The 56,299-nt window shown below is 71.1% G+C and carries 55 protein-coding genes (2 of these 55 only partly in view); 24 read left to right on the top strand and 31 right to left on the bottom strand.

Features of this window, described 5'->3' with window-relative positions:
• Positions 1-111 carry the 3' portion of a hypothetical protein gene (locus ABD785_RS09075; RefSeq protein ID WP_344824624.1) on the top strand. It extends 552 nt beyond the left edge of the window, so the window shows 111 of its 663 coding nt (coding positions 553-663); the start codon falls outside the window, past its left edge; its stop codon occupies positions 109-111.
• A 63-nt stretch (positions 112-174) separates the two neighbouring features.
• On the opposite strand, the gene fabI is transcribed toward ABD785_RS09075, so the two are convergent.
• The gene (gene fabI, locus ABD785_RS09070; RefSeq protein ID WP_344824621.1) at positions 175-966 is read right to left on the bottom strand and encodes an enoyl-ACP reductase FabI; all 792 of its coding nucleotides are present in this window, start codon (positions 964-966) and stop codon (positions 175-177) included.
• Positions 966-1,670 (bottom strand): beta-ketoacyl-ACP reductase, encoded by a 705-nt coding sequence (locus ABD785_RS09065; RefSeq protein WP_344824617.1) that lies wholly within the window; start codon positions 1,668-1,670, stop codon positions 966-968. The genes fabI and ABD785_RS09065 overlap by 1 nt, the downstream gene beginning before the upstream one ends.
• A 196-nt stretch (positions 1,671-1,866) precedes the next feature.
• Here ABD785_RS09065 and ABD785_RS09060 point away from each other — a divergent pair, with 196 nt between their 5' ends.
• The 3 genes from ABD785_RS09060 to ABD785_RS09050 are packed head-to-tail and all read left to right on the top strand — an operon-like array spanning position 1,867 to position 5,002.
• Positions 1,867-3,513: a SpoIIE family protein phosphatase gene (locus ABD785_RS09060; RefSeq protein ID WP_344824614.1), complete on the top strand. Its 1,647-nt coding sequence runs from the start codon at positions 1,867-1,869 to the stop codon at positions 3,511-3,513.
• Positions 3,510-4,616, top strand: coding sequence for a cobalamin B12-binding domain-containing protein (locus tag ABD785_RS09055; RefSeq protein WP_344824610.1), 1,107 nt, complete (start codon positions 3,510-3,512; stop codon positions 4,614-4,616). Before ABD785_RS09060 ends, ABD785_RS09055 begins: the two co-directional genes overlap by 4 nt.
• Complete coding sequence (locus tag ABD785_RS09050; RefSeq protein WP_344824607.1) at positions 4,613-5,002, top strand: STAS domain-containing protein; 390 nt, start codon at positions 4,613-4,615, stop codon at positions 5,000-5,002. Before ABD785_RS09055 ends, ABD785_RS09050 begins: the two co-directional genes overlap by 4 nt.
• A 27-nt stretch (positions 5,003-5,029) precedes the next feature.
• Here the strand turns inward: ABD785_RS09050 and ABD785_RS09045 are convergent, their stop codons facing one another.
• Positions 5,030-5,440 (bottom strand): STAS domain-containing protein, encoded by a 411-nt coding sequence (locus ABD785_RS09045; RefSeq protein WP_344824603.1) that lies wholly within the window; start codon positions 5,438-5,440, stop codon positions 5,030-5,032.
• A 111-nt stretch (positions 5,441-5,551) separates the two neighbouring features.
• On the opposite strand from ABD785_RS09045, the gene ABD785_RS09040 reads away from it, so the two are divergent.
• Together ABD785_RS09040 and ABD785_RS09035 are read left to right on the top strand one after the other, a co-directional pair.
• A complete protein-coding gene (locus tag ABD785_RS09040) occupies positions 5,552-7,045 on the top strand; it encodes a TldD/PmbA family protein (RefSeq protein ID WP_344824600.1) in 1,494 nt (497 codons plus the stop codon).
• Complete coding sequence (locus ABD785_RS09035) at positions 7,042-8,394, top strand: metallopeptidase TldD-related protein (protein WP_344824597.1); 1,353 nt, start codon at positions 7,042-7,044, stop codon at positions 8,392-8,394. Before ABD785_RS09040 ends, ABD785_RS09035 begins: the two co-directional genes overlap by 4 nt.
• On the opposite strand, the gene ABD785_RS09030 is transcribed toward ABD785_RS09035, so the two are convergent.
• On the bottom strand, positions 8,391-8,612 hold the full coding sequence (locus tag ABD785_RS09030) for a dodecin (protein WP_344824595.1): 222 nt from the start codon (positions 8,610-8,612) through the stop codon (positions 8,391-8,393). The two genes, ABD785_RS09035 and ABD785_RS09030, sit on opposite strands and share 4 nt — an antisense overlap.
• A gap of 126 nt (positions 8,613-8,738) precedes the next feature.
• Between ABD785_RS09030 and ABD785_RS09025 the strand changes: the two genes are divergently transcribed.
• Together ABD785_RS09025 and ABD785_RS09020 are read left to right on the top strand one after the other, a co-directional pair.
• Positions 8,739-9,101 carry a DUF3099 domain-containing protein gene (locus ABD785_RS09025; protein WP_344824592.1) on the top strand — a complete coding sequence of 121 codons (363 nt, stop codon included), beginning with the start codon at positions 8,739-8,741 and terminating at the stop codon, positions 9,099-9,101.
• A 405-nt stretch (positions 9,102-9,506) separates the two neighbouring features.
• On the top strand, positions 9,507-14,966 hold the full coding sequence (locus tag ABD785_RS09020) for an ATP-binding protein (RefSeq protein ID WP_344824590.1): 5,460 nt from the start codon (positions 9,507-9,509) through the stop codon (positions 14,964-14,966).
• A 24-nt stretch (positions 14,967-14,990) separates the two neighbouring features.
• Here the strand turns inward: ABD785_RS09020 and ABD785_RS09015 are convergent, their stop codons facing one another.
• Entirely contained in the window at positions 14,991-15,386 is a 396-nt protein-coding gene (locus ABD785_RS09015) for an NUDIX hydrolase (RefSeq protein ID WP_344824587.1), read from the bottom strand.
• 167 nt (positions 15,387-15,553) lie between these two features.
• On the opposite strand from ABD785_RS09015, the gene ABD785_RS09010 reads away from it, so the two are divergent.
• On the top strand, positions 15,554-15,886 hold the full coding sequence (locus tag ABD785_RS09010) for a CBU_0592 family membrane protein (protein WP_344824584.1): 333 nt from the start codon (positions 15,554-15,556) through the stop codon (positions 15,884-15,886).
• A gap of 27 nt (positions 15,887-15,913) precedes the next feature.
• Here ABD785_RS09010 and ABD785_RS09005 read toward each other — a convergent pair whose 3' ends face one another.
• Complete coding sequence (locus tag ABD785_RS09005) at positions 15,914-16,243, bottom strand: ATP-binding protein (RefSeq protein WP_486303544.1); 330 nt, start codon at positions 16,241-16,243, stop codon at positions 15,914-15,916.
• Between the two features lie 482 nt (positions 16,244-16,725).
• On the opposite strand from ABD785_RS09005, the gene ABD785_RS09000 reads away from it, so the two are divergent.
• On the top strand, positions 16,726-17,670 hold the full coding sequence (locus ABD785_RS09000) for a helix-turn-helix domain-containing protein (RefSeq protein WP_344824581.1): 945 nt from the start codon (positions 16,726-16,728) through the stop codon (positions 17,668-17,670).
• 40 nt (positions 17,671-17,710) lie between these two features.
• Complete coding sequence (locus tag ABD785_RS08995; RefSeq protein ID WP_344824578.1) at positions 17,711-18,730, top strand: 2-oxoglutarate and iron-dependent oxygenase domain-containing protein; 1,020 nt, start codon at positions 17,711-17,713, stop codon at positions 18,728-18,730.
• Positions 18,731-18,786: 56 nt separating this feature from the next.
• On the opposite strand, the gene ABD785_RS08990 is transcribed toward ABD785_RS08995, so the two are convergent.
• Positions 18,787-19,071 carry a CBU_0592 family membrane protein gene (locus ABD785_RS08990; protein ID WP_486303543.1) on the bottom strand — a complete coding sequence of 95 codons (285 nt, stop codon included), beginning with the start codon at positions 19,069-19,071 and terminating at the stop codon, positions 18,787-18,789.
• A 280-nt stretch (positions 19,072-19,351) separates the two neighbouring features.
• Here ABD785_RS08990 and ABD785_RS08985 point away from each other — a divergent pair, with 280 nt between their 5' ends.
• From ABD785_RS08985 to ABD785_RS08970, 4 genes are all read left to right on the top strand, one after another.
• Positions 19,352-19,567: a hypothetical protein gene (locus ABD785_RS08985; protein WP_344824573.1), complete on the top strand. Its 216-nt coding sequence runs from the start codon at positions 19,352-19,354 to the stop codon at positions 19,565-19,567.
• A 1-nt stretch (position 19,568) separates the two neighbouring features.
• Positions 19,569-22,184: a histidine kinase gene (locus ABD785_RS08980; RefSeq protein ID WP_344824571.1), complete on the top strand. Its 2,616-nt coding sequence runs from the start codon at positions 19,569-19,571 to the stop codon at positions 22,182-22,184.
• A gap of 4 nt (positions 22,185-22,188) precedes the next feature.
• Positions 22,189-22,881 carry a response regulator gene (locus ABD785_RS08975; RefSeq protein WP_344824569.1) on the top strand — a complete coding sequence of 231 codons (693 nt, stop codon included), beginning with the start codon at positions 22,189-22,191 and terminating at the stop codon, positions 22,879-22,881.
• Between the two features lie 170 nt (positions 22,882-23,051).
• A complete protein-coding gene (locus ABD785_RS08970) occupies positions 23,052-23,435 on the top strand; it encodes a response regulator (protein ID WP_344824567.1) in 384 nt (127 codons plus the stop codon).
• A gap of 12 nt (positions 23,436-23,447) precedes the next feature.
• On the opposite strand, the gene ABD785_RS08965 is transcribed toward ABD785_RS08970, so the two are convergent.
• From ABD785_RS08965 to ABD785_RS08940, 6 genes are all read right to left on the bottom strand, one after another.
• Entirely contained in the window at positions 23,448-25,022 is a 1,575-nt protein-coding gene (locus ABD785_RS08965; protein ID WP_344824565.1) for an AMP-binding protein, read from the bottom strand.
• Entirely contained in the window at positions 25,019-26,179 is a 1,161-nt protein-coding gene (locus tag ABD785_RS08960) for an SDR family oxidoreductase (protein WP_344824563.1), read from the bottom strand. The genes ABD785_RS08965 and ABD785_RS08960 overlap by 4 nt, the downstream gene beginning before the upstream one ends.
• Positions 26,176-27,318, bottom strand: a complete 1,143-nt coding sequence (locus tag ABD785_RS08955; protein ID WP_344824561.1) for an alpha/beta fold hydrolase — start codon at positions 27,316-27,318, stop codon at positions 26,176-26,178. Before ABD785_RS08955 ends, ABD785_RS08960 begins: the two co-directional genes overlap by 4 nt.
• A gap of 27 nt (positions 27,319-27,345) precedes the next feature.
• Entirely contained in the window at positions 27,346-28,368 is a 1,023-nt protein-coding gene (locus tag ABD785_RS08950; RefSeq protein WP_344824558.1) for a transglutaminase domain-containing protein, read from the bottom strand.
• Entirely contained in the window at positions 28,365-30,530 is a 2,166-nt protein-coding gene (locus ABD785_RS08945; protein ID WP_344824556.1) for an MMPL family transporter, read from the bottom strand. Before ABD785_RS08945 ends, ABD785_RS08950 begins: the two co-directional genes overlap by 4 nt.
• Before the next feature lie 61 nt (positions 30,531-30,591).
• Complete coding sequence (locus tag ABD785_RS08940) at positions 30,592-31,047, bottom strand: RNA polymerase sigma factor (protein WP_344824553.1); 456 nt, start codon at positions 31,045-31,047, stop codon at positions 30,592-30,594.
• Between the two features lie 361 nt (positions 31,048-31,408).
• Here ABD785_RS08940 and ABD785_RS08935 point away from each other — a divergent pair, with 361 nt between their 5' ends.
• From ABD785_RS08935 to ABD785_RS08900, 8 genes are all read left to right on the top strand, one after another.
• Positions 31,409-31,648, top strand: coding sequence for a phosphopantetheine-binding protein (locus ABD785_RS08935; protein WP_344824550.1), 240 nt, complete (start codon positions 31,409-31,411; stop codon positions 31,646-31,648).
• A gap of 1 nt (position 31,649) precedes the next feature.
• The gene (locus ABD785_RS08930; RefSeq protein WP_344824547.1) at positions 31,650-33,134 is read left to right on the top strand and encodes a class I adenylate-forming enzyme family protein; all 1,485 of its coding nucleotides are present in this window, start codon (positions 31,650-31,652) and stop codon (positions 33,132-33,134) included.
• A 1-nt stretch (position 33,135) separates the two neighbouring features.
• Complete coding sequence (locus tag ABD785_RS08925; RefSeq protein ID WP_344824544.1) at positions 33,136-33,927, top strand: DUF3050 domain-containing protein; 792 nt, start codon at positions 33,136-33,138, stop codon at positions 33,925-33,927.
• 413 nt (positions 33,928-34,340) lie between these two features.
• Positions 34,341-36,560: a sensor histidine kinase gene (locus ABD785_RS08920; protein WP_344824541.1), complete on the top strand. Its 2,220-nt coding sequence runs from the start codon at positions 34,341-34,343 to the stop codon at positions 36,558-36,560.
• A gap of 15 nt (positions 36,561-36,575) precedes the next feature.
• Complete coding sequence (locus ABD785_RS08915; protein WP_344824536.1) at positions 36,576-36,998, top strand: roadblock/LC7 domain-containing protein; 423 nt, start codon at positions 36,576-36,578, stop codon at positions 36,996-36,998.
• Positions 36,995-37,450, top strand: a complete 456-nt coding sequence (locus ABD785_RS08910; RefSeq protein ID WP_344824534.1) for a DUF742 domain-containing protein — start codon at positions 36,995-36,997, stop codon at positions 37,448-37,450. The genes ABD785_RS08915 and ABD785_RS08910 overlap by 4 nt, the downstream gene beginning before the upstream one ends.
• Positions 37,428-38,003: a GTP-binding protein gene (locus ABD785_RS08905; protein WP_425547750.1), complete on the top strand. Its 576-nt coding sequence runs from the start codon at positions 37,428-37,430 to the stop codon at positions 38,001-38,003. Before ABD785_RS08910 ends, ABD785_RS08905 begins: the two co-directional genes overlap by 23 nt.
• A gap of 29 nt (positions 38,004-38,032) precedes the next feature.
• The gene (locus ABD785_RS08900; protein WP_344824527.1) at positions 38,033-39,034 is read left to right on the top strand and encodes an ABC transporter substrate-binding protein; all 1,002 of its coding nucleotides are present in this window, start codon (positions 38,033-38,035) and stop codon (positions 39,032-39,034) included.
• A gap of 4 nt (positions 39,035-39,038) precedes the next feature.
• On the opposite strand, the gene ABD785_RS08895 is transcribed toward ABD785_RS08900, so the two are convergent.
• From ABD785_RS08895 to ABD785_RS08815, 17 genes are all read right to left on the bottom strand, one after another.
• Positions 39,039-39,776: an ABC transporter ATP-binding protein gene (locus ABD785_RS08895; RefSeq protein ID WP_344824524.1), complete on the bottom strand. Its 738-nt coding sequence runs from the start codon at positions 39,774-39,776 to the stop codon at positions 39,039-39,041.
• On the bottom strand, positions 39,773-40,615 hold the full coding sequence (locus ABD785_RS08890) for an ABC transporter permease (RefSeq protein ID WP_344824521.1): 843 nt from the start codon (positions 40,613-40,615) through the stop codon (positions 39,773-39,775). Before ABD785_RS08890 ends, ABD785_RS08895 begins: the two co-directional genes overlap by 4 nt.
• Positions 40,612-41,625 carry an ABC transporter substrate-binding protein gene (locus tag ABD785_RS08885; RefSeq protein WP_344824518.1) on the bottom strand — a complete coding sequence of 338 codons (1,014 nt, stop codon included), beginning with the start codon at positions 41,623-41,625 and terminating at the stop codon, positions 40,612-40,614. Before ABD785_RS08885 ends, ABD785_RS08890 begins: the two co-directional genes overlap by 4 nt.
• 876 nt (positions 41,626-42,501) lie before the next feature.
• A complete protein-coding gene (locus tag ABD785_RS08880) occupies positions 42,502-42,912 on the bottom strand; it encodes an ATP-binding protein (RefSeq protein ID WP_344824515.1) in 411 nt (136 codons plus the stop codon).
• Between the two features lie 95 nt (positions 42,913-43,007).
• Positions 43,008-44,201 carry a phospholipase D-like domain-containing protein gene (locus ABD785_RS08875; RefSeq protein WP_344824511.1) on the bottom strand — a complete coding sequence of 398 codons (1,194 nt, stop codon included), beginning with the start codon at positions 44,199-44,201 and terminating at the stop codon, positions 43,008-43,010.
• Positions 44,202-44,248: 47 nt separating this feature from the next.
• Positions 44,249-45,112, bottom strand: coding sequence for an NAD(+)/NADH kinase (locus ABD785_RS08870; RefSeq protein ID WP_344824508.1), 864 nt, complete (start codon positions 45,110-45,112; stop codon positions 44,249-44,251).
• 61 nt (positions 45,113-45,173) lie between these two features.
• Positions 45,174-46,367: a CaiB/BaiF CoA transferase family protein gene (locus tag ABD785_RS08865; protein ID WP_344824505.1), complete on the bottom strand. Its 1,194-nt coding sequence runs from the start codon at positions 46,365-46,367 to the stop codon at positions 45,174-45,176.
• Positions 46,364-47,263 carry a hydroxymethylglutaryl-CoA lyase gene (locus ABD785_RS08860; RefSeq protein ID WP_344824502.1) on the bottom strand — a complete coding sequence of 300 codons (900 nt, stop codon included), beginning with the start codon at positions 47,261-47,263 and terminating at the stop codon, positions 46,364-46,366. The genes ABD785_RS08865 and ABD785_RS08860 overlap by 4 nt, the downstream gene beginning before the upstream one ends.
• Positions 47,253-47,996 carry a maleate cis-trans isomerase family protein gene (locus ABD785_RS08855; RefSeq protein ID WP_344824499.1) on the bottom strand — a complete coding sequence of 248 codons (744 nt, stop codon included), beginning with the start codon at positions 47,994-47,996 and terminating at the stop codon, positions 47,253-47,255. Before ABD785_RS08855 ends, ABD785_RS08860 begins: the two co-directional genes overlap by 11 nt.
• Positions 47,993-48,586: a hypothetical protein gene (locus ABD785_RS08850; protein WP_344824496.1), complete on the bottom strand. Its 594-nt coding sequence runs from the start codon at positions 48,584-48,586 to the stop codon at positions 47,993-47,995. Before ABD785_RS08850 ends, ABD785_RS08855 begins: the two co-directional genes overlap by 4 nt.
• Positions 48,583-49,350, bottom strand: a complete 768-nt coding sequence (locus ABD785_RS08845; protein ID WP_344824493.1) for an SDR family oxidoreductase — start codon at positions 49,348-49,350, stop codon at positions 48,583-48,585. The genes ABD785_RS08850 and ABD785_RS08845 overlap by 4 nt, the downstream gene beginning before the upstream one ends.
• Entirely contained in the window at positions 49,341-50,276 is a 936-nt protein-coding gene (locus tag ABD785_RS08840) for a hypothetical protein (protein ID WP_344824490.1), read from the bottom strand. The genes ABD785_RS08845 and ABD785_RS08840 overlap by 10 nt, the downstream gene beginning before the upstream one ends.
• Positions 50,273-50,998, bottom strand: a complete 726-nt coding sequence (locus ABD785_RS08835; RefSeq protein ID WP_344824487.1) for a hypothetical protein — start codon at positions 50,996-50,998, stop codon at positions 50,273-50,275. Before ABD785_RS08835 ends, ABD785_RS08840 begins: the two co-directional genes overlap by 4 nt.
• 2 nt (positions 50,999-51,000) lie before the next feature.
• Positions 51,001-52,176 (bottom strand): aromatic ring-hydroxylating dioxygenase subunit alpha, encoded by a 1,176-nt coding sequence (locus ABD785_RS08830; RefSeq protein WP_344824485.1) that lies wholly within the window; start codon positions 52,174-52,176, stop codon positions 51,001-51,003.
• The gene (locus tag ABD785_RS08825) at positions 52,170-53,114 is read right to left on the bottom strand and encodes an alpha/beta hydrolase family protein (protein WP_344824482.1); all 945 of its coding nucleotides are present in this window, start codon (positions 53,112-53,114) and stop codon (positions 52,170-52,172) included. The genes ABD785_RS08830 and ABD785_RS08825 overlap by 7 nt, the downstream gene beginning before the upstream one ends.
• Positions 53,111-53,914 (bottom strand): oxidoreductase, encoded by an 804-nt coding sequence (locus ABD785_RS08820; RefSeq protein ID WP_344824479.1) that lies wholly within the window; start codon positions 53,912-53,914, stop codon positions 53,111-53,113. The genes ABD785_RS08825 and ABD785_RS08820 overlap by 4 nt, the downstream gene beginning before the upstream one ends.
• Positions 53,911-55,500, bottom strand: coding sequence for a nitrilase-related carbon-nitrogen hydrolase (locus tag ABD785_RS08815; protein WP_344824471.1), 1,590 nt, complete (start codon positions 55,498-55,500; stop codon positions 53,911-53,913). Before ABD785_RS08815 ends, ABD785_RS08820 begins: the two co-directional genes overlap by 4 nt.
• A 91-nt stretch (positions 55,501-55,591) precedes the next feature.
• Here ABD785_RS08815 and ABD785_RS08810 point away from each other — a divergent pair, with 91 nt between their 5' ends.
• Positions 55,592-55,867, top strand: coding sequence for a Dabb family protein (locus ABD785_RS08810; protein WP_344824468.1), 276 nt, complete (start codon positions 55,592-55,594; stop codon positions 55,865-55,867).
• 23 nt (positions 55,868-55,890) lie between these two features.
• Here ABD785_RS08810 and ABD785_RS08805 read toward each other — a convergent pair whose 3' ends face one another.
• Positions 55,891-56,299: the final stretch of an MFS transporter gene (locus tag ABD785_RS08805; protein WP_344824465.1), read on the bottom strand. 935 nt of this gene lie beyond the right edge of the window; 409 of the gene's 1,344 nt are visible here — the last part of the coding sequence; its start codon lies off the right edge, out of view; its stop codon occupies positions 55,891-55,893.

Genomic DNA, 56,299 nt, shown 5'->3' with positions numbered 1-56,299 from the left:
GCCCTGTGGGCGTCCGTGGGGGCCGGAACCGCCGCGGGCGTCGTGATGCTCCAGTTCAGCGTGATCGGCGCCAGGCTGCGCCGCAAGGCCGCGCTGGACGCCCTCACCTGAGATCCGCACGGAACGCGGAAGGGGCCCGGGAGATCTCTCCCGGGCCCCTTCCCGTGCCTGGTGCTACTGGTCGAACTGGCCGCCCATCGCGTGGACGCCGCCGTCGACATGGATGATCTCCGCGGTGGTCGCCGGGAACCAGTCCGACAGCAGGGCGACGGTCGCCTTCGCGGTCGGGACCACGTCGGTGATGTCCCAGCCGAGCGGGGCCGACTTCGACCAGCCGTCGGTGATGCCCTCGAAGCCCGGGATGGACTTGGCGGCCATCGTGCGGATCGGGCCCGCGGCGACGAGGTTGAACCGGATGCCCTGGGTGCCGAGGTAACGCGCCAGGTAGCGGTTGCAGGACTCGAGGCCGGCCTTCGCGACGCCCATCCAGTCATAGACCGGCCAGGCCGCGCGCGCGTCGAAGGTGAGACCGACGACCGAGCCGCCGTCCTTCATCATCGGCAGGCAGGCCATCGTCAGGGACTTCAGCGAGAACGCCGAGATCTCGACGGCCGTCGCGACGTCCTCCCACTTGGTGCTGAGGAAGTTGCCGCCGAGGGCCTCCTGCGGCGCGAAGCCGATGGAGTGCACGACACCGTCGATCCGGTCCCAGCCGTGGTCGCGCAGCTGCGCCTCGAGTCCGCCGAGGTGCTCCTCGTTGGTCACGTCGAGCTCGACGACCAGCGGGACGTTGTCGGGACCCGACGGCAGCTTCTTGGCGATCCGCTGCGTGAGGGTCGGCCGGGGGAACGCCGTCAGCACGACGTTCGCCCCCTCCTCCTGCGCGATCTTCGCGATCTGGAAGGCGATCGAGGCGTCGGTGAGGACGCCCGTCACCAGGATGTTCTTACCTTCGAGAATGCCCATTAGTGTCCCATTCCAAGTCCACCGTCGACGGGGATGACCGCCCCGGTGATGTACGCCGCGTCGTCACTGGCCAGGAACCGGACCGCCTTGGCGATCTCCTCCGGCTCGGCCTGCCGCTTCAGCGGGATGTTCTGCTTGATCGTCTCCTGGAGCTTCTCGTCGAGCACCGCGGTCATGTCGGTGTTCACGAAGCCCGGGGCCACGACGTTCGCCGTGATGTTGCGGGAGCCCAGCTCGCGGGCGAGGGAGCGGGCCAGGCCCACCATGCCCGACTTGGACGCCGCGTAGTTCGCCTGGCCGCCCGAACCCGACAGGCCGACGACCGAGGAGATCAGGATGATGCGGCCCTTGCGGAGCTTCATCATCCCCTTCACCGCCCGCTTGGCGACCCGGAAGGCGCCGGTGAGGTTGGTGTCGATCACCGAGGTGAAGGTCTCCTCGCTCATCAGCGCCAGGAGGGTGTCCTTGGTGACGCCCGCGTTGGCGACGACGATCTGGACCGGCCCCTGCTCGGCCTCGATCTTCGCGAAGGCCGCGTCGACCTCGGCCATGCTGGTGACGTCGCACTGGACGGCGAAGAAGCCCTCCGGAGGCTCACCCGACCGGTAGGTGATCGCAACGGCGTCGCCCGCCGCCTGCAACTCCCTGGCGATCGCGAGACCGATGCCGCGGTTACCGCCGGTGACCAGGACCGAGCGCGTCATGCGCCTAACCTCCGTGGGACGAGTAAGGAAGGGGAACGAGGAAGCGAGTAGTTCACATCACATCGCGGCACGAGGCTATCGGTCGCCGGCAGGCCCGCAAGATGCCGGGAACGACAAGATCCGGGCCCGAAGTTTGTGCCCGGTGAGTCCTTCGGCCGCGGCGCCCGGTCGCGGCGGTTGTAGAGTGAATTGAGAGATGAGGAGTTCCCCCGAGCGCCACGATCACCAGGGCACCGCGACCACCGCCGCGTCCATGATCGACGCTGCCCCTTATCCGGTGCTCCTCGTGGGCGCCGACGGCACGGTGGGACGGGTGAACCCCGCCGCACGGCTTCTCCTGCGATCCGCAGAACCCGGCATGCCCCTCGCCGACGCGGCACCCGGCTGGCTGGTCGAGGCGCACCTGGGCTACGGCGACGGTTCCCCGCCGGCCCGCGGCCCCATCGGCGCCCGCACCTTCGAGGCCCACGCCAGCCGCGGCGACGACGGCTCCGAGGTCGTGTGGTGGCTGGTCGACGACACCGACCGGCGGCTCGCCGTCGACGCCCTGCGCGTCCAGCAGGAGCGCACCGACTTCCTGGCCGAGGCCTCCAGCCGGCTGCTGTCCTCCCTCAACCTCGACCGCTGCATGCGGGTGACGGCCCGGCTGGCCGCCCAGAACCTCGCCGAGGCCGCCCTGGTCATCGCCCCCTCCACCGGCCGCAAGCACCCCATCGCCTACTGCGGGCCCGACGGCGTCGTGGTCCGCGACGAGCTCGTGATCGACCCCGCCGAGCTCCCCGGTCTCGCCGAGGCGCTCCAGGGGTTCCCGCCCGTGCCGTCGCGGTGGATCGACCCGGCCACCGCGCCCGCCTGGCTTCCGTCCGCCGGTCTCGGCCAGATCGGCGCGATGGTCGTGACCGCACTGCCGGGCCACGGCATCCCCGCGGGCGCGCTGGTGCTGCTCGGCGGCTCCGCCCGCTCCTCCTTCAGCGAGGGCGAGGAGGTCTTCGCCCGGCTGTTCGCCGCCCGCGCGGGCGCCGCGATGTCGGCGGCGCGCCTGTACGCCGAGCAGGCCTCCATCACCCAGACCCTCATGCGCGAGCTGCTGCCGCCGCGCGTGAGCCGCCTCGAGGGCGCCGAGCTCGCCGCCGGATACCGGCCGGGCGGGCCCGCCGAGCGGATCGGCGGCGACTTCTACGACCTGCACCCCGCGGCCGACGCGGCCGGAGAGTCACTCATCGTCCTCGGCGACGTCTGTGGCAAGGGCCTCGAAGCCGCTGTGCTCACCGGCAAGATCCGCAACACGCTGCGGGCCCTCCTGCCACTGGCCGACGATCATCACCTGGTGCTGAACCTCCTCAACGGGGTACTGCTGAACGATGATGCCCACGCCCGTTTCGTCACCCTGGTCCTGGCCTCGCTGCGCCGCGTCGGCGGCAGCCTGGAGCTGCGCATGACCAACGCCGGACACCCCTCTCCGCTGATCGTCAGGGCCGACGGCCGGGTCGAGACCGTCGAGAGCAAGGGCACCCTCATCGGCGTCCTCGACCAGATCAAGTCGCAGACCGTCACGGTCGTCCTGGCGCCCGGTGAGTCCTGCCTGCTCTACACCGACGGCGTCACCGAGGCCAAGGGCGGCCCGCTCGGCGACGAGCTGTACGGCGAGGAGCGGCTGTGCGCCGCCCTGGAACAGTGCGCCGGGATGCCGGGCCAGGCCATGGTCGAGCACGTGCAGATGCTGGCGTCCCAGTGGACCGGCCACGTGCACCAGGACGACATGGCCCTCGTCGTCGTCACCGCTCCGCGGGGAGCCCACCTGTCCGCCGTCGGGGGGCACGGCCCCGGCAGGTTCACGGCATGAGCGCTCCCTCCCCGGGCCTGAAGGGCCTCGCCGATCCCTGGGCCGACGCGCTGTGGCGGGTGGTGCGCGAGGGGTCGGAGTTCGACGCCGTCGACATGGCCCTGTCCGCCCTCGAGTCCGGCCTCGACGCCGAGGACCTGATCCTCGACGTCATCGGCGCCGTCCAGGCGCGCGTCGGCGCCGAATGGGCGGCCAACCGCCTCACCGTCGCCCAGGAGCACACGGCCACCGCCATCAACGACCGGGTCATCGGCGCGCTCGCCCACCACCCCGGGCTGCGCTCGCGTTCCACCGGTCATCTCGGCCGGGTGGCCGTCGCCTGCGTCGACGGGGAGTGGCACGCGCTGCCCGCGCGGCTGCTCACCGAGGTCCTGCGCCTGCGCGGGTGGCAGGTCGACTACCTCGGCGCCCAGGTGCCGGGGCCGCATCTGATCTCTCATCTGCACCGGACGGGACCCGACGTCGTCGCCGTCTCCGCCTCGCTGCCCACCCGGCTGCCGACCGCGCACGCCACGATCTCCGCCTGCCAGGCGACCGGCACCCCCGTGCTCGTCGGCGGGGCCGCGTTCGGCGCCGACGGGCGCTTCGCGCGGCTGCTGCGCGCCGACGGCTGGGCGCGTGACGCCCGCGACGCCGCCGCCCTGCTCGCGGCCGGGCTGCCCGGGCCGTCCCTCGACCACCAGATCGCCGACGACCTGCCGCATCTCGCCGACCAGGAGTACACGATGGTCGCCCGGTCGGCGCCGCGGCTCGTCAGGGAGACCGTGGCGGGGCTCATCGAGCGTTTCCCCGGACAGCCGAGCTTCGCCTCGCCGCACACCGCCGAGGACGTCGCCCACATCGTGGAGTACCTCGCGACCGCGCTCTACGTCGACGACACCCCGTTGTTCCGCGACTTCATCGCCTGGACCGCGGGGATCCTCGAGGTCCGCGGGGTGCCCGCGCGGGTGCTGCTGCCCGCCCTCGAACTGCTGGGGGAGCGGCTCGCCGACTTCCCCCGCGCCTGCGGCCTGCTGTCCGCCGCCCGCGACGGGATCCTCACCGGGATCCGCGGCGGAGACCCGGCCGGCCTCCGTGTTTCCGGCCTGGAGGAGCCCGCATGACGTCCTTCACCCCGAGCCCGCTCCTGCTCACCTGGCGGTCCCGCGATCCCGGGACCCTGACCGCCGAGCTGGAGGGCGACCTCGACTACGCCACGGCGGGCGAGCTCCTGGAAGCCGCCACCGAGCGCCTCGCCGCGCGTCCGGACCTGGTGGAGCTGCGGCTCGACTGCTCCCGGCTCGGTGTCTGCGACTCGATGGGGCTCTCGGTCCTGCTGCTGATCCGCCGCAGGACCGCGCTGGCCGGTACGGCGCTGCGGCTCGACCACCGTCCTGCGGCGCTCGACCGGATGCTGGACATGACCGGAGTCCTGGAGCACCTCACCGGCGACCCGGCCACCGCGGACGGCGCGGACGGCGCGGTCCGCGAGGACGAGCACTCGCCCTGACCGGGCCGGCGGGCCGTCCGGCCGCGCTCAGCCCGCGGCCGCGCGGATCTCGGGCCTGACGCCCTCGGCGAGGAGCCTGCGCGCCGCGTCCATCGAGATCCCGACCGGGATGTAGCGGTCGAGTCCCGTACGGCGCAGCATGATCTCCGCCAACCGCGGCGGCCTGGCCACGACCAGATGGCCGCCGCCCCGCACCACCCGCTTCCAGAGCCCCGCGATGGCGCCGAGCCCCGAGGAGTCCAGGAACTCGACCCGGCCGAGATCGAGGACCACCCGCCAGGGGCCCTGCCCGTGCCGTTCCAGTTCGGACAGCGACCGCTCGGCCAGCGCCGCCGAGCCGACATGGTCCATGTCGCCCGTCACCCCGAGCACCAGGAACCCTCCCGACGGGTCGGTCTCGAGCCGGAGCGCCTCCGTGCGCCTCACCCTGGAATTCATGCCCCCACCTCCCGCGCGTTTCCTACCCGGCTCATCGCCGTCGTACCACCTCGGCGCGCGATGCGGCCTGTCCCTTGCTGCGTCCCAGGTGGATGAGGCAGGCTCGACCGAGTGACAATCGATCCCTCATTCAACGCACTCCCGCTGCGCGCGCTCGCAGACGCCGCGCTGACCAGAGCTCAGGAGCTGGGGGTCGAGCACGTCGACTTCCGGCTCGAACGCATCAGGAGCCAGACCCTGCGCCTGAAGGACGGCGCACCCGAGACGGCCCTGGACGCCGACGACATCGGGCTGGCCGTACGGGTCGTGAAGGACGGGACCTGGGGGTTCGCCTCGGGCATCGACCTGACCACCGACGCGGCCGCCGCGGTCGCCGAGCAGGCCGTCGCGGTCGCCAAGGTCGCCAAGGCGATCAACCGGGAGGCCATCGAGCTGGCCCCCGAGCCGTCCTACGGCGAGCGGACCTGGATCTCCGCCTACGAGATCGACCCGTTCACGATCCCGACCTCGGTCAAGATCGACCTGCTGGCGGACTGGTCGAAGCGGCTGCTGGCGGCCGGCGTCGACCACGTGGACGCCTCCCTGCTCCAGGTGAAGGAGAACAAGTACTTCGCCTCGGCGAACGGCACGATCACCAACCAGCAGCGGGTGCGGATCCACCCGCAGCTCACCGCCGTCCGCATCAAGGACGGGGCGTTCGACACCATGCGGACCATCGCCCCGCCGGCCGGACGCGGCTGGGAGTACGTCACCGGGACGGGCTGGGACTTCGACGCCGAGATCGAGCGGATCCCGGGGCTGCTGGAGGAGAAGCTGGCGGCCCCCTCGGTCGAGGCGGGCGTCTACGACGTGGTCGTCGACCCGTCGAACCTGTGGCTGACCATCCACGAGTCGATCGGCCACGCCACCGAGCTGGACCGGGCCCTGGGCTACGAGGCCGCCTACGCGGGCACCTCCTTCGCCACCCCCGACAAGCTCGGCACCATGCAGTACGGCTCCAAGGTCCTCAACATCACCGGCGACCGGACCGTCGAGCACGGCCTGTCGACGATCGGCTGGGACGACGACGGCGTGCAGACCCAGAAGTGGGACATCGTCACCGAGGGCCTGTTCACCGGCTACCAGACCGACCGGCGCATCGCCCACCTCACCGGCCAGGCGCGCTCCAACGGCTGCGCCTTCGCCGACTCCCCCGGCAACATGCCGCTCCAGCGGATGGCGAACGTGTCGCTCGCCCCGGCCCCCGACGGCCCCTCCACCGAGGAGCTGATCTCCCGGATCGACGACGGGATCTACATCGTCGGCGACAAGTCGTGGTCGATCGACATGCAGCGCTACAACTTCCAGTTCACCGGTCAGCGGTTCTTCAAGATCACCAACGGCAGGCTGGACGGCCAGCTGCGGGACGTGGCCTACCAGGCCGTGACCACCGACTTCTGGAACTCCCTGGAAGCGGTCGGCGGACCCCAGACCTACGTCCTGGGCGGCGCCTTCAACTGCGGCAAGGGCCAGCCGGGCCAGGTCGCCCCGGTCAGCCACGGCGCGCCTTCCGCGCTCTTCCGCGGCGTCAACATCCTCAACGCACTCAAGGAGGCGGGCAAGTGAGGCCTCAGGAAGCCGTGGAGCGGGCCCTCGGGCTCTCCACCACCAGCGACTGCATCGTCATCGCCGACGAGTCCAGCGGGGCCAACCTGCGGTGGGCGGGCAACACCCTCACCACCAACGGCGTCACCCGCTCCCGGCAGCTCACGGTGATCGCCGTCCAGGACGGGGCCGTCGGTGTCGTGTCCCGGGCCGGGGTCTCGGCCGACGGGGTCGAGGACCTGGTCAGGGCCGCCGAGGAGATCGCCAGGGCCGGGGAGCCCGCCGAGGACGCCGCCCCGCTGATCCAGGGCGGTCCCGCCGCGGCCGACTGGGAGTCCGCTCCCGCCGTCACCGACATCTCCGTGTTCTCCTCCTTCGCCCCCGAGCTCGGGGCGCAGTTCGAGGAGGCGGCGGCGTCCGGGCGGCGGCTGTACGGGTTCGCCCACCACGAGCTGACCTCCAGCTTCCTGGGCAGCTCGAGCGGCCTCAGGCTCCGGCACGACCAGCCGACCGGCAAGGTCGAGATCAACGCCAAGAACGACTCCAGCTCGGCCTGGGTCGGCACCGGGACCGGCGACTTCACCGACGTGGACGTCCCGGAGATGGCCGCCGAGCTCGCCCGCCGCCTGTCCTGGGGTAAGCGCCGGATCGACCTTCCCGCGGGCCGTTACGAGACGCTGATGCCGCCGTCGGCCGTCGCCGACCTGATGATCTACCTGTACTGGACCGCGGGCGCCAGGGACGCCCACGAGGGCCGCACGGTCTTCGGGTCGCACCCGGTGGGCACGGAACTGTCCCCGCTGCCCCTGCGGCTCTACAGCGACCCCGCGGCGCCGGGCCTGGAGTGCGCCCCCTTCGCGATCGCGCACGCCTCGGGCCGCGACTCCTCGGTCTTCGACAACGGCCTTCCGCTGCCCGCCACCGACTGGATCTCCGGCGGGAAGATGGCCGCCCTCATGCAGACCCGGTTCTCGGCCGCCCTGACCGGGCAGCCGGTGACCCCGGGCGTGGACAACCTGCTGATGGAGGGCGCGCCCGGCGGCGCCACCCTGGATGAGATGGTCGCGAACACCGGGCGCGGCCTGCTGCTGACCTGCCTGTGGTACATCCGCGAGGTGGACCCGCAGAACCTGCTGCTGACCGGGCTCACGCGCGACGGCGTGTACCTCGTCGAGGGCGGCGAGGTCGTCGGCGAGGTCAACAACTTCCGGTTCAACGAGAGCCCGGTCGGGCTCCTGTCCCGGATGGCCGAAACAGGACAAACCACTCGAACGCTTCCCCGGGAGTGGTCGGACTACTTCACCCGGACGGCCATGCCGCCGGTGCGGATCACCGACTTCAACATGTCGACGGTCAGCCAGGCGTCCTAGGCCTCACCCGGATCCTCGAGGCGGAAGCCCACTTTCAGGGTCACCTGGAAGTGGGCGACCTCCCCGTCCGTGATCTGCCCCCTGAGCTCGGTGGCCTCGAACCAGTCGAGGTTCCTGAGCGTGGCCGAGGCCCGCTTGACCCCGTTGCGGATCGCCGCCTCGATGCCGTCCGGCGACGTCCCGACGATCTCTGTCACCCGATAGACGCGGTCACTCATAAGACTTCCTCCTCATCGAGCACTTCCCCTCCCCCTACCCCGCCGATCACCGGGCCATCCGGGCTCCGTGGCGCCCGGGGGCACCGCGGATCGCCTTCCGCGGGAGGCGGGCATACCGTGGAGTGCGTGAGGGCACTACCGCGCCGCAAGGCCACCGTCTACAACATCACCGACGCCGCCGTTCCGCTGTCCGAGGACGTGAACGCCCGCCAGCGCCGCTACCTGATCTCCATGGGGATCCGGACGATCTGCTTCTTCCTCGCGGTCGTCACCTACGGCCATGTGCCCACCGCGGTCATGGCCCTGCTGATCATCGGGGCGATCTTCCTCCCCTACGTCAGCGTGATCTTCGCGAACGGCGGGCGCCGGCCGACGAAGCTGCCCAGCCATCACCACCTCACCAACCCCACCGTCCCCACGGCTCCCGGCACTCCCCGGACCCCCGCCCAGAAGCAGCTCCCCGCGCCAGATCCGCAAAGTGGGGCGTGACTATCTCTTGACTAACCCCGGGGGGTTTCGGTGTACGATTTGTACCTGGCGCTCCGGTCCCCCGTCGGGGCGCCCGTGCCGGTGTTCCGGGCCCCCGTCGGAACACCGATGTGCGGCGCTGGGAGGGTTGCCCCCGTATCCTCCCAGCGCCGCTTTATTCATTTCGGGGCGATCTCGCGAGTCCGGCCGCCATGGCGAACCCCACTGCCGGGACAGGGCTCCCCGTGCCTCGTCGGTCGTGGATGCCGGGCCCGGGAAGATGATCTGTTGTGTGGTTCCCACAACTGAGAGGGTGCGGCGTGCGTCATTGGCGACATGGCGCGGAGCGCTCGCAGACGGAAGAGTGATCACTGTCGGACATCGGCGTCCGGCGTGTTCTCGTCGTCTACAGAGGGGCCCGGTCAGGTGTTCAGTCGCGTCGCCATCGTCAATCGTGGTGAGGCCGCCATGCGGCTCATCCACGCCGTACGGGAGATCGCTGCGGAGACCGGGCAGCGGATCGAGACCGTCGCCCTGCATACCGACGTCGACCGCGCCGCCATGTTCGTGCGCGAGGCCGACCTCGCCTATGACCTCGGCCCCGCCTCGGCCCGCCCCTACCTCGACCTGAAGGTCCTGGAGCACGCGCTGGTGGAGTCCGGCGCCGACGCCGCCTGGGTCGGCTGGGGCTTCGTCGCCGAGGATCCCGCCTTCGCGGAGCTGTGCGAGCGGATCGGCGTCACCTTCGTCGGCCCCAGCCCCGACGCCATGCGCAAGCTCGGCGACAAGATCGGCGCCAAGCTGATCGCCGAGGAGGTCGGGGTGCCGGTCGCCCCGTGGAGCCGCGGCGCGGTCGAATCCCTCGAGGCGGCGCTGGAGGCGGCCGAGGGCATCGGCTACCCGCTGATGCTGAAGGCCACCGCGGGCGGCGGCGGACGCGGCATCCGGGTGATCACCAGCGACGCCGAGCTGGCCGACGCCTACGAGCGCACCAGCCAGGAGGCCGCGCGGGCCTTCGGCAGCGGCGTCGTGTTCCTGGAGCGCCTGGTCACCGGCGCCCGGCACGTCGAGGTCCAGGTGATCGCCGACGGCGAGGGGACCGCCTGGGCGCTGGGCGTCCGCGACTGCTCGGTGCAGCGGCGCAACCAGAAGGTCATCGAGGAGTCCGCCTCCCCGGTGCTCAGCCCGGCTCAGGTCGACGAGCTCAAGACCTCGGCCGAGCGGCTCGCGATCGCGGTCGGCTACCGCGGCGCGGCGACCGTCGAGTTCCTCTTCCACCCCGGCGACCAGATCTTCGCCTTCCTCGAGGTCAACACGCGCCTCCAGGTCGAGCACCCGATCACCGAGTCCACCACCGGGTTCGACCTGGTCAAGGCGCAGCTCCACGTGGCCTCCGGCGGCCGCCTCGAGGGCGAACGGCCCCTCGAGCGCGGGCACGCCGTCGAGGCCCGGCTCAACGCCGAGGACCCCGACCGCGACTTCGCCCCCTCCCCCGGCCGCATCGTCCGGCTCGACCTGCCCGCGGGGCCCGGCGTCCGCGTGGACACCGGCGTCAGCGAGGGCGACGTCATCCCCGCCGACTTCGACTCGATGATCGCCAAGATCATCGCCTACGGGCACACCCGCGAGGAGGCGCTCGGCAAGCTCCGCCGGGCGATGACCCAGACCACGGTGATCATCGAGGGGGGCGCGACGAACAAGAGCTTCGTCCTCGACCTCCTCGACCAGCCCGAAGTGATCGACGGCAGCGCCGACACCGGCTGGATCGACCGCGTCCGCGGCGAGGGCCGGCTCGTCACCCACCGGCACTCGGCCGTCGCGCTGGCCGCCGCCGCGATCGAGAACTACGAGGAGGAAGAGGCCGTCGAGCGGCACCGCCTGCTCACCACCGCGTTCGGCGGGCGCCCCCAGGCCCAGCACCAGAGCGGGCGTCCCCTCGACCTGAAGCTGCGCGGCGCCGCCTACCGTGTGCGGGTCGCCCGGGTCGGGGCCCAGCGCTTCCGGGTCGGCATCGAGGCCGGCGGCCAGGTCCACACCGCCGAGGTCGAGCTCGACCGGTTCGACCGCCACACCGGGCAGATCACCGTCAACGGCGTCAGGAACCGGCTGCTGACCGCGACGCACGGGCCGATCCACCTGGTCGAGGTCGACGGCGTCACCCACCGGGTCAGCCGCGACGAGGGCGGCGTCCTGCGCTCCCCCGCGCCCGCCCTGGTCGTCGCGACCCCCCTGGAGGTCGGGGCCGAGGTCGAGGCCGGCGCCCCGGTGCTGGTCCTGGAGAGCATGAAGATGGAGACGGTGCTCCGGGCGCCGTTCCGGGCGCGCCTGAAGGAATGCGTCGTCTCCGTGGGCAGCCAGGTCGAGACCGGCGCCCCGCTGATGCGGCTGGAGCCGCTGGCCGACGGCGATGAGGAGGAGACCGCCGACGTCGCCGGCTCGGTCGAGCTGGACCTGCCCGTCCCGCCCGCCGGGATCCCCGCCCGCGAGAACCTCACCCGCGGTCAGGAGGACCTGCGCAGCCTCCTGCTGGGTTTCGACGTCGACCCGCACGACGAGGACCGGCTGCTCGGCGGCTACCTCGCCGCCCGCCAGGCCGCCGCCGAGGACGGCCACAGCCCCGTCGCCGAGGAGCTCGAACTCGTCTCCGTGTTCGCCGACCTCGCCGAGCTGAGCCGCAACCGGCCCTCGGGCGAGGACGGCGCCGACGGCCACGTGCACAGCGCCCGCGAGTACTTCCACAGCTACCTGCAGAGCCTCGACGTCGAGCGGGCCGGCCTTCCCGAGACCTTCCAGGCCAAGGTGGCCAAGGCTCTCGGGCACTACGGCGTCACCGATCTGGAGCGCTCGCCCGAGCTCGAGGCCGCCGTCTTCCGGATCTTCCTCGCCCAGCAGCGGGCGTCGGCCGACGCCGGAGCCGTCGCGGCGCTCCTGCGCGCCTGGCTGCGCGAGCCGGTGCTCGACGAGACGCTCCACGAGTCCGCCGGGCTCACCCTGGAACGCCTGGTCGCCGCCACCCAGGTCCGCTTCCCCGTGGTCGCCGACCTCGCCCGCGGGCTGATCTTCACCTGGCTCGGGCAGCCGCTGCTGCGCCGCAACCGGGCCCGCGTCTACGCCGACGTCCGCGCCCACCTGCGGCACCTGGACGCCCACCCGGACGCGGCCGACCGCGCCGAGCGCGTCGCCGCGATGGTCGCCAGCACCGAGCCGCTGGTCCGGCTGCTCGGCCAGCGGCTGGGCCGCGACGGCGTCGACAACGCGACCATGCTCGAGGTGCTGACCCGCCGCTACTACGGCAACAAGGGCATCACCGGCGTCCGGACCGCCGAGGTCGCGGGCTGCACCTTCGTGATCGCCGAGCGCGCGGGCTCCTCGATGATCTCCTCGGCCGTCTCCTTCGAGGCCCTCGGCGACGCCCTGACGGGGCTCGCGGAGCTGACCGCCGGCAAGGACGCCGTCGACGCCGACATCTACCTCGCCTGGGAGAACCAGCCGCAGGACTTCGACGCCATGGCCGCCGCGCTGAGCGAGGTCATCGGAGCCCGCCCGCTGCCCGGCGGCGTCCGCAGGCTCACCACGACCGTCGCGGGCCGTGGCGGGGCGCGGATGCACCACCACTTCACCTTCCGCCCGTCGGACGCCGGGATGGCCGAGCACCGGCTGATCCGCGGCCTGCACCCCTACATCGCGCAGCGGATGCAGATGGAGCGGCTGAGCGAGTTCGACCTCACCCGGCTCCCGTCCTCGGACGAGGAGGTCTACCTCTTCCGGTGCGTCGCCCGGTCCAACGCCGCCGACGACCGTCTCGTGGCGTTCGCCCAGGTCCGCGACCTCACCCAGCTCCGCGAGCACGACGGCAGGCTGGTCGCGCTGCCGACCGCCGAGGACACGATCGCCGCCTGCCTGGACTCGATCCGCCGGGCGCTGTCGCAGCGGCCGTCCAAGAAGCGGCTCACCACCAACCGGATCGTGATCTACGTCTGGCCGCCCAGCGACCTCACCCGCGAGGAGCTGGAGATGATCGCCGGGCGCATCGTCCCGGCGACCGCGGGCGCGGGCCTGGAGGAGATCCTGCTCATCGCCCGGCAGCGCGACCCGGAGACCGGCGCGCTGGAGAAGATCGCCGTCCGGATCTCCTTCGACGCCACCGGCAGCACCACCCTGACCATCGGTGAGCCGTCCGACGAGCCGATCGAGCCCGTCGACGCCTACCGGCAGAAGGTGCTCAACGCCAGCAGCCGCAACACCGTCTACCCCTACGAGCTGACAAGCCTGCTGGGCGCGTTCACCGAGTACGACCTCGACGACGGCCACGCGCTGGTCCCCGTCGACCGGCCGAAGGGGGGCAACACCGCGGCGCTCGTCGCGGGCGTCGTCACCACCCCGACCGCGCTGCACCCCGAGGGCATGGCCCGGGTCGTCCTGCTGGGCGATCCGACCAAGTCGCTGGGCGCGCTGTCCGAGCCGGAGTGCCGCCGCGTCATCGCCGCCCTGGACCTCGCCGAGCGGCTTCACCTGCCGCTGGAGTGGTACGCGCTGTCCTCCGGCGCCCGGATCTCCATGCAGTCCGGCACCGAGAACATGGACTGGGTCGCCGCCGCGCTCAAGCGGATCGTCGAGTTCACCCAGGACGGCGGCGAGATCAACATCGTGGTCGCGGGCATCAACGTCGGCGCGCAGCCGTACTGGAACGCCGAGGCGACGATGCTCATGCACACCAAGGGCATCCTGGTGATGACGCCGGACTCGGCGATGGTCCTCACCGGCAAGCAGTCGCTCGACTTCTCCGGAAGCGTCTCGGCCGAGGACAACTTCGGCATCGGCGGCTACGACCGGGTGATGGGCCCGAACGGGCAGGCCCAGTACTGGGCGCCGAACCTGGGCGCCGCGGTGGGCGTGCTGATGGCGCACTACGAGCACACCTACGTCGCGCCCGGCGAGGAGTCCCCGCGCCGCACGACGACCACCGACCCCGTCGACCGGGACGTCTCGGACTTCCCGCACACGATCGCCGACAGCGACTTCACCACGGTCGGCCAGATCTTCTCCGCGGAGTCCAACCCCGACCGCAAGAAGCCGTTCGACATCCGGACGGTCATGCGGGCGCTGTCCGACCAGGACCACCCGACGCTGGAGCGCTGGGCGGGCATGGCCGACGCGCAGACCTCCGTCGTCCAGGACGTCCATCTCGGCGGCATGCCGGTGTGCCTCGTCGGCATCGAGTCGCGGTCGGTGCAGCGGCGCGGCTTCCCGCCCACCGACGGCCCGGACACCTACACCTCGGGCACGCTGTTCCCGCAGTCGTCGAAGAAGGTCGCCCGGGCGATCAACGCGGCCAGCGGGAACCGCCCGCTGGTGGTCCTCGCCAACCTGTCGGGCTTCGACGGCTCCCCCGAGTCGATGCGCAAGCTCCAGCTCGAGTACGGCGCGGAGATCGGGCGGGCGATCGTCAACTTCCGCGGCCCCATCGTGTTCTGCGTGATCTCGCGCTACCACGGCGGCGCGTTCGTGGTCTTCTCCAAGGCCCTGAACCCGAACATGACCGTGCTGGCGCTGGACGGCTCGTTCGCCTCCGTGCTGGGCGGCGCCCCGGCCGCGGCGGTCGTCTTCACCGGCGACGTCAACGCCCGCACGGCGTCCGACCCGCGGGTCCGGGAGCTGGAGGCCCGGGTCGCCGAGGCCGCGGGCGCCGAGCGCGCCACCCTGACGGCCGAGCTCGACGAGCTGCGCTCGACGGTCCGGGTGGAGAAGCTCGGTGAGGTCGCCGCCGAGTTCGACCGCATCCACAACATCCGCCGCGCCGTCGAGGTCGGTTCCGTGGACGCCGTCATCCGCGCCGCCGAGCTGCGCCCCAGCATCATCAAGGCCATCGGCGCCGGCGAGGCCTGACCACCGGCCTCCGCCCGGAAGAGCCTAGAGACGGCTCTTCCGGGCGGAGGCGGACAGCACGCGCCGGTCCCTGTCGTGGGTGAGGCGGCGGCGGGCCTTGGCGACGGGAAGCCACTCCAGCCGGTCGACCTCGCGGTTGGCGACGAACCGCTCGGGCCCCTCCACGGTCGCCGTCCAGTAGTCGACGCGCTTCAGCCGCCAGCCCTTGAAGTAGAAGGCGGGCCGCAGCGCGCGGCCGAGCGCGGGGACCATCCCGGTCTCCTCGCGGACCTCCCGGACGGCGGCCTCCCGCGGCGTCTCCCCCGGGACGAGCTTGCCCTTGGGAAAGCTCCAGTCGGCCTTGCGCGGCCGGTGGATCAGGGCGACCTCGGGACCCCGGGGTCCCTTCCTCCAGAGCACGGCACCGGCAGCACGGATCATCCTCGTTCTCTTCCTCCGCAGCCGGTCCCCAAACGAGAAGGTCCTCCGGCTACGTCAAATGTCGCGGGCGCGGGGCCGGGATCGGCCGGGACGGTCGGGTCGGGTGACCGATGACCGCGACGCGGACAGGCGGGAGGGTGGGGAGGCAGGCTCGCGGAGGAGGGGACATGACGGACTTCACGCAGATCGGTGGAGCTCTGCTCATCCTGACCGCCTACATGACGGCCCAGGCCAAGGTGCTCGACCAGGACTCCTACCTCTACCACGTCCTCAACGTCACCGGCTCGACCGTCCTGACCTGCCTGGCACTGACCGGACGCGAGTGGGGCTTCCTGCTCCTCCAGGGCAGCTGGGCCCTGGTGACCGCCATGAGCCTGGCGTTCAGGTACCGCCGGAAGTGGCTCGACGACCGGGGGATGCTGGACTTCGACCCCGTCCGCTGGGAGGACCGGCCGGTCTCGGAGTCGGCGCTCGGCCTCCCGCCCGAGGACGCCGTCTGACCCTCTGGCCGGGCGCGGGCCGGAGGGTCAGACGGACATCCGCAGGCGGACGCACCAGCCGGTGGCGGCGTCCCCGGCGATCTCCAGATGGCCGAAGGCACGGCAGATGCCGAGGCCGAGACCGCCCTCGCACCGTCCCGCGGGATTGATCTGCGGGCCCCGCTCGTCGTCGCTGCCCTGGTCGGTGACCGTCAGCGTCAGGCCGTCCCGGCGGGTGAAGGCCGCCGACAGCGCGACCGTCCCGCCCGGACGTGCGGAGCGGCTGTGCCGGCAGGCGTTGGTCACCAGTTCCGAGACGGCCACCCGCGCGTCGTCGCGCAGGACGCCCGTCAGCTGGGGCAGGGCCTCGGCCAGCAGGTCGCGGGCGCGTTTGGGGCTGAGGGGGTCATCGCCGGGAAGGGTCCAGTGGAAAGGGGGCCGAAAGGTCGGCCCCGCCTCCTTCGGCCGGTGCCCAGATGATCGGTGCCGAGTCGTTCATGGGTTTCTCTTTTCGTCCTGCGGTTCCTCCAGAGTGACGCTTCGCGCCGTTTCGAACACGAGACGCGCGACGGTACCTGAACAGGCGATTCCGGCCGCGGCGTCCGGGACATTTGCCCGATCCCGCCGCTGGATTTCTCCTGAAAAGGCGTCATCCGCGGCTCGCGTCCTTCTTCAGAAAAGACCCCTGTGGAGAAGTCCTCCTTGAGCGGCGGGACCTGAGGAGACCTCTGGGACGCGATCATGAATTCCGCGTGAGCGATCGTCGAGCCATGCCGCATCCGGGCTCTATTCGAATCCGCACGCTCTGGTTATCGTCGTGATCCAGCGGGACGAAGAGGCCCGCCGCGGGAGGAGCGGCCGTGGAAGGGAACCGGGAGATCAGGTTCGCCTCGGTGCTCAGGGGCCTCCTCGACGAGCGGTTCAAGAACAGCCGCAGGGAGTTCGCGGCCCGCCTCCACATCTCCGAGTCGGCCCTGTCGCAGTACGTCCGCGGCAAGGCGACCCCGGGCCTGTCGATGCTGGCGTCGATCGCGGCCGAGCTCGACGTCAGCCTGGACTACCTCGTCTTCGGGGTCGAGCAGGAGTCGCCGACCCCGGACTACGGCGAGTTCGTCGCCCATCTGGAGCACGCCTTCAACCGCAGCCGCGCCGAGTCCGCGAGCACCCGCGACTTCGTGTCCCGGGTCGGCGCCCTGCTCTCCCAGCAGATCGAGACGGCCGTCGACGAGGTGCTCAAGGACATCACCCCGCGCGGCCTCACCACGGCCGAGATCATCGAGATCGAGGGTCACAGCCGCATCACCAGGATCGCGACCGCCGACCTCGACTCCGACATCGTCCTGCTCGGCTTCGACCCCGGCGCCCCCGGCGGCCGGGCGCAGGCCGCCGCGGGCCCGTTCACCTCCGTCGTCATCAGCAACATCAAGAAGGGGAGGACCTACTACTACGCCATTCCCGAGGGCGCGGAATGGCGGTACAAGGCCGAGCGGCTGCGCCAGGTGGTGGCGAACGTCGGGGCGATGAGCCTCGCCGCCGTCGACCAGCGGATCCGCTTCCACGAGTCGGACCGGTCACTGGTCCCGGGGTTCGTCATCTACGAGACCGAACCCTCGGTCGTCACGGCGGCCGACGGCCCCCTGCTCGGCAGGGCCGCCGACCTCGTCGATCCCGGCACCGGCCTGATCGTTCTCGCGACCAGCTACAACGACCAGATCTACGTCCCGATCGAGCCCAAGTACCACCGGCGCGTGGTGCGGGACTACGAGACGACGATCCGATCCGGGCCCCGGCTCACCTTCGGCTGAGCCGCTCCACCCCATCACCCCTCCCCTTCCGGAGACAGCCATGCCCGACCCGCGTACCTTCAGCCTGCCCGAGACCGTCCACGGCACCGCCACCGACCGCGCGCTCGGCCGCGCGATGCTGGACGCCTGGCGACGCGACGGGTACTTCCTGCTCGCTCTCGACGCCCGCCGGGCCTCGACCGTCACCAACGCGCTCACCGCGAGCCGCAGCTTCTTCGGCCTGCCCGCCGCCTCCAAGCGGATGTACGTCAACGACCTGACCTACAGCGGGTACGCGGCGTCCGGGGAGGAGGTCACCGCGGGGAAGGTCGACCACTGCGAGGTCTTCACGGTCTGCCGCGACTTCCCGCTCGACCATCCCCGGGTCCTGGACCGGCTGCCCTGCCACGGGCCGGTGCCCTGGCCGGGACGGCACTACCGCCGCGCCGTCCGGACGCTGATGGGCGATCTGGGCGGCCTCGGCGACACCGTGCTGGCGCTGCTGGCCCTCGGCCTCGGCCACGCGCCCGCCGCCCTCACCGGCCATGCCGCCGACGGCTGGCACCACCTGCGGGCGCTGCGCTACCCCTCGACGGCCCGGGAGAGCGGCAACGGGCTCGGCGTCCACACCGACTACGGGATGCTCGTGCTGACCGTCCAGGACGAGGCCGGCGGCCTCTATGTCCGGCCGCCCGTCGAGGGGGAGCACCGCGGGCGCAACTGGCTGCCGGAGGAGAGCACGGCGGGCGTGTACGAGGACCGCGGCCCCTGGCATCCGGTCGTCCCCGTGCCCGGCACCGTGACGGCCTTCCCCGGCGACATCCTCCAGTTCCTCACCGGCGGGAGCCTGGTGTCGACCCCGCACCAGGCCAAGCTCACCGCCCGGGAACGGTACTCCATCGCCTACTTCCACGAGCCGTCGTTCGACGCCGAGCTCCGCCCGCTCGACGGGGGCGAGCCGCTCCACTACGGCACTCACTTCACCAACATGTTCCTGCGCTGCTACCCCGACCGGCCGGCCACCCGCCGGATCCTCCGCGAGGGGCTCGTCCCCCGCCCCGCGGCCCCGCTGCCGGCCTGAGGAGCGCGGGAACGGGAAAGGCCGCCGCCCCCACGGCGGCGGCCCCTCCCGGTACCTCAGACCTGCGCGTCCACCTTGGCGGCGACACCCGTTTCCACCTCGGTGGTGACGCCCGCGGCCAGGCGGTGGCAGAGCGCCACCCCCGTCACCGCGGCCCAGCTCCCCTCCAGCAGCAGGAAACCCCAGTCCCTCCCGTTCAGCGCGAGCAGCGCGAGCATGCCCGAGCCGACGACGTTGAGGACCAGGTAGAGGTACGAGTCCTGGTCGAGGATCCTCGACTGGGCCCCGACATATGCGAACAGAACGAGCATTGCCCCGATGATCTGCGTGGCTTCGAGCATGGTGTCCCTCTTCTTGCTGCGGTCCCTCCCGGGATCCGGGACGCCGGGTGATCGGCGGCTGCCCCCAACAGTGCTCCTGATCTCCGCCGGGTGCATGGGACGGCAGACCGAATCCGGCCGCGCAGTTCCGGAAACACCGGGGCCGCCGTTTGTCCCACCCGTACCGCGACATTTGTCGCGGGGCCCCGCCGGGACCGCACATCCTCGCCTCAGAAAACAATGCCGGAAAAGAAATACTTTTCTCCCTACTGCTCCGGCGTCTTCCGATTTACTTTGAATCATGGGCAAACGCCGGGACGACCGACTCTCGTCGCGTCTCGTGGCCGTCACGGTGCTCGGCTTCCTGCTGCTGGGACCGCCCATCCTCTCCCTGTTCGACCACGGCGGCCTGGTACTCGGGGTGCCCCTGGTGTGGGTCTACGTCTTCCTGGCGTGGGCGGCCGTCATCGGCGTGGTCGCGGCCCTGACGTCCCGGGCCGGGCGGAGACCGGGCTGACGTGCTGGGAGACACGTTCGTCACCGTGGTCGCCGGGGTCTACCTCGTGCTGCTCTTCGTCGTCGCCTACTACGGCGACCGCAGGGCCAGGGCGGGGCGCAGCGTCATCGCCAACGGAACGGTCTACTCGCTCTCGCTGGCCGTCTACGCGACATCCTGGACCTACTACGGCGGCGTGGGCCAGGCCGCCACCTCCGGGCTCGGGTTCCTGCCGGTCTACCTCGGCCCCACCCTGATGTTCGCGCTCGGCTGGGTGGTCCTGCGGAAGATCGTCCGGATCAGCAGGAAGCACCGCATCACCTCCCTCGCCGACTTCATCTCCGCCCGCTACGGCAGCAGCACCCGGCTCGGCGGCCTCGTCACCGTCCTCACCGTGGTCGGTCTCCTGCCCTTCATCGCGCTCCAGCTCAAGACCGTCTCCAACAGCTGCGAGATCATCCGGCTGCACCCGAGGGTCCCCACCAAGTGGGAACTGGCCCATGTGCCGTTCGTCCAGGACACCGGCCTGTACCTGACCTTCATGCTCGCCGCCTTCGCCATCTGGTTCGGCGCCCGCCACCTCGACGCCTCCGAACGGCACGAGGGCATGGTCGTGACCATCGCCTTCGAGTCCGTGGTCAAGCTGGTCATCTTCCTCATCGCCGGCTTCTACGTGGTCTACGGCATGTTCGGCGGGTTCGGCGACCTGTTCGAGCTGGCGGCGGCCACCCCCCGGACGGCCACGACCCTCGCGATCGACACCGGCCAGGGCTACGGCACCTGGGTCTGGCTGACCGTGCTGTCGATGCTCGCCGTGATCCTCCTGCCGCGCCAGTGGCAGATGACCTTCGTCGAGAACACCGACGAGCGGCACCTGCTGCGCGCGATGTGGATGTTCCCGCTCTACCTGCTGGTCATCAACCTGTTCGTGCTGCCGATCGCGCTCGGCGGGCTGCTCAGGTTCGGCTCGGGCAGCGCGGTCGACCCGGACACCTTCCTGCTCGCCCTCCCCCTCGCGCAGGGGCAGGAGCTGGTCACGCTGCTCGTCTTCGTCGGCGGGCTGAGCACCGCCACCGGCATGATCATCGTGGAGACCGTCGCGCTCAGCACGATGATCTCCAACTACCTCGTCATGCCGCTCCTGCTGCGCAGCCGCTCACGGCTGGTCGAGAAGGATGACCTCACGGGCGTCATCCTCGGAGTCAGGAGGGCCTCGATCATCGTGATCATGGCCGCCGGATACGCCTACTTCCGGGTGTTCGGCGGCGGCGTCGCCCTGGTCAGCTTCGGCCTGCTGTCGTTCGTCGCGGTCGCCCAGTTCGCGCCGTCCGTCTTCGGCGGCCTGTTCTGGCGCAACGGCACCCGGCGCGGCGCCCTCGCCGGCCTGTCGGCCGGCTTCACCGCGTGGATCTACACGCTGCTGCTGCCGACCTTCGACAAGGCGGGCTGGCTGCCGGGCTCGCTCACCGAGGACGGCCTGTTCGGGCAGGAGTGGCTGCGGCCCCAGGCGCTGTTCGGCATGACCGGCATGGACGAGATCAGCCACGCGATGTTCTGGAGCATGCTCGTCAACATCGGCGGCTACGTGGCCTTCTCCCTCGCCGAACGGCTGCCGCCCGCCGCGCTGGCCGACGCCGCGGTCTTCGTCGACGCGCTCGACGACGGGGGCGGCGCCCGCCGCTGGTACGGCCGGATCACGGTCGCCGACCTGCGCTCCCTGGTCGAGCGGTTCCTCGGGTCCGCCGGAGCCGCCCGCGCCTTCCGCGACCATCTCGCCGAGGACCATCTCGGCTCCTCCCCCGAGGCCGAGGCCGACCCCGAGCTCATCCAGTACGTGGAGTCCCTGCTCGTGGGCGCGGTCGGCCCCGCCTGCGCGCGCTTCGTGATCGCGTCGGTGACGCGCGAGGACCCCATGCCCGCCGAGACGATCAGGGAGATCCTCGACGAGGCGTCCCAGGTGGCGGCGCTGGAGGAGCGGCACCGCCTCGCCCGGGAGCTGCACGACTCGGTCTCACAGGCCCTGTTCTCGATGAACCTGCACACCCGGGCGCTGGAGCTCGCCGTGCAGCGGGAGGACTGGGAGCGCAAGGAGCCCGTGGTCCTGACCCTCGCCGAACTCCGCGAGCTCACCCAGAGCGCCCTGTCGGAGATGCGCGCGCTGATCTTCCAGCTGAGGCCCGGCACCCTGCACGAGGAGGGGCTGGTCAACGCCGCCCGCAGGCACCTGGCGACGGTGGCGGCCCGCGAGGGCATCACGATCTCGGTCGAGGCGCCGGAGGAGCGCCTGACCCTCACCGAACGGGCGGAGCAGGACCTGTTCCGCGTCATCCAGGAGGCGGCCCACAACAGCATCAAGCACGCGGGCCCCGCCCAGATCTCCGTCCGGCTGCACGAGGACGTCCTGAAACCGGGGACGCTCGTCGTCGAGGTCTCCGACAACGGCATCGGCTTCGACCCCGGCATCCCCCACCCCGGCCATCTCGGCCTGGACGGGATGCGGGAGCGTACCGAGCGTCTCGGCGGCCGGCTGGACATCGAAAGCTCCCCCAGCGGATCCACGGTCCGGGCGGTGATCCCCGGGCTCTTGCGCCCGGCGGACGTCCGGCACGAGGATGTCGGAACAGCCGTCCCGGAGTGATGCGATGCACCGCGATGTGACCCACGACGACGTGGTTTCCGGCGAACCCCGGATCCGCGTCCTCGTGGTCGACGACCACAGTGTCGTCCGGAAGGGCCTGCGGACCTTCTTCGGCATGCTCGACGACATCGAGGTCGTGGGCGAGGCCGCCGACGGCCTGCACGCTCTCGACCTGCTCGCCGCGCTGGCCGCCGAGGACGCGCTCCCCGACGTGGTCCTGATGGACCTGGAGATGCCGCGGATGGACGGCATCTCCGCCACCGCCGAGATCAAGAAGACGTTCACCGACGTCGAGGTCGTGGCCCTGACGAGCTTCAGCGAGGCGGAGCGCGTCCATCTGGCCCTGGAGGTCGGCGCCGCCGGCTACCTGCTCAAGGACGCGGACGCCGACGAGGTCGGGGTGGCGGTGCGGGCCGCCCACCGCGGCGAGATCCATCTGGACGCCGCCGTCGTCAGCAAGCTGACCCGGTCGCTGCGGCAGCCCGCGGAGACCGCCGCCGTTCTCACCCCGCGCGAACGCGAGATCCTGGCCCTGGTCGCCCAGGGACAGTCCAACCGGGACATCGCACGCGCCCTGACGATCAGTGAACGCACCACGCGCACGCACGTCAGCAACGTCCTGGGCAAGCTCGGGCTCGTCTCGCGCACCCAGGCGGCACTGTGGGCGATCCGCGAGGGCCTCGCCCCGGGACCGTGACATGCCGTTCAGGACGGTCACCCTCCGGCCACCCACCGCGGCAAACAGCCCGGTTCAGGACAATTGTCGCGGCCTGACAGGCCGTTCCGCCCTCGACGCCACCGCCGAAACGGTGTCGACTAGAAGCTCGCGGTCCCGTCCGGGACGCGCCGGGCGCGCCGGGAGGCACGGTGCAGAGTGAGGACGAGACGACGGTCAGGGTGCTGATCGCCGACGACGACCCTCGGGTGCTCGGTGCCCTGCGCGCCTTCCTCTCGACGAGCTCGGGATTCACCGTGGTCGCGTCCGCCTCCAGCGCCCCCCGGGCCGTCGAGCTGGCCCGGGAGCGGGCCCCCGCCGTGGCGCTCGTGGACGTCCTGCTGCCCGGCGAGCGCGACGGCCTCCGCCTGCTGCGCACCCTCAGCCTCGAGCTCCGGATCCCCGCCGTGGCGATCAGCGTCCAGAGCGAGCTGTGCGGCTACGCCCTGGCCGCCGGCGCCTACCGCTTCCTCGACAAGGACAGCTCGCCCGACGTCCTGCTCGCGACCCTGAGGGCGGCGGCGGGACACACCTGACCGGAGGACCGGTCAGGCGAGGGCCATCCGCTCGATCCCGTACCCCTCCTCCAGGAGCATCCTCCGAAGCTCGAGGCGCTTGACCTTCCAGGTCGCCGTCGACGGCAGATCCACCCAGCGGGCCTGGAGCGGCTTGGCCATCGGCGGCTGGTCGGCCACCGCCGCCCGCCACGCCGGAAGGTCGAGCGGCCGGTCGTGCCGGGTGCAGACCACCGGCTGGAGGAACCCGTCCAGCGGGACGATGACCACCTCGGTCAGCTCGGGCAGCCGGCTGATCACCGTGTCCTCCACCTTGAGGACGCTCTCCAGCAGCTCCGCCCGGTCGACCTCGCGGTCGAGGAGATGGATGCAGCCGAACCGGCCCCGGTGGCCGACGTCCGTCATGTCCCACCAGCCGTCCTCGGTGAAGTTGGCCGAGAACCGCTTCTCCTGGCCGACGTAGGTGCGGGCCTGACCGCGCGAGCGCACCTCGATCGGCCCGATCCTGCCGTCGCTCTTCCAGCCGATCCGCACCCGGGTCAGCCCGGGGATCTGGTGGCCGACGCACCGGCCCTGCGACCGGCTCGCGATCCACCGCGAGTACGGCCTGACCGTCACGGGACCCGTCTCCGACTGGCCGTAGGCCTGGAAGTACATCGCGCGCCGCCGCCGCGACGCTCTCAGCAGGGTCTTCACGGTCCGCGGATGGATGGCGTCGAAGGTGCCGATGTAGAACTTGACCTGCGAGAGCGGGCCGTCGGGCTCCTCGGCCAGCTCCTCCCAGAGAATGTAGGTGTTGGGATGCGTCTCCACGAGCCCCGGCCGGAAGTCGTCGAACATCCACCGGACGTTGCCGAGGGAGTGGTCGGTCAGGAACGCGAACGGCAGCCCGCGCTCCAGGCCCATCGCCAGCGCCGAGTACGTCCGGGCGTGGACGAAGGAGATGCACAGCGCGTACGGCTCCCTGACCCGCAGCATCCGGGCGATGCGCCGCTGGACGTTGATGTGCGCCTGCATCCCGCGCCGGGACTGCGCGACCATCTTGGGCAGGCCCGTCGTGCCCGACGTGTGGGTGATGATCGCGGTCTCGCCCGGCTCGGTGTCGGGGAAGGGCGGCGGCGGCCCGTACCGGTCGCGCAGCAGCCGGTACCCGCCGATAGGACGGCCGACGAGCAGGATCTCGGGGACCAGGCGGCCGACGACGCGATCGAGGTCGCTGTCGACGAGCCGGGCCGCGTCGGTGATCAGGTAGCCGGGCCTCAGCTGCTCCAGCAGTTCGCTGATCGTCCCGCCGTCCAGCGCCGGGGCGAGCATCGCCGGAACCGCCCCGACCCGGGCGATCGCGCAGGCGAGCAGCATGATGTCGGCGTTCTGGCTCTTGTAGACCGCCACCACGTCGCCGGGCCGGACGCCGTGCGCCCACAGGCTCGCGGCCGTGCTCTCCACCAGGAAGGCGAGGTCGTTGTAGGTGTGGGCGGTGCCGAGTTCGGGCGCGAGGTCGAAGGGCCGGTCGAGCCGCACCCGGGTGCCGGGGTAGCGGTAGGCGGCCTGCTGGACCATCAGCCCGGGATAGAAGATCTTCTCGCTGCTCGTGATCGCGCTGCTCATTCACGTTCCCCTGTCGTGTGGCTCGGCCGTCTGAAGGCGAAGGACTGCCTGGCCGGCGCGGTCACCCGCCCGTCCCTCTCGATCAGCTCCCGGTACCAGCCGACGAACTCGCCGACCTCTCCCGGCGGCAGCGGGAAGGCGCCCGTGCCGCCGCACACCGCGTCGGTGTTGGCGCGGTCGAAGGTCTTGCCGTAGGCGAGATAGGAGGAGTAGAAGTCCATGGCGTCGTCGAGCTTGCGATCGAGCGCGGTGAACCGGCCCCCGTCCGGCACGAACACCGGCGGCCTGAGCCCGCTGCCCTCGAAGATCTCCGAGATGGCCGCGCCGACCGTGGGCGAGGCCGCGTTGGTGAGATGGAAGACCGTGCCCGCGGGACCGTTCAGCCCCACCGCGACCGCCTCGCGCGCCACCGCGTCCACCGGGACCAGGTTCAGCTCGGCTTCCGGATCGGCGATCAGCGGGATCGGCCGGAAGCCGAGCAGATGGCCGAAGTGCCGCTGGACCGAGCGGCGGAAGACCAGCAGGGCGCTGACGAAGCCGTACATGCCGCTGAAGGTCGTCGCCGCCCTGGTCGTGCCGTGCCCGATGACGATGCTGGGCCGCAGGATGCGCCAGTCGAGCCCGGAGCGGGCGATCATCCGCTCGCCCTCGACCTTGGACCGCTCGTAGAGGTTGTGGGTGGGGACCTCCCCGTCCGGGACGGACTCCTCGATCGGACCGGTGCGCCGCCCCGCCACGTAGGCGGTGCTGACATGGTTGACCAGCGGGCCGCCCAGTGCCTTGACCAGATCGACCAGGTTGGCGGTGCCGACCACGTTCATCGTGTGGATCTCCGCCGCGTAGCGGTCCTCGAACCGCAGGGAGGCCGCCGCGTGCCAGACCTGCCCGATCCGGGGCAGCGAGGCGAGGTCGGCGCCGCATCCCGCCGCCGTCACGTCGCCCGCGACCGCCCGGACCCGGGCGGCGATCGCCTCGCCGGTGGCCGGTGTCCGGTAGACCCCTGCGGCATGGGTGAGCGCCGTGTGCAGCCGGGCGGTCGCCGAGGCGTCGTCGCTCCCCCGCACCAGGCAGCACACCTCGTCCTCGGTCCGCTCCAGCAGCTCCAGGACGAGGGCGGCCCCGACGAAACCGGTCGCCCCGGTCACCAGGTGCGTCATGCCCTCACCCCGCACCGCTGGCCGAGATGGGCGCCGATCGAGGACAGGGTCCGCAGGCTGCTCATCGGCACGTCCACGTCCCACTCGACGCCGAACTCCCGCTCGATGGAGGCCAGCAGCGCCACATAGCCCCAGGACTCCAGGCCGAGCTCGCTGAGCGTCAGGTCCTCGCATCCCTCGTCCAGGACGGCCCGCTCGCCCAGCACCTCCCCGAGGAGCCGGCGCAGCCGCGGCAGCGGATCCCCCTGCCCGAGATCGCCCGGCTCCGGATCCCGCGATTCCGCCTCGGCGGTCTCGACCTCGTCGATGAACGCCTGCACCGCCTCCTGGAAGGCGTCGGTGTCCTCCATGTACGGCAGGTGCCCGATGGCCGGGAGCCAGACGGTCGTGACGTCCCTGATCAGGCGCTCGGTCTCGGCGACCGTGCTCGGGCACCACAGGAAGTCCTCCTCCCCCACCATCAGCAGCGTCGGGCAGGCGAGCTCGGCGAGCAGCGCCGGATCGTCGGACGCCTCGAGGGACGAGCGGAGGTTGGGCGCGACGATGTCCACCGAGTGCAGGGAGGTGAAGGCCTCGCGGAGCCCCAGGTAGCCGGCGGTTCCGAGGGTCTTCATCGCGGGCTCGCCGAGCACCATCGAGTAGAGGTGGTCCCAGAGCGCCTCGGTGCCGCCGTTCTCCATCGTGTTGGCCCAGGAGCGGGTGATCGCCCGGCGGCGCCGGCCGCCCGACGGGGTGCAGACCGGGCCGACCAGCACCAGCCCCGTGACGCGCTCGGGATGGGCGAGCGCGAAGTCCCGGCAGATCAGGGCCGAGATCGACGTGCCGACGAGGTAGGTGCTCTCGACGCCCAGCCCGTCGAGGAGGGAGGTCAGGTCGTCGACGTGGTCCTGCCAGGCCGTCTCGCCCGGGTCGCTCGTGGACGCCCCCTGGTTGCGCAGGTCGTAGGTGAGGATCCGGTTCCGCTCGGCCAGCCCGCCGGTGAAGGTCCGCCACATCGGCGCGGTGAGGAAGAAGTTGTTGACGATCGTCAGGTGCGGTCCCGACGTGCCGTTCTCCTCGTAGTAGAACTCCCGGCCCGCCGCCGTGCGCAACGGCGAGGTGTCCCGGTAGCGAAGCTCAAGGACTGGTTCGTCCCCCATGATCACCTCCTGGTTCTCGTGCCTCGGTCATGTGGCGGGCGTCGCGAGGAAGGTCTCGGTCCCCGTTCCCTCGGTCCAGCCGCCCGCGGCGCACTCGTGCTCGGCCAGCGGCTCGCCCGCGGCGCGGTCCCACGGCAGGAACCGGCTCGGGACCGAGCCCGCGCAGAACTCGCGGAACTCCGCCCCCGCGGCGCCGACCCGTCCGGCTCCGCCCAGCAGAGCGAAGATCGGGTCGAGCGGGAGCCAGCGTCCGCCGGTGTCCTGGACCTCCGCCCAGGAGTGATCGACGGCCAGCATCCCGAGCATCCGCCCGCGGCGGGTCCGGGCGTTCAGGCCGCAGTCGCGGGCCCGCTCGGCCAGGACCAGCGCGGCGGCCACGCAGTCGACCGCGCCGTGGCGGACCGCGGCGGCGGCGTCGGTGTTCAGGCCGGGCGGGAGCCACTGGTAGCGCAGCCGCTCGGTCTCCAGTTCGTCGAGGAGCTCGTCGAAGAGCTTCCTGGCCAGCGATGAGCGGACCTCGGCCCGGAAGCCCCCGGTGACCAGGCCCGCCGTCAGCCGCACCCGCCCGCCGGTCGCCTCGATCACCCCGGGGGCGGTCTGCCGGGCGTCCTGCGCCTCGAGCCTGCCGCCGAAGAGCTCGGGGACGGGCGTCCGGATCCGCCAGGTCCCCGTGCAGCCGGGGTCGGCGCAGGCGAGCATCCAGCGCAGGGTCCAGCTTCTGGGAGCGGTCCAGCCGTCCCGGGGGCCGTCGGCGTAGCGCAGCAGGAAGCGCTGGGCGGCCTCCGGGACGCTCCGGCCGGTGCCGCCGTGGACGGCCACATTGATCAGGTCGTACCGGTCGAACCACAGGTCACGGCCGGTGCCCGTCGCGGGAAGACCCGCCGACAGCAGCAGGTCGAGGGTCGCCTCGTCGCAGTCGAGGAGGCGGAGGGCGGCGGCTCGGCCGACGTCGGGGCGGCGGTACGGCTCGGGGGTCGGGATGAGACGGCGCGCCGCCGAGGTCCAGGACCTGACGGCGGCCGACCCGTCGATCGGCTGGGAGATCGTCATCGCCGCACCGTCTCTCTCTCGGGCCGGAAGGCCTCCAGGTCCAGGGGCGGGGCGGCGGGACGGCCGAACCGCCGGAGCGGGCCCGGGGCCCACCAGTTGGCGTCGCGCATCAGCGCCATCAGCGCCGGGACCAGGACGGCACGGACCACGGTCGCGTCCACGAGGACGGCCACGGCGGTGCCGAGCCCGAGCTGCTTGATGAAGCCGAGCCGCGACAGGGTCAGCGCGCCGACCGCGACCGCCAGCAGGACAGCGGCCATCGTGACGATCCGGCCCGTGCGGTCCAGCGCCACGGCCACGGCCTCACGGGTCGGCAGGCCCTCGTCATGGCACTCCTTGATCCGGCTCAGCAGGAAGACGGTGTAGTCGGTGGACAGGCCGAACGCCAGGGCGAACAGGATGATCGGCGAGGTGGACTCCAGGGCGCCCTGGCTCGTGAAGCCCAGCAGGCCCTCCAGATGGCCGTCCTGGAAGATGAAGACGAGGGCGCCGAACGCGGCCGACAGCGACAGCGCGTTCATGATCAGCGCCTTGATCGGCAGGATCACCGAGCCGGTCAGCGCGAACAGGAGCACCAGCGAGGCGCCGACCACCAGGCCGAGCGCGAGCGGCAGATGCGAGCCGAGGCTGTCCTGCATCGCCGAGAACTGGGCGGTCTGCCCCGTCGCCCGGACGGGATACGGCGCCGGGATCCGCTCGATGCCGCCGAGCGCCGCGCGGGCCTGCGGGGACAGCGCGGCCGAGGCGGGTGTCGCCTCGATCTGCCAGAGCCCGTGCGCCAGCCTGACCGGCACTCCCGCGGCGGCGACGCCCGGCACCCCGGCGACCTTCTTGGCGTAGGAGGCCAGAGCGGGACGGGCGGAGTCGGGCGCGGTGACGACGAGCCGGATCGGGGTGGCCGGAGCGTCGGGGAAGGCCCGCTCCAGCTCCCTGCTGACCTGTCCCGCCGAGGCGTCGGCCGGCAGCACGCTCGCGTCCACGCCCGTGAACCTGATCCCTGCGAACGGGGCGCCCAGCAGGACCAGGACGAGCGCGGCGGCTCCGCCGAGGACGAGCGGCCGGCGCATGACCGTCCAGGAGAAGCGGTACCAGCGGTGCCGCGAGACGACCGCGGCGCGGAACCGGCGCGGAGCCCACTTGTCGATGCGCGCGCCGAGCAGGGCGAGCATCGCGGGCAGCACGACCAGCGCGAACGAGGCGGCGGCCAGCGCGGTCAGCACCCCCGCCAGTCCCATCGAGTACAGGAAGCGCTGCGGGAACAGCAGCAGCGAGGCGAGGGCCGCGCCGACCGTCAGCGCGCTGAACAGGACGGTCCGGCCCGCCGTCGCGACGGTCACCCGGACCGCGGCGGGGGTGGGCAGCCCCTTGCCGAGCTCCTCCCTGAAGCGGGAGACCATGAGCAGGCTGAAGTCGACCGCCAGGCCGACTCCGAGCGCCAGCAGCAGGTTGAGGGCGAAGACCGAGAGTTTCAGCACCGGCATGACCGCGCCCAGCCCCAGCAGGGCGACCGCGATCGTGTAGCCGGCGCCGAGCAGCGGGATCACCGCCGCGACGGCGCCACGGAACACGAACAGCAGCAGGATCAGCAGGACCGGGAAGGCCGCCGTCTCCGCGAGGGCGAGGTCCAGCGTCGAGATGTTGCTGACCTGGACGTTCGCGGTCGTCGGACCGCCGAGCCAGGTGCGGTCGCGCAGCAACGGATCCGCATCCAGGCCGCTCTCGACGGCCGCCACCGCGTCGCGTTCCCTGTTGCCGGTGAAGTGGCCGACGGAGGCGGCGATGAAGGTGGCGCGCCCGTCGGCGGAGATCATCCGAGGGTCACGGGTGGTGGCGTAGGTCTGGACCGCGCGGACCTCGGGCCGCCCGCGCAGCAGGCTCTCGGCCCGCGTGACCTCCGCGGGCACGGGACGGGCCGGGTCGATCACCCGGCCGGTGCGCACCAGGACCAGGTAGCCCTGCTCGGGATCGATCCCGGTGGCCAGGAGCACCTCGTGCTGGGCACGGGCGCTGGGCGAGTCCGGATCGTCGTAGTCGCCCAGGCCCATCGTCATCGTGACGGACGCGACCGCCCCGGCGATGAGGCCCGCGACGACCAGCGGGACGGCACCCCAGAGGAAGCGCCTGGGGTACCGCAGCACGAGGTCACTCAGCTGAGATAGCACGACCTACAAGAGGCGCGTCCGGGCCGATCCATTCCCTCGAATCACCGAATTTCGAACATCGTTATCCCGTGGCGGCATTTCCGTCCCACGCCTGGCGAAATGCCCGGCGGGCGCGGAAGAGCCTCGATCGGACCGTCCCGAGCGGCAGATCGAGCGATTTCGCGACCGTCTGCTCGTCGAGCTCCTGCACATGCCGGAGAGTCAACATCGCACGGTGTTCCGGAGTCATGCGGCCGAGGACATCGCGTATCTCCGTGCCGAGTTGGGGGGTGCTCGAGCCCGCGATCTCGATCTGCTCGGTGGCGATCACCCGGCCGCTGAGGCGGGCCACGCGCGCCGCCTCGCGAAGCGAGATGATGCGGGCCCAGCCGAAGATCGCCGCCGGTTTCTCCAGGCTTCTCAGATTCTGGTAGATGACGATCATGGATTCTTGCACCGCGTCCGATGAGTCCTGCATCGCGATCGGCTTGCAGATGCGTTCCACGAACGGCTCCAGATGCTGGAGGAGTGCGTCCATGGCAGCAAGATCTCCTCGCTGTGCGCACCGCACGAGAAACGTCAGGTCATCACGGCGCTCGGTTACTGGTTCATCCATCCGGCGCTCCCGTAGAACAGACACCAATCGGCCTGGAGCACTGGGCACCATACACACCCGCAATGCCGTCGCGGCACCGTGAGAGGGCAACGTTTACCGGCCTGCAACAGTCGGTCAGCTTCCCGAAAAGGCGCGAAAACGGACATCGGGGCATCCCCCGGACCCGGGAACGAACAATCGGGAAAATTTCAGGATGAGGAGGATTGTTCGAACGGTTCGCGTCCTCTTCTCTATCGGCTGTCCGTCGAGCCACGTACGCCTCGAAGGGAAGAAGGTGATCTCGGTGCCCGCACCAGCGAGATCCGTCGCACGCGAGCTGATCAGGCAGAGCCTCGACCTGCCGTCGGTCGTCGACCGCCTGGACGATGACGACGACCTCGCCGTCGGCGGGATCGACTCCGGCGAGATCGTGCACATCGCGCTGCGCTGCGAGGCGGTCCTCGGCCGCGCCCTCACCGGGGACGAACTCGGGCGCCTGACCAGCGTCGGTTCCGTGGCGGACCTGCTCGGCGAGGGCCCCTGACATGTGGCTGGCGGGAATCCTCGAACGGAACCTGCGGCGTGGGCCCGATCGCACGGCCCTGCGCGACGTGCGCAGGAACGTCACCTGGCGGGAGTTCGACCGCGACGTCGGCGCGCTCGCCGAGACGATCGGGCGGCGGGCCTCGGCCGGCGACCGGGTCCTGGTGCTCAGCGGCAACAGGGTGGAGGTGCTGGAGACCTACTTCGCCTGCGCGGCCGCCGGAGCCGTCGCGACACCCCTGAACCCCGCGCTCACCGACACCGAGATCGACGGGATCCTCGGGCCCGTCGCCCCCGTGCTGGCCATCGCCGACGCCCCCGGCCTCGAGCGCCTGGCCCGGCTCCGCCCCGGGCTCCCCCTGCTCCCGATCGAGGACGTCGCCGAACTGCCGGACGCCTCCGGCCCTCCGCCGGCACCCGTCGCGATGGACGCACCCGCCGCGATCCTGCACACCTCCGCGACCAGCGGCCGGCCGAAGGGAGTGGTCGTCGACCAGCGCTCCTTCGCCCTCAACGCCTTCTCCTGGATGGCGGACGTCGGGGCGGGCGAGGGCACCGTGTTCCTCAACGCCTGCCCGCTCTTCCACGGCAGCATGGTGATCGCGCTCGACTATCTCGCGGCGGGCGCGACGGTCTGCGTCCTCGACCGCTTCACCCCCCAGGGCTGCCTCACCGCCCTCGAGACCTGGCGGGCCGGCCACGCCTTCCTGGTCCCGTCGATGGTGGCCCTGCTGCTGGAGACCCGAGCGCTGGCGGGGACCCGGCTGGACGCCCTCGACCTGCTGCTGCACGGAGCCGCGCCGATGCCTCCCTCGCTCGCCGACGCGGCGGCGGCCCGTCTCGGGGTCCGGCTCCAGACCATCTACGGCATCACCGAGGGGGGCGGCCCCGCCCTGTCCCTGCGCCCGGACGACAAGCCCGCCGCACCGCCGGTACCCGGCGCCACCTGCGCGGGAAGGCCGATGCTGGGGACGGTCGCGCGCATCGCCGGACCCGACGACCGGACCCTCGGACCCGGTGAGATCGGCGAGCTGCGGCTGCGCGGCGACGGTGTCATGCGCGGGTACTGGAACGAGCCCGAGGCCACCGCGGAGGCGCTGCGCGGGGGCGAGCTCAACACCCGTGACCTGTGCGGCATCGACGGAGACGGCTTCTTCTGGGTCGTCGACCGGCGCACCGACCTGATCCTGCGCGGCGGCCAGAACGTCTATCCGGCCGAGATCGAGCACGTCCTGCGCGAGGCCTCGTGCGTCGCCGACGTGGCCGTCGTCCCCGCGCCGTCGAACCGCTGGGGGCAGACGCCGGTGGCGTTCCTGTCGGCGGCGGGACCGGCGGGGATCGACGAGGCCGAGCTGCTCAGGCTGTGCGTGGCCCATCTCGCCCCCTACAAGAGACCCAGCCGCTTCGTGACAGTCGAGGAGATCCCCCGCAACCCCGCGGGCAAGATCCTCCGCACCCGGTTGCGCGAGCGCGCGGCGGAGGCCTGAGGTGTCACGCTACGACTCGGGCGAACGCTTCCAGGGCATCGACGAGCTGCGCGAGGCGGTCGCCGCCGAGCGCAAGGCCGTCACCTCCCATCCGGTCTACCACCGCCTGGACTCCCTGCCGGCGGTCAACCTCTTCATGGCCCACCACGTGTTCGCGGTCTGGGACTTCATGTCCCTGCTCAAGGACCTCCAGCGCGAGCTGACCTGCGTCGACGTCCCCTGGACGCCCGCCGCTACCCGCACCGCAGGACGGCTCATCAACGAGATCGTCCTGGTGGAGGAGAGCGACGCCCGCGCCGGCGGCTTCCTCAGCCATTTCGAGCTCTACCTCGAGGCGATGGACCGGTCGGGAGCGGACACCACTCCGATCTTGGAACTCGTCTTTCAGATACGCGACGGTATTGAACTGCCCTCGGCATTGGAACGTGCCTGCGCACCGGCCCCGTCGGCCATGTTCACGCTGGCCACATGGGAGCTCATCAACTCGGCTCCACTGCACTGCAAAGCGGCGGCTTTCGCTTTCGGCCGCGAGGACCTGATTCCCGAGATGTTCGACCAGATCGCCGCCATAGAGGATCCGTCGAACCTTCTGGAGCCGTTCAGGGACTATCTGTCACGGCATATCGAGGTCGACGCGGGCGAGCACACTCCGATGGCCATGCGGATGGTCGCCGATCTGTGCGGCGAGGACCCGGCGAAATGGTCCGAGTGCGCCGAGACCGTCGCGGTCGCGCTCCGTGATCGGGAGAAGCTTTGGAACGGAATCATGGACGCGTTGGAAAGGAACTTTTAACACCCGATAATGTACGATTTCTGACCTAGAGTCGGTACCAGAGTCATAGCTTCGCCTTTTTGTCATGCCTTTTTTCAATTTCCCATTGCGACTCCTCTATTGAAATGGTGTGCGATTTACATCCAATCGTTACTCTCGATCGGTTGTTTCTCGTTAGATTCCTAGTGTTCGAGCCTGCCGTTTCCCGTTCCATTGGCCTGGAGAAGCAGGGAAGACGGCAGGTGAATGGTTTCATCGATTCGCGATGGTCGAGCCCGAAAGATGGGATCCGGAACATGAGTGGAAACATGGCCCCGCGGCTCCGTGCACGGGGTCGTGAGCAGGTCGACGCCGGAACGGTTCCACGGCCGGAACGGCGGAGGAGGTTCGGTGGAATCCGTACCATCAGAGCCCGGCTCGCGATCATCCTGCTCGTGCCGACCTCGCTGCTGGTGATGACGTCGGCGTTCGGCGTCGTCGACCAGCTGCGCACCGCCTCCGACGCCGAGTCCGTCTCCCGGCTGGTGGAGCTGGAGCTGTCGACCCAGAACCTCATCCACTCACTGCAACGCGAACGCTCCCTCACCAGCGCCCTGCTGGCGGGAGCCGACCAGTACCGTCCCCAGGTCGACGCCCAGCGGCGCGCGACGAACACCAACCGCCAGGACCTGGACCGGCTCGTCGCCACCCAGGACACCGCCAGCAGCCGGGCCATCAACGCGGCCCTGGCCAACATGAGCACGCTGGGCTTCGTCCGCGAGTCGGCCGACACCGGGCGTCTCGACCGCACCCAGATGCTCGACTTCTACACGACCGCGATCGTCGGGCTGAGCGGGTTCTCGGCCGAGGGAGACCTCGGGCAGAACGACACCCGGCTCCGCCGCGACCTTCAGAGCCTGCACTCCATCGGCGACGCGAAGGAGGCGGTGGCCCTGGAGCGCGGCCAGCTCAGCGGCGTGTTCGCCCAGGGCTGGTTCACCCCCAACGACTACCTGCGCTTCACCGAGGTCAGGGCGAACAAGCTGAACGCCCTCAGCCGGTTCACCCAGACGGCCTCCGAACCGCGCAAGGCCGACCTCGCGGCGGCCATGAAGACCCCGCAGGCCGACCTGTCGCTGAACTTCGAGCGGGTCGCCCTCGACGGCGCCGACGGCCGGCGGCTGAAGCTCAGCTCGCCCCAGTGGTCGGCGGCGATGACGACGGTCGGGATCGACCTGCGCGAGATCCAGCGGGAGGTCGGCGACGACATCCGCGACCGCGTCTCGTCGATCAAGACCGACTCCGACCGCGGCCTGTTCCTCTACTCCCTGCTCGCCGCCGCGACCGTGGTCGTCGCCCTGATGCTGTGGCTCTACACGTTCCGGTCGATCATGCGGCCGCTCGCGGTGCTGACCGGGGAGGCCCATGACGCCGCCGAGCGCAGGCTCCCCGAGGCGGTCTCCCGGATCCAGTCGGCCGACGATCCCGGCAGCGTCCTGCACGGCCTCACCCAGTCCTCGCTGTCGCGCCGCCACGACGAGTTCGCCGAGGTCGCGGTGGCGCTCGACCACCTCCAGGAGACCGCGGTCCGCCTCGCCATCGAGCAGGCCGTCATGCGGTACAACACGGCCGAGTCGCTGGCCAACCTGGGCCGCCGCAACCAGAACCTGGTCCGCAGGCAGCTCGGTTTCATCACCGCGCTCGAGCGGGAGGAGGCCGACCCCAACCAGCTCGCCAACCTCTTCGAGCTGGACCACCTGGCGACCCGCATGCGCCGCAACGCCGAGAGCCTGCTGGTCCTCGTCGGCGAGCACAGCCCGCGCCGCTGGTCGACGGCGGTCTCCGTCGGCGACGTGCTGCGCTCGGCCTTCGCCGAGGTCGAGGACTACCGCCGGGTCACCCTGCGGCGCGCCGACAAGGCGATGGTCAAGGGGACGGCCGCGGCGGAGATCGCCCACCTGCTCGCGGAGCTGGTGGAGAACGCGCTGTCCTTCTCCCCGCCCGACCTCGCCGTCGAGGTGCAGGCCAGGTCGGCCGGGAGCGACTACCACATCGCGATCGTCGACCAGGGGATCGGCATGACCCCCGAGGCGATGGCCACCGCCAACGCCCGGCTCCGCGGTGAGGAGAGCTTCCTCATCAGCCCGACCCGCGACCTCGGCCACTACGTGGTGGGCCGGCTGGCCCAGCGGCTCGGCCTGAAGGTGTGGCTGCACGACTCGCCGCTGAACGGGGTGACCGCCCGCGTGATCATCCCCGAGGCGATGCTCCATCCGGCCGAACCGGTTTCTGGCCAGCAGCATCAGTCGCAGCCCGTGCCGGTCGCCGCGGCGAGCGGCCCCGGAAGCGGCGTGGGCGTCAACGGGATGCTCTCCGCGCCCATCCCGGACACCGGACCCCAGCCGGTGGCCAGCGGGGCTCTCAACGGCGCTCAGCCGCGTCCGCAGAGCGGCCCGCGCCATGCCGCGCCCGGCACGACGACCCGCAACGGGCTGCTGAAGCGGCAGCCGAAGGCCGCCGGCACCCGTCGGGCCGGTTCCCGGCCGCCCCAGCCCGAGCAGCCGAGGCCCCCCGCGGGACCCGACCGGACGCCGGCCGAGGTGCGGTCGATGCTCGACAACTTCAGGTCCGGATTCCACAGCACCGAGCACGTCAACGGTCGAGAGCCGCAGTGATGGAGGAGAACCGCTATGTCCCAAACAGCGCAGGAGATCAGCAACTTCAACTGGCTGCTCGGCAAGTTCGTCAGGGATACCGACGGAGTGGCCGACGCGGTGGCGGTCTCGTCCGACGGTCTCCTGATGGCCCTGTCGGAGGGCCTGGACAGACCGTCCGCCGAGCCACTGGCGGCCATCATCTCCGGACTGGTCAGCCTGGCGCGCAGCGCGTCGCACCGCTACCGCTTCGAGGGGCTCAAGCTGGTGATGATCGAGATGCGCCGGGGCTTCCTGCTGGTGTCGGCGATCTCCGACGGCAGCTGCCTGGGTGTGGTGGCGTCCAACGACTGCGACCTCGGGCTGGTGGGCCACGAGATCGCGGTGCTCTGCGACCGCTTCGGCACGCTCCTGACGCCCGAGATCGTCACGGAACTGAAGAACAAGGTCCTTCGATGACCTCCGGCCGGCGCCAGGAGCATCCGAGGCCGCCGGGGACCGTCGACGTCGGACGTGGACCCGAGCCCGCCGCTCCCGGCACTCCCCCGACGGTGCCCATTCCGGCCGACGGGGTGTCCAACGAGCAGTTCGTCAGGCCGTTCATCGTCACGGGCGGCCGCACCCGCCCCGCCGACGACCGGCTCCGGGTGGAGACCCTGGTCACCGCCATCCCAGCGGCCCTGTCGGCACCGCTGAACTTCGAGCGCCGCCGGATCGTGGAGGTCTGCCAGTGGCCGCTGTCGGTGGCCGAGATCGCCGCCGGCCTCGGGGTGCCGCTCGGCGTGGTCCGCGTGCTGATCGCCGATCTGCTCGCGGAGCGCTATCTGACCGTCCACGAGCACGTCGGGCAGAACGGACACCTCTCGCTGTCCCTGTTGGAAAGGATCCGTGACGGTGTCCGTGCACTCTGAGACCCTCACCTCCGTCGTCTCCGCGAAGATCATCATTTCGGGCGGGTTCGGGGTGGGGAAGACGACGTTCGTCGGGGCGATCTCCGAGATCGAGCCCCTCACGACCGAGGCGGCGATGACCTCGGCCTCCGTCGGCGTCGACGACACCTCGGGCGTCGAGAACAAGTCGACCACGACGGTCGCGTTCGACTTCGGGCGGATCACCGTCGACGAGCGGATCGTGCTGTACCTGTTCGGCACGCCGGGGCAGGAGCGGTTCGCGTTCCTGTGGGACGACCTCATCGAGGGCGCGATCGGCGCCATCGTCCTGGTCGACACCCGGCGGATCGACCAGGCCTACGCCGCCCTCGACTTCTTCGAGGAGGCGTCGATCCCGATCGCCATCGGGGTGAACCACTTTCCCGGTTCCGAGCAGTTCGAGCTGGACGAGGTCCGCGAGGCGCTCGGAGTCGCCGACCGCGTCCCGCTCGTCCTGTGCGACGCGCGCCAGAAGGAGTCGGTGAAGCTGGTGCTCCTCGCCCTGCTCGACAGCGTCATCTTCAACGCGACCTGATCTCCCGAGAGGGAATGGGAGGACGAGACATGGTTCGAGTCAACCGGCTGCTCTGCGCCGCGGTCCTGGTCGCGGCCCTGCCGCTCGTCGGCTGCGGCCCCCTGCCGGGGCAGGGCGAGAGCGAGGGCAAGCCCGTCAAGCTGGGCTTCAGCGCCTGGCCCGGCTGGTTCCCCTGGCAGGTGGCCCAGGAGAAGGGCTTCTTCAAGCGCAACGGCCTCGACGTCGATCTGCGCTGGTACGACAACTACACCGACAGCCTGACCGCGCTCACCAACGGCGACATCGACGCCAACAGCCAGACGCTGAACGACACGCTGTCGTCGGTGACCGACGGGGCCCGCGAGACGATCGTCCTGGTCAACGACAACTCCACGGGCAACGACCAGATCATCGCCCGGCCGGGCATCAACAAGATCGCGGACCTGAAGGGCAAGAAGGTGGCGGCCGAGGAGGGGACGGTCGACCACTACCTGCTCATGCTCGCGCTCCGCAAGGCCGGGCTCGGCCCCAAGGACGTGCAGTTCCAGCCGATGGCGACCGACGCCGCCGCCGACGCGCTCAACCAGGGCAAGGTCGACGCGGTCGGGGTGTTCGCGCCGTTCACGACCACCGCGCTCCAGCTGGAGGGCAGCAAGGCCATCGCCACGTCGAAGGACTTCCCCGGCGCGATCCCCGACCACCTGGTCGTCACGGGCGCCTTCCTGAACAAGCGGCCCGACGACGTCCAGTCCCTGGTGAAGACCTGGTTCGACACGGTGGACTGGATCGAGGCGAACCGGCAGGAGGCCAACCGCATCATGGCCAAGCGGGCCGGGGTCTCGGAGTCCGAGTACTCCTCCTACGAGGCGGGGACGACGATCTTCTCGCTCGAGCAGAACGTCCAGGCGTTCCGGACCGGGACGAACGCCGTCAGCCTGCCGTTCCAGGCGAGGTCGCTGTCGCAGTTCCTGTTCGATAACCGGCTCGCGCCGATGAAGCCGGCCCTGAACGGGCTGTTCGAGCCGCGCTTCATCCTGGCGCTGCGGGACTGAGACCTCACATGTGGGCGCGCACGAGGTCGTCGACCTCGGCGCGGATCTTCAGGAAGTCCGGTTCGCGCTTGAGCAGCAGATCGCGGTGGCCGGGAAGGTCGACGTCGAGTTCGGCGGCGATCCGTCCCGGCTTCGTGGTCAGGACGATGACCCGCTGGGCGAGGAAGACGGCCTCCTCGACATCATGGGTGACCATCAGGATCGTGGTACCGGTGTCCTTCCACACCTGACGCAGGAACACCTGCATGTCGTCCTTGGTCTGACAGTCCAGAGCACCGAACGGCTCATCCAGCAGCAGCACCGACGGCTCACACACCAGAGCCCGCGCGATCGCCACCCGCTGACGCTGCCCGCCCGACAACTCCTTCGGCAACCGCCCCTCCAGACCCCTCAGACCCACCTCCGCCAGATACCACGCCACCCGATCCCGCCGCTCAGCACGGTTCAGCCGCAGAAGCCGCAGCCCGAAAGCGACGTTCTCCCCGACCGTCTTCCACGGGAACAACGCCCCCGTCTGGAAGACCAGGCCCCGCTCAGGCCCCGGACCGTGCACCCGCGCCCCGTCCACCGTGATCGTCCCGGTGGACGGGGCATCAAGCCCCGCGATCAGCGACAGCAGGGTCGACTTGCCGGAGCCACTGGCCCCGACGATGCACACGAACTCCCCCGGGCGCACCTCCAGGGAGATGTTCTCCAGGGCCTTGGTGGACCCGAAGTCCCGGCCGATCGCGTTGAGCCTCATGGCTGCCACCTTCCGATCCGGTCGCGGACCAGCCGGAGGACCACGTCGATGGCCAGCCCGATCAGCCCGATCACGATCAATATCGCGAAGATCTTGTCGCTCTGCAGGAAACGCTGCGCCCGCGAGATCCGGTAACCCAGCCCCGACTCCGCCGCGATCAGCTCGGCCACGACCACGAGGTTCCACGCCACCGCGAAGTTCACCCGGATCGCATCCAGGATTCCCGGCAGGGCATAGGGGACCACGACCTTGCGGAGGATCTCGCCCTGGCGCGCACCGAGCGTGGCCGACACCTGCCGCAGCTCTTTGGGAACGACTTTCACGACGTCGGCGGTCATCAGAGTGTTGAAGAACACCACCCCGATCACCAGCAGGGCGACCTTCGAGGACTCACCGATCCCCAGCCAGATCACCAGCAACGGGATGAACGCCGCCGCCGGCAGATACCGCAGAATCCCGACGATCGGCTCCAGCCCCGCATGCACCGAAGGAAAGGCACCCATCAAGATCCCGAGCGGAACCGAGACCACCACCGCGATGCCGAAGCCGTACAGGATCCGCGCCGAACTCGCCCAGACGTCATCGGCGAGCTGACCCGACCGCGCCATCTCCCACCCCGCCGCCCAGGTGTCCCCAGGACTCGGCAGGAACTCCTTCCCCACCACGCCCAGCGCGGACACGAAGAACCACAGACCCAGCGGAACGGCCACCGACACCGCCCGCAGAACCCAGCGGGAGGTCTTCGGGACGGGGACGCCCAGACCCAGCAGCGGGGGGACCTGCCTGGCCGGGCGCCGCCGGGGAAGCGGCGCCCATCGGCGGCCGGTGAGCGAGGTCACGGCTTCACGCTCTGCAGGAACTTGGGCTCGAGCAGGCCGTCCAGGGAGGGCTTGGCGTCGGCGAGCTTCGAGTCGACGAGGAACGTCGCGATCTGCTCGGCCTGGAATCCGAGGTTGGTCGGCTCGGTCCCCGTCCCGAACGCCTTGATGTTCTGCTCGAGCGAGAAGATGGTCGTCCCCGCGTCGTAGGACCGGTAGTCGCTCTCGGAGACCGACGCCCGAGCGGACATGATCTTGACGGCCTCCGCCGGGTTCTCCTTGATCCACTTCAGGGTGTCGAACCAGGTCTGGACGAGCGCCTGGACCTGCTCGGACCGGTCGTCCACGAGCTCGCGCTGGACCACGAGGTGGTCGGGGATCGCGCCGGGGAAGTCCTTCGACGTCGCGATGGCCGAGCTTCCCTTGAGCTTCAGCGCGGTGGTCGTGAACGGGGCGAACGCGCCGACCGCGTCGATCTTCCCGGAGGCGAAGGCCGCGGCCGCCGCGTCGGTGACGAGCGGCCGGAAGGTGATGTCCCTCTCGGTCAGGCCCGCCTTCTTGAGGGCGAGCAGCAGCAGGTAGTGGTCGACGGTGCCGGGTTCGGCCGAGACGGTCTTGCCCTTGAGGTCGGCGAGGGAGGCGATCCCGGGCCTGGCGATGATCTGGTCGTTGCCGGTCGAGTTGTCGTTGACCAGGACGATCGTCTGCTTCGCCCCTCCCGACACCGACGCGAGCGTGTCGTTGAGCGTCTGGCTGTTGGCGTCGATCGCGCCGGAGGCCAGCGCCTGGAGCGAGTCGGTGTAGCTCTCGAAGTACTTGAGGTCGACCGTCACGCCGTTCTTGGTGAACAGCCCCTTCTCCTGAGCCACCTGCCAGGGGAACCATCCCGGCCACGCGGAGAACCCGAGCGTGATCTTGGACTTGGCGCCTGCGTCGTCACCACCGGAGTCGCCGCAGGCGGTGAGCAGGGACGCCGACAGGAGGATCGCGCCGACGCCGGTGGCGAACTTGAACAGGGCGGGAAATCGCATGGGGGGTTTACGGCCTTCTTCTGCGGAGGGACAGGAGTGCGCGGAGCCATTGCGGGAACAGGGCAAACTCGACGGTCTTAATCCGAAGGGCGAGCACCGATCATATCGAGAATCCCTCGAATACCAAACAGTAGCCAGTACATTTCCCAAAGAACTCGACTCTTGTTCGCCGCGCGGTTGCGGACGCCATTCGGTACCGCTCGGTATCCGTACACCGGGTACCGTCCCGATGCGCGGAGCGGGGATTCATCCGACGCCATCGCCGCTACGGCCAGGCATCACGGCTACCCTGCATCAGGATCCAGCCCCGCACGGTGACCGTTAAGGCCAGGGCCGAATATCCCCGTGCGGCGAACCCGGAAGATGTCTTTCCTCAAATGTCACGGCACTGACATAAAGTGTCCACGCGACGAGATGATCAGCCAAGAGCGGCCCGTGCGGAGGCCGGGTTCCAGGGCGCGCCCCGGACGGAGCCCACCCCCCGCCGACTCCTGGGCGAGGCGACGACCAGCCCGGGATGATCGACATATCGCGCCTTTCCCGAGGTGGTACCGGCACCTCCTTCGACCATTTCCTCATTTACACAGAACAGATCGCGAAAAACCGTGGGGCAGGCCGCCCGCCCAAGGCGAATAGTCGCGACAACAGCCAGATAACGAGAATTGACAGTGAGGCCGATCCTTTCCCGGCTTCCGACCGGTGGACGGCTTCGTCGAGGGCGAACTCTCGCCCGCGAACGCCGACATGCCCGCCTTGACCATGGGGTTCATCGGACGCCGCCGTCCGGCTCGATCGCCGCGAGATCCACCGGAATGCCCTTCGGCATCGGCGGAACCCGGCTTCTCGTCAGAGAAGGATCGGCGCCCGGCCCTTTGTTCAGAGGGCCGGTGCGGAGGAAAACGGGGCGGGCCGCACATCGACCTCGGCCCAGACGGTCTTGCCCTTTCCGGCGCGGTCGGTCCCCCACTGGGTGGAATAGCGGTCGACGATGATCATTCCCCGGCCGCCTTCCTCCAGCGGATCCGGCATCCTCATCACCGGCGGCGCGGGATCATGATCGGCGACCTCGATCCGGACCTCCCCGTTCCGCGAGAGCCGCACCTCCACGTCGGTTCCCGCGTGCTCCACCGCGTTCGCGACCAGCTCCGCGATGATCGCGGTCACCCGTTCCTCGGCCTGCCCCAGCGACCACCGCCGCATCACCCGGGCCGAGAACAGCCGCGCCGCCTCCACCGCACCCGACCACGGCTTCGCCCGGAACACCGCACGGGGACTCTCCGCCGTCATCAGGCCCACTCCTTCGATCACGCCACTGCACACATCAGTGGTGCTACCCCCTCACACCGTCTCAATCCCGGCCAGGGAGAATCGGACGGCCGAGATCACAGGAAGCGGCGGATGGGGCGGACCGCGTACTCCTGGGTCCGCTGCCAGGCCGATCGCCTGGACCAGCCGTCGGCGTCGATCCGTTCGCTCTTCTCGAGGTCCTGGTCGAACTGGCCGTCGAGGACGGCGGTGAACTCCTCGTCGAGCACCGCGAGCATGATCTCCTCGTCGTGGTCGAGGGAGCGGCGGTTGAAGTTGGTCGAGCCGACGAGAGCGGCGATGCCGTCCACCGTGACGACCTTCGCGTGCATCATCGTGGGCTGGTAGTGGAAGATGTTCACCCCGCAGGCGATGAGCGTCTCGTAGAAGTTCTGGCCCGCGAGCTGGCAGACCCGCTTGTCGGTGTGCGGGCCCGGCAGGAGGATCTCCACGTCCACCCCCCGGCGGGCGGCGGCGCACAGCATTTGGACGAAGAACTCGTCGGGGGCGAAGTAGGCGGTGGCCAGCCGGAAGCGGACCTCGGCGGACTCCACGACCACGCGCAGCAGGGTCTGCATGTCCTGCCAGCCGACGCTGGCCGACCCCCGCACCACCTGGACGACCGCCCCTCCCTGCGGTTCGTGGCCGATGAAGCGGTCACGGCCGTCGAAGAGCTCGGCATGGCACTCGGCCCAGTTCTGGGCGAAGCCCGCGGCCAGCCCGTCGACGGCGGGCCCGCGCACCCGGACGTGGGTGTCACGCCACTCGCTCTCGTCGCGCGCGTCACCGCACCACTCCTCGGCGATGCCCACCCCGCCGGTGAACCCGGTCGTCTCGTCGACGACGAGGACCTTACGATGGCAGCGGTGGTTCTGCTTCAGCGGCGACAGGCCCATCGGCTTGCGGAACCACGCCACCTGGACGCCCGACCGCTCCATCGCCTCGAGCTGGTCCCGCTCGATCAGCCGGCAGCCGAAGCCGTCCAGCAGGAGCCGGACCCGGACGCCCGCACGGGCCCGCTCCGCCAGCGCCTGGGCGAACTCCCGGGCGATGTCGCCCCGCCAGTAGACGAAGGTCATCATGTCGATGGTGTGCTCGGCGCCCCGGATCGACTCCAGCATCGAGGCGAAGATCTCGTCACCGTTGCGCAGCGGGAGCAGGGAGTTGCCCTCGGTCGCCGCGATGCCGATCAGCCGCTCCAGGCGGCGCCGCAAGCGGGCCGCGTCCAGTCCCGCAGGAGCCGTCAGCGGCCGTTCCCGGAGTTCCGTCAATGACCTGCCCCTTTCCTCCCTACCTGCCCTTCCCAGGAAAGGGACGATCAGTCCACTTCGGCGCTACCGCTGACCCTCAGCTTGCGCCGGGCCCGCTCGTAGAAGGTCGTGCCCCCCAGCCGCACGACGTGGGCCGCCGCCCGGACGGCCGTCACCGGCAGCCGGTCCCCCCTGGTGAGATGGCCGGCCACGATCCCGTCGGCCTCGACCGCGAGACGGCCGCAGGAGGGCAGCAGATCGAGCCGGACGTCCTCGTCGGCGGAGAGCATGATCGCCCGGTTGAAGACCGAGTGCGGCGCCGCGGGGACGACGAGATAGCCCTCGACCGTCGGGGAGACGATCGGGCCGCCCGCCGAGAAGCTGTAGGCGGTCGAGCCCGTCGAGGTCGAAACGATCACGGCGTCGGCGGAGTAGCGGACGAACGGCTCCCCCTGGACGTTCACCTCGAGCGCGGCCAGGCCGTCCCCGGGGATCCGGACCAGGGCCAGGTCGTTGAAGGCCGTCACCTCGGAGCCGTCGGGCAGGACCGCCCGCAGGGCCATCCGCGGCTCGACCTGCCAGCGGTGCTCGTCGATCCTCGTCAGCGCCGCGGGCAGGTCCGCGACGTCGATCTCGGCGAGGAAGCCGAGCCGGCCGAGGTTGACCCCGAGCACCGGGGTCGCCCGGCCGGCCGCCAGCCGCATGGTGCGCAGCATCGTCCCGTCGCCGCCCAGGCTGACCAGCAGGTCGGAGCGCTCCGCCAGCGTCGCCTGGTCGACGGCGACCGCGCTGCAGTCGATCCGTCCCACCTCTTCCGGCAGGCCGAGCACGGTCGCCCCGCGCCCGGCCGCCCATCCGATCACCGCCTGGATCGCCGCCGCCGAGTCGCGGGCGGGGTGCAGGACGAGACCGACCGTCGAAACCATTCCCATGACGAGAAACGTACGGGAAGCACGGGCCTCCGCGCTCCGGGCGCGGCCGGAGCGTCCCTGTTCAGACGACCCCGTCGGCGGTCAGGCCGTCCAGGACCTCCGCTGTGAGGGAGAGCAGGCCGCGGTAGACCTCGGTGTTGTGCTGACCGAGCTCGGGCCCCACCCAGCGGGCGCTGCCCGGGGTGCCGGACAGGCGCGGGAAGACGTTCTGCATGGGGAAGTCGCCGAACTCGGGGTGGGCCAGGCGGATGATCGCCTCACGGGCCTTGAAGTGCGGGTCGGCGAGCATGTCCGCGGCCCGGTAGGTCAGGCCCGCGGGGATCCCGGCGGCGTGCAGGGACTCCAGGAGGGCCGCGCTGGGCCGGACCGCGGTCCATTCGCCGATGAGGCCGTCCAGCTCGTCGGCGTTGGCGCCGCGGGCCCCGTGGGTGGCGTAGCGGGGGTCGTCGGCCAGTTCGGGACGGTCCATCAGCTCGGCCAGGCGCCGGAAGACCGAGTCCTGGTTGGCGGCGATGAGGATCGGGCCGTCCTTGGTCGGGTAGACGTTGCTGGGCGCGACGTTCGGGAGGACCGAGCCGGTCCGCTCGCGCTGGTAACCCGCGATGTCCCATTCGGGGATCAGGGACTCCATCAGCGCCAGGACCGCCTCGTAGAGGGCCGAGTCGACGATCTGGCCCCTGCCGGTCCTGCCCTTAGCGTGCAGGGCCACCAGCGTGCCGAGGGCGGCGAAGGTTCCGGCCAGCTCGTCGCCGAGGGAGATCCCGGCGCGGGCGGGCGGGCTGCCGGGGTCTCCGGTGACGTACCGGATGCCGCCCATGGCCTCACCGATCGAGCCGAACCCGGCCCTCGGGGAGTAGGGACCGTCCTGGCCGTAACCGGTGACCCGGGTGATGATCAAGCCGGGGTTCAGCTCCCACAGCCGCTCCGGCGACAGGCCCCAGCGCTCCAGCGTGCCCGGCCTGAAGTTCTCGATGAGGACGTCGGACTCGGCGATCAGGCGGCGGGCCAGGTCCTGGCCGCGCGGGTCGCGGAGGTTGAGCGTCACCGACTTCTTGTTGCGGGCGAGGATCGGCCACCACAGCGACCGGCCGTGCGGCTTCTCCCTGCCCCAGGCGCGCATCGGGTCGCCCGCGCCGGGCGGCTCCAGCTTGATGACCTCGGCGCCGAAGTCGCCGAGGAGCTGCCCGCAGAAGGGCCCGGCGAGAAGCTGGCCCATCTCGACGACGCGCAGGTCGTCCAGTGCGAGGTCGGTCATGACGTCCTTTCGGAGGGGAATCCGCCCGCCCGGCCGAGCAGGGCAGGGGCGGGCTTGCCGAGCACGCCGCCGAGCCAGGTGCCGGCCGCCGCCACGACCTCCTCGGAGACGCCGGTGCGGGCGCCGGACCGGTGCAGGGCGTACAGGAGGTCCTCGGTGGCGATGTTGCCGGTCGCGGCGGGCGCGAACGGGCAGCCGCCGAAGCCTCCGGTGGCGGCGTCCAGCACGGTGACGCCCTCCTCGACGGCGGCGAGCGCGTTGGCGTAGCCGGTGTTGCGGGTGTTGTGGAAGTGGAAGCGCAGCGGGATCCCGGGGGCCGCCGCGCGGACCCTGCGGGTCAGGTCGCGGACCTGCGCGGGCACGCCGACGCCGATCGTGTCGGCGAGCGCGATCTCCGAGGCGCCCGCGGCCGCCGCCCTGCGGGCGATCTCCGCGACCCGCTCCGGCGGGGTCTCCCCCTCGAACGGGCAGCCGAAGGAGGCGGCGATCGTGACGCTCTTGCGGATCGGAGTGGCGGCGGCGATCTCGTCCCAGACCTCCAGCATCCGGTCGGTGGTGACGCCCTGGTTCTTGACGCTGAAGGTGTCGGTGGCGACGACCACCACGTTGACCTCGTCGACCCCGGCCGCCAGGGCCCGGTCGAGCCCGCGCCGGTTGAGGACGAGGCCGATGTAGGAGACGCCCTCGCTCCTCGGCACCCCCGCCATGACGGCCTCGGCGTCGGCCATCTGCGGCACCCGGCCGGGATGGACGAAGCTCACGGCCTCGATCCGGGTGATGCCGGCGGCGACGCTCCGGGCGACCAGCTCGATCTTGTCCGCGGTGGAGACCAGGACGTCCTCGTTCTGCAGACCGTCCCGGGGACCCACCTCGACGACGGTGACCTCAGTGCTCACGCAGCAGCCTTCCCGCGCCCTCGATCCGTTCGGTGACGCCGTTGTCCCGCAGCGCCATCCACCACGTGGCGGCGTTGATCGCGATGACGGGCAGCCCGAGCCAGCGCTCGGCCTCGTCCGCCAGGCCCACCATGGACAGGTTCGTCCCGCACTGGACGATGGCGTCGACGTCGCCCTCGGCCAGCTCGACGAGGGCCGCGCGCAGCTCGTCCGGGCCGACGTGGGCGATGGACACCGCGGTCGGGCAGCGCAGCCCGATGATCTTGTCGACCTCGAAGCCCAGCTCGGTGAAGAAGGTCCGCACGTTGGCGTCGCCGACGGGCTGGTAGGGGGTGACCACGCCGATGCGGCGCGCACCGTACAGCTTCAGGGCCCGCTCGCAGGCCTCGGCTCCGGTCGCGACCTGGAGCCCGGTGAGGTCGTGGATCTGCTTCACGAAGGCCCGGTTGCCCTCCACGCCGCCCCAGAAGGTCTCGGCGGACATGCCCATCACCATGTAGTCGGGCTCGCAGGTCAGGACCCGCTCGCAGGCCGAGCCGATCTCGTCGCGGATCTGCTCCAGCAGCCGTTCCATGCCCGAGTCCCCGGCCATGTTCTGGTCACGGATGTGGATCCGGGAGAAGTGGGCGGTGACCCCGGGAACGGTCATCCGGTAGAAGTCGGGTTCGACGATCGTGTTGGTGGACGGCGCGATCACTCCGAACTTGCGCCGCCAGCCGAGCGCGTCGGTCATGCGGAAACCTCCTGACGTGCGGAGCCGGTGAGCCGCCAGGCGGCGAGCACCAGAACGGCCTGGGTGAGGGTGTTGCAGCCCTGTTCCACCCACTGAAGGGCGACGCTCTGGTCGGGCCGCGCGGCCAGCGGGCCGAGGACGTACTGGCCGGCCAGCCACAGCAGGAACAGCAGCGGCTGCCCGCGCCGGGCCAGGGCGACGGCGGCGACGCTGACCGCCGCGATCGCGAGGATCATGACCGGCCAGGAGTCCCCGACGGCGAGGGAGGCCGCCCCCGCGACGGCCAGCAGGCCCGCGTGGACGCCCAGCGGCGGCCTGCGCAGCAGCTCGTGGGCCAGCAGCAGGAAACCGGCCGCAAGGAAGGGGAACAGGGCGTGGTAGAGGAAGCACAGGTCGGGACCGTCGAGGGCGACCACGACCTTCCAGCCGGCCTTCGCGAAACCTCCCGTGGCCAGCAGGCCCGCCGCGATCCGCACCCGCCGCGGATCGACGCCGGGCAGGGCCGCCAGCAGCGCCACCCCGGTGACGGTCAGGGCTACCGGCACGAAGTCCTCGGCGGCCAGCGCCAGCGGGTAGTCGTAGCCGCTCATCCGAACAGGTCCCGCTTGCGGAAGCCCGCGGTCGCGAACCGGGCGGCGGCCTTGCGCCGGGTCAGCCAGGCGACCCGGCCCCCGTTGCCGGTCCCGGCGAGGATCCGCTCGGCCAGCCACGGGGTGACGGTCTCGACCCGGTCGGCCAGGATGTTGAAGATCTTCTTGGCCTTCTCCAGCTCAGCGGGGTCGTAGTCCTGGAGCAGGAGGTCGGTGACGACCATGCCGGGCGACAGGTGCGCGGCCTTGACCGGCGTGCCCTTCAGCTCCTTGGCGAGGGCGTCGGTGACGTAGGTGACGGCCCGCTTGGTCGCCCCGTAGGGCAGCAGCCCGGGGACGGCGCGGCCGTCGCTGCCGAGCCCCTCCATGTTCCAGACCGTGCCGCCGCCCTGGGCGAGCATCCCGTGCGAGGCGACCGCGCTGCCGTGCAGGACCCCGATCAGGTTGGCGCCGACGACCGTGTGGATCTGGTCGGCCGGAAGCTCCCCGAGCGGCCTGCGCGTGGTCGAGACGCCCGCGTTGTTGATCCAGTGCGCGACCGGGCCGAGCGAGGCGGCCTTGTCCCACAGCGCCTCGACCTGCGCCCGGTCGGTCATGTCGGCCACGACCCCGGTCGCGCCGAGTTCCCCGGCGGCCTCGTCGACGCCGGTCCGGCCGCAGATCACGACCCGGGCGCCCCTGGCCACCAGCTCACGGGCCAGGCCGTGGCCGATCCCGCGGGTGCCGCCGGTCACGACGATCACCGGTGTCTCCGTCACTCCCATGTCAGCACCCCGTGCAGGACGCCGGACAGGGAGCCCCCGTCGAACAGCTCATGGACGACGGTCAGGGTCTTCCCCGCCGACATCCCCGGCACAGTGTCGATCATGAACTCGCGGCTCTTCACCTTGGTGACGTCCTTGAAGTGCAGGCTGGAGTAGGAGGCCCGGCCGTAGGTCTGGGCGTTGCCCCAGGCGTCGGGGCCCTCGCTGAAGATCCGGAAGCCGTCGCGGCGCTGAACGACGGTGAACTCGCGGTCGATCGCCCCCGACCAGGTGGTGTGCGCGCGGGTGCGCAGCAGGTCGACCGGTTCGAGCTCGACACTCACCCGGACGTCGCCCACGAGCTTCTGGTCGGCGCCCCACAGCTCACAGGTCCCGGAGTAGGCGCCGGACTCCTTGGTGGGCAGGATGAACGGGACGGGCCCGTTGCGGGTCTCCCCGGCGAGGAAGTCCGTGATCTCCTCCCGGGTCTCGGGGGTGTCCTCGAGCGTCCTGCGGTAGACGCCGTTGAAGCAGCCGACGACCGTCCACCCCTGGTAGAGGACCGAGGAGTAGACCTGGGTCCGCCCGTCGGGCAGGACGTGGTTCCAGGTGTTGAGGTCGACCTGCCAGCCGGGGCCGTAGTAGTGGGCGTCGACGAAGCCGCCGTAGGGCTGGCCTGTGCCGAAGAAGTCGGGGCCGGTGTAGATCCGGTTGTCGTCCGCGTCGACGACGCCGAAGGCGAACGGGGCGCCCAGCCGGAACCGTCCCGCGAGCGGGCCGCCGCCCTCCAGGCCGCCGTCCATGTAGTAGGTCGTGACGCCGTCCTCGAACACCGAGGAGCGGCGGATGTCCTCGTAGCCGCGCCAGGTTCCGTCGGCGTCGAACAGCGAGGGCCGGCCGTGCCACTCCCCCGCGATCCGGGTCTGCCAGGTGCTCGGCGCGGTCACGCCGGGACCTCGGCGGAGATCAGCGTCTCGCGGAGCCGGTCGGTGGTCGCTTCGCCGAGCAGCCGGGTGACGTTGGCCCAGACGGGGTCGACCTCGCGGCTGAACAGGTTCGCGCGGTTGCGGGCGTCGCGGGCGGCCAGGTCGGTGTCGGCCAGCGTCGCGGTGACCTCGTCCGGCAGGCCCTTGGCCAGCAGCGAGGCCCAGTGGCCGAGGTAGTCGTCGACGAACCCGTCGACCTGGCGGAACCGCTCCTCGTCGGCGCGGTGGACCAGCATCCAGGGCGACATCATCGCGTACTGACGGGGCCCGATCGCTGCCCGGGAGGCCCCGAACAGCTCCCCCGCCCGCTCGAACGCCGGGGTGAGCGGCTGGAAGGCCGCGTTGACGTACTCCAGGTGGGAGGCGAGCTCGGCACGCGGCACGAGATCGAGGTGGAAGGCCAGGTAGCCGCCCGCCTCGACGGAGTCGAGCGTGAAGTGCGGGACGGCGCTGCCGGGCGGGGTGAAGGCGAACAGCATGTGGCTGTCCATCCCGATCTGCGGGACGGCCAGGGAGATCGTCACGACCTTGGCGAGCCGCTCTCCCGACCTGACCTCGAGCCTGCCGACGGGATCGGGGCCCATCGGCCCGGCCAGGTCCTCGGCGTGGACCAGCGTGAGGGCGTCGGTCTCGGCGACCGCCGCGAGGGTCCGTTCGAACAGTGCCCTGGGGAGCGAGGTCACGGTCATTCTCCTTCCACGGCGCGCAGGCGCTCGGCTCTGGGGTGCTCGCCCTTGGCCTTGTGCACCCAGGCCCGGGCCAGTTCGGGGTTGTCCCGCCGGGCGGGCGAGGGGATGACGGTCGCCTCGCGGCGCGGCACGTCACCGGTGATGCGGTCGTCGTCGCCGAGCATCCAGCCGAGATCGGCCAGCTCCTGGCGGCGGCGCCGGTAGTGCACGGCGATCAGGTCGGACTTGACGTGCAGCTCGGCCCCGAGGTCGAAGGGGAGCAGCTCGGGACGGGTCCCGTTCACGATCGGCTTGTCCTGGTCGAAGATCTCCAGGACGCGCTTGCGGGCGTTGCCGTCGGCCCAGTCGCCGGTGAAGAAGTCCCGCAGGGCCACCCACTTGACCAGCGTGGTCGTATCGTCGATCGGGATGTTGGTGTCGTAGATGATCAGGTTGCCGATCGGCAGCCGGACGTGCAGCTTGATCATGTTGGGCAGCATCCAGCCGGCGGAGGTCTCGACCGGCGGACGCTCCTTGAGCTCCTTGCCGCCGCGCGCCAGCTTGCCCCACAGGCCCTTGGGCGCCGGCGGGTAGAGCTTCACGGTCGCGAACGCCGACCACTCGTCGGGGGTCTCGAGCTCGTACTCCTCGACCTGCGGCTTCTCGGGGTTGCCGAACTTGCCCGCGTGGACGAAGGGCGTGTGCGCGATGTCGCAGCCGTTCTCCAGAATCCGCTCGTAGTTCGACTCCCACAGGTACTCGCCGGTGATCGCCTTGAACCTGCCGCCGTCGGCCTTCAGCTCGTCGAACTCGGGCCAGACCGGGATCGGCGGACGCTCCTCCTCGGGCAGGTCGCCGAGGAACGCCCACACGAACCCGTACCGCTCCACGACGGGATAGGAGTCGACGCGCGCCTTCTTCGGGATCGACCGGCCCTCGAGGTTGGCCGGGATCCTGGTGCAGGCGCCGCCGGACTCGTACTCCCAGCCGTGGTAGGGGCAGACGATGGAGTCGCCGGAGACCCAGCCGTCGGAGAGGGCGGCGCCGCGGTGGGCGCACAGGTCCGACAGGCAGACCGCCTGGCCGGAGGCCTTGCGGTACAGCACGAACTTCTGCCCGAGACAGGTGATCTTCGACGGTTTCGTGGTGACGCGGTCGGAGAACTCGACGGCGTACCAGAAGTTCTTCAGCATGGTCGCTCCCGCAGCGAGGAGAAGGCGGAGGGCGGCCGCTCCCGCAGCCGCGCCAGGGGTTCGGGGTCCTCCAGGAGGTGGGCGCGCAGGAACGCGACGAGGAGGTCGGAAAAGGCCGTCCGGCTCTCGGCGGGGTCCCGTTCGGGCTCCTGGTCGAGGAAGGCACGGGCGGCGGTCGGGTCGGCCGGGTCGGCGACCGTGAAGTGGTTGGCCCCGTCCAGGACGGCCAGCAGATGCTCGTGCCCCTTGGGCAGTGCCTCGTCGAAGGTCCGGGCGACGGGGTCGGCGTGGCCGTCCTGGCCGTAGCGGTCGGAGCTGCCGAGGATGACGCCGTCGCGGGTGCCGACGCCCAGCAGGACCGGGCAGTCGGCCTGGGCGGCCAGGACCGTTCCGGCGGGCCAGCCGAGCATCGTCGCGACCATGGTGTGGGTGCCGTAGCCGAAGCAGGCCCGCACCCCGGGGAAGAACCGGGCCGACTGGAGGACGACCGTGCCGCCCGCCGAGTGGCCGCCGAGGGCGATCCGGTCGAGGTCGAGGAAGCCCTCGAGCAGGGGGATCTCCTCGAGGGCCGCGAGGATCGCGGGGATCGTCGGGCAGGTCGGGCGGGTCCCGTAGGCGTCCGGGCGGGCGGCGTCGAGGTCGACGCCGGGGGTGAGGCCGTACTGGCCGCCGAACAGCTCCGCGACCCGGTCGAAGGTCACCACCACGAAGCCGGCCTCGGCCAGGGCGACCGCGAGCGTCCGGTAGGAGTCCTGGGCGACGTTGACGCCCGAGGCGAACACCACGACGGGATGACGGCCGGGAGCGGGCGGGAAGGTCCCGGTGAGCCGCTCGGCGTCGGTGCCCTCGGCCTTCGCCCGGTAGTAGATCTTGAGATGGGCGGTGTCGAACGGCGGATCGCCCTGGGTGCGGGCCGACCACCACAGGGAGCGGATCACGGCCGGGCCAGCTTCCGGTCCCCGCCCCACAGGCCGCGCACGAGCAGGTCGGTGGTCTCCTGCCCGAACAGCCGCACCCCCATGACGTTCGCGGGGTCGCGTTCGGCGATGTTGCGGCGCAGGATCAGGTCCTGCTCGGCGAGCGCGGCGCGTTCCTCCTCGGGTACCGGCTCGGCCTCGTCGACCCAGGTCAGCCAGCGGTCCACGTGCTCGTGGGCGTACCGGGAGACGGCCTCGATGTTCCGCTCCGAGCGCGGGAAGGAGTAGCACTGCGCGGTCGGCGACAGGCTCGTCCGGATGAAGCCCGAGGGGCTGGTGAACCACGTGAACTCGGGGTTGTCGCGCTTGAAGGCCAGCCACGGCTCGTTGACCGGCTCGTAGTAGCTGTCGTAGTAGGCGCCGTCGTGGGTGAGCTGGGCGCGCGGCACCGAGTCGACGTAGAACCAGCCCTCCGGCCACACCAGCAGGGCGATCCCCAGGTGCGGGACCCGGATGTGCGGGCCGAGCCAGACCGTCAGGTGCAGGTTGGCGAAGCTGGCCTTGGGGTTGCCGATCCAGGAGTGGACCATCCAGTCGACCTCGGGGCCGGTGTATCCGGCCAGCCGGCCGCCGGGGCCGTCGGGATAGGTCCCGTAGGACTCCAGCGCCTCGGTGGAGGGGTCGCGGGTGGTGGTGAACCTGGCGTCGATCTTGGCTTTGAGCTCGGTCAGCAGCTGCTGCCACTGCTCGAAGGTCTCGGTGACGTCGATGACGGGCGAGCCGTCCAGCATCTGCTCGACGTTGGTGATGGTCTCTTTCACGCGGAGAGTCCGTCCTTGGAGAGCGCGGTCAGCGCGTGCCAGGCACGGCCGTTGACCAGATCGGTGTTCTTCGAGACATGCCGGTTGACGGCCTGGGCGGGATGGATCTTCCCGAAGGTGAGGTCGCCGTCCGCGACCGTCACCAGCGGGTGGCTGATCCGGCCGGTGAAGGGCCCGTTCCAGGCCGTCCAGAGGGTGAAGTCGGAGGTGAGGTCCAGGACGAGCCCGGTGCCGGGCCCGGCCGCGACGACGTTGAGACGGTTCTCCGCCGAGCGTTCGGGCAGGCCGAGCGCGGTCTCCCACGCCTCGGCCGGGGTGAAGGGGACCGCGACGGCGTCCGCGTCGGCGATGGCCGCCAGCCGGAAGGTCTCGGGGTGGATCGCGTCGTCGCCGACCACGATCGCCAGACGCCCCCAGGGAAGCTCGAAGATCCGCACCCCGTCGCCGGGGTCGCCGGTACCGTGCAGCTTCTTCTGGACGCCCGCCAGGCCGCGCGCGCCGACCAGCAGACCGGATCCGCCCGCCGAGGTGACGGCGTGCGCCTCCGTCCCGGCCAGGGCCGCCGCCAGGGCGGCGGCGACCTCGGCGTGGTCCGACCCGCCGAAGGCGTCCTCGGGCAGGACGATCAGGTCGGCTCCGGCGCCCGCGGCGCTCGCGGTGAGGGCGAGCGGATCGCCGCCGGTGACGACCGCCACGGTGGCGGAGTCCGCTCCGGGCGGCGCGGTCCGCTCGCGGGGACGCGAGGTGATCGGGCGGTAGAGGGCGGGGCGGCGGGCGCGCAGGATGTGGGTGCCGTCGGGCCTTTCCTTGGCATCGGCCGCGCTCACGTCGATGTCGGCGACGACGACCGCCTCCCCGGTCCGCGGTCCCTTGGCCACGACCGTGCCGTCCGGGGCGACGATCTGGCTCTCGCCCGCGCCGTGCAGCCACTCCGGCGGGACCCCGAGGCGCTCCCCGATCGCCGGGAGAAGGGCCTCGGGCAGCAGCGGGCCGACCTTGTTGGCGGCCACCACCCAGACCTTGTTCTCCGCGGCACGGACCGGGATGTGCAGGGACGCCTCGTCGGTGGCGAAGGAGTTGAGGCTGTTGAGCAGGAGCTGGGCGCCCCGGACGGTGAGGTCGCGGCAGACGTCGCTGGTCACGCCCTCCATGCAGGCGTACAGCCCGATCCGGCCGAGCGGCGTGCCGATGACCGGGCCCGCCTCCTGCCCGGGATCGAGGTGGTCGCCCTCGGCGCCCATCAGCGTGAGCTTGTCCGAGGCGCCCAGCAGAGCGCCGTCGGGGCCGTAGAGCAGGCTGGTCCCGGTGGTGCGGCCCCCCTCGCGGGCGAGGGTGACGTTCACCTTGACGTGGGCACCGTGCCGGACGGCGCGTTCGGCGATGGCGCCGAGGAACGCGTCGTCGAGGCGGCAGGCCAGGCGATGCGCCGTAACCTTGGCGTCATACCAGGACAAATGGTTGCAAAACTCTGGCAGGACGATGAGCTCGGCGCCTTCGGCGGCCGCCGCGTCGATCATCCGCAAGCAGGTGGCCAGGTTGGCGGGGATGTCCTCCCCAGCCGCGAACTGCACCGCCGCGACGCGCATGGCCCCTCCGGTTCCTCTAGCGAAACGCTGTTTCCAAAACATACAATCAGCCGGGTCAGATGGGAAGAGATCTCACCCCCCGGAGGAAGCCTTGCTGACCCACGTGGTCCTGATGAAGTTCACCGACGCCGCCGACGCACCGCAGGCCCGCGAGCTCCTGACGGCCCTGCCCGGACGGGTACCGGAGATCCAGAGGCTCACCGTCGGCCTGGACGTGGTCCACGGCGACGCCTCCTACGACCTGTGCATGATCACCGAGCACGACTCCCTCGACGGGCTCCGCGCCTACCAGGGCCACCCGGCCCATCTCGAGGTCGCGGGCTGGCTCAGGCCCCGCCTCGCGGCACGGGCCAGCGTCGACTTCTAGCCCGGCCACCGCTTCCGGCCCCGTCATCGGGGAAGCGCCCGTTCGGCGTCCGCGTCGTAGTGGCGCCGGCCGCCGAACGTCACGAGCGTGCCGACCACCAGCGGGACGAGCAGCACGGCGAAGGCTCCGCGCAGGGAGCCGGTCAGGTCGGAGGCCGCGCCGACGAGCAGCGGGCCCGCGGAGCCGCCGAGGGTCACCAGGAACTGGAGCACCGCGAAGCCCAGCCCTCGCCGGTCCGCGCCGACCACGTCGGCGTTGGCGGCGGTCAGGTTGGGGATCGCCACGCAGAACCCGGTGTTGGCCAGGGCGTAGAAGGTCATCTGGACCGGGAGGGCGGGGATCAGGACTGCACCGGCGAGCCCCGCCGTGCCGACGGCGAGCCCGCCCGCGCCGAGGAGGACCCTCCAGCCCGGTGAGATCCCGTGCCTGCGG

Origin of the sequence: Actinocorallia longicatena, from assembly GCF_039534125.1 — a bacterium.
Lineage (GTDB): Bacteria > Actinomycetota > Actinomycetes > Streptosporangiales > Streptosporangiaceae > Actinocorallia > Actinocorallia longicatena.
The sequence above is the reverse complement of the archived record's forward strand: the minus strand, read 5'-3'. Positions and strand labels throughout refer to the sequence as shown.

Excerpts from the sequence above, each read along its gene's own strand:
- ABD785_RS08995 (WP_344824578.1), top strand. The coding sequence starts at position 17,711 with ATGCCCGACCCGCGTACCTTCAGCCTGCCCGAGACCGTCCACGGCACC.
- ABD785_RS09015 (WP_344824587.1), bottom strand. The coding sequence starts at position 15,386 with ATGATCCGTGCTGCCGGTGCCGTGCTCTGGAGGAAGGGACCCCGGGGT.
- ABD785_RS08955 (WP_344824561.1), bottom strand. The coding sequence starts at position 27,318 with ATGGGGGACGAACCAGTCCTTGAGCTTCGCTACCGGGACACCTCGCCG.
- ABD785_RS08940 (WP_344824553.1), bottom strand. The coding sequence starts at position 31,047 with ATGGACGCACTCCTCCAGCATCTGGAGCCGTTCGTGGAACGCATCTGC.
- ABD785_RS09065 (WP_344824617.1), bottom strand. The coding sequence starts at position 1,670 with ATGACGCGCTCGGTCCTGGTCACCGGCGGTAACCGCGGCATCGGTCTC.
- ABD785_RS08855 (WP_344824499.1), bottom strand. The coding sequence starts at position 47,996 with ATGACCGACGCGCTCGGCTGGCGGCGCAAGTTCGGAGTGATCGCGCCG.
- ABD785_RS08910 (WP_344824534.1), top strand. The coding sequence starts at position 36,995 with ATGACCTCCGGCCGGCGCCAGGAGCATCCGAGGCCGCCGGGGACCGTC.
- ABD785_RS08990 (WP_486303543.1), bottom strand. The coding sequence starts at position 19,071 with ATGCTCGAAGCCACGCAGATCATCGGGGCAATGCTCGTTCTGTTCGCA.
- ABD785_RS08975 (WP_344824569.1), top strand. The coding sequence starts at position 22,189 with ATGCACCGCGATGTGACCCACGACGACGTGGTTTCCGGCGAACCCCGG.
- ABD785_RS09060 (WP_344824614.1), top strand. The coding sequence starts at position 1,867 with ATGAGGAGTTCCCCCGAGCGCCACGATCACCAGGGCACCGCGACCACC.
- fabI (WP_344824621.1), bottom strand. The coding sequence starts at position 966 with ATGGGCATTCTCGAAGGTAAGAACATCCTGGTGACGGGCGTCCTCACC.
- ABD785_RS08830 (WP_344824485.1), bottom strand. The coding sequence starts at position 52,176 with ATGCTGAAGAACTTCTGGTACGCCGTCGAGTTCTCCGACCGCGTCACC.
- ABD785_RS09010 (WP_344824584.1), top strand. The coding sequence starts at position 15,554 with ATGACGGACTTCACGCAGATCGGTGGAGCTCTGCTCATCCTGACCGCC.
- ABD785_RS08960 (WP_344824563.1), bottom strand. The coding sequence starts at position 26,179 with ATGACGCACCTGGTGACCGGGGCGACCGGTTTCGTCGGGGCCGCCCTC.
- ABD785_RS08915 (WP_344824536.1), top strand. The coding sequence starts at position 36,576 with ATGTCCCAAACAGCGCAGGAGATCAGCAACTTCAACTGGCTGCTCGGC.
- ABD785_RS08865 (WP_344824505.1), bottom strand. The coding sequence starts at position 46,367 with ATGACCGACCTCGCACTGGACGACCTGCGCGTCGTCGAGATGGGCCAG.
- ABD785_RS09030 (WP_344824595.1), bottom strand. The coding sequence starts at position 8,612 with ATGAGTGACCGCGTCTATCGGGTGACAGAGATCGTCGGGACGTCGCCG.
- ABD785_RS08965 (WP_344824565.1), bottom strand. The coding sequence starts at position 25,022 with ATGAGCAGCGCGATCACGAGCAGCGAGAAGATCTTCTATCCCGGGCTG.
- ABD785_RS09050 (WP_344824607.1), top strand. The coding sequence starts at position 4,613 with ATGACGTCCTTCACCCCGAGCCCGCTCCTGCTCACCTGGCGGTCCCGC.
- ABD785_RS09045 (WP_344824603.1), bottom strand. The coding sequence starts at position 5,440 with ATGAATTCCAGGGTGAGGCGCACGGAGGCGCTCCGGCTCGAGACCGAC.
- ABD785_RS08815 (WP_344824471.1), bottom strand. The coding sequence starts at position 55,500 with ATGCGCGTCGCGGCGGTGCAGTTCGCGGCTGGGGAGGACATCCCCGCC.
- ABD785_RS08845 (WP_344824493.1), bottom strand. The coding sequence starts at position 49,350 with ATGGGAGTGACGGAGACACCGGTGATCGTCGTGACCGGCGGCACCCGC.
- ABD785_RS08985 (WP_344824573.1), top strand. The coding sequence starts at position 19,352 with ATGGGCAAACGCCGGGACGACCGACTCTCGTCGCGTCTCGTGGCCGTC.
- ABD785_RS08930 (WP_344824547.1), top strand. The coding sequence starts at position 31,650 with ATGTGGCTGGCGGGAATCCTCGAACGGAACCTGCGGCGTGGGCCCGAT.
- ABD785_RS09055 (WP_344824610.1), top strand. The coding sequence starts at position 3,510 with ATGAGCGCTCCCTCCCCGGGCCTGAAGGGCCTCGCCGATCCCTGGGCC.
- ABD785_RS08895 (WP_344824524.1), bottom strand. The coding sequence starts at position 39,776 with ATGAGGCTCAACGCGATCGGCCGGGACTTCGGGTCCACCAAGGCCCTG.
- ABD785_RS08850 (WP_344824496.1), bottom strand. The coding sequence starts at position 48,586 with ATGAGCGGCTACGACTACCCGCTGGCGCTGGCCGCCGAGGACTTCGTG.
- ABD785_RS08900 (WP_344824527.1), top strand. The coding sequence starts at position 38,033 with ATGGTTCGAGTCAACCGGCTGCTCTGCGCCGCGGTCCTGGTCGCGGCC.
- ABD785_RS08885 (WP_344824518.1), bottom strand. The coding sequence starts at position 41,625 with ATGCGATTTCCCGCCCTGTTCAAGTTCGCCACCGGCGTCGGCGCGATC.
- ABD785_RS08880 (WP_344824515.1), bottom strand. The coding sequence starts at position 42,912 with ATGACGGCGGAGAGTCCCCGTGCGGTGTTCCGGGCGAAGCCGTGGTCG.
- ABD785_RS08870 (WP_344824508.1), bottom strand. The coding sequence starts at position 45,112 with ATGGGAATGGTTTCGACGGTCGGTCTCGTCCTGCACCCCGCCCGCGAC.
- ABD785_RS08950 (WP_344824558.1), bottom strand. The coding sequence starts at position 28,368 with ATGACGATCTCCCAGCCGATCGACGGGTCGGCCGCCGTCAGGTCCTGG.